Annotated in this window: 53 protein-coding genes (2 of these 53 only partly in view); 21 read left to right on the forward strand and 32 right to left on the reverse strand. The window is 55.9% G+C overall.

The window, feature by feature from the left end; genetic code table 11:
• Both BLV48_RS00620 and BLV48_RS00625 read right to left on the reverse strand, forming a co-directional pair.
• On the reverse strand, positions 1–435 hold the 5' portion of the coding sequence (locus BLV48_RS00620; protein ID WP_091821467.1) for an argininosuccinate synthase. Its footprint begins 792 nt before the window's first position; 435 of the gene's 1,227 nt are visible here — the first part of the coding sequence; it begins with the start codon at positions 433–435; its stop codon lies off the left edge, out of view.
• 112 nt (positions 436–547) lie between these two features.
• On the reverse strand, positions 548–1,405 hold the full coding sequence (locus BLV48_RS00625) for a flagellar protein MotY (protein ID WP_254774937.1): 858 nt from the start codon (positions 1,403–1,405) through the stop codon (positions 548–550).
• 165 nt (positions 1,406–1,570) lie between these two features.
• Here BLV48_RS00625 and rnt point away from each other — a divergent pair, with 165 nt between their 5' ends.
• Entirely contained in the window at positions 1,571–2,197 is a 627-nt protein-coding gene (gene rnt / locus BLV48_RS00630) for a ribonuclease T (RefSeq protein WP_217632932.1), read from the forward strand.
• Positions 2,194–4,530: a sulfatase-like hydrolase/transferase gene (locus tag BLV48_RS00635; protein ID WP_091821475.1), complete on the forward strand. Its 2,337-nt coding sequence runs from the start codon at positions 2,194–2,196 to the stop codon at positions 4,528–4,530. Before rnt ends, BLV48_RS00635 begins: the two co-directional genes overlap by 4 nt.
• Before the next feature lie 233 nt (positions 4,531–4,763).
• Here BLV48_RS00635 and grxD read toward each other — a convergent pair whose 3' ends face one another.
• On the reverse strand, positions 4,764–5,099 hold the full coding sequence (grxD, locus tag BLV48_RS00640; protein ID WP_091821479.1) for a Grx4 family monothiol glutaredoxin: 336 nt from the start codon (positions 5,097–5,099) through the stop codon (positions 4,764–4,766).
• 270 nt (positions 5,100–5,369) lie between these two features.
• Here grxD and BLV48_RS00645 point away from each other — a divergent pair, with 270 nt between their 5' ends.
• The 3 genes from BLV48_RS00645 (at position 5,370) to BLV48_RS00655 (ending at position 8,550) form a co-directional block, all read left to right on the forward strand.
• Complete coding sequence (locus tag BLV48_RS00645; protein ID WP_091821482.1) at positions 5,370–6,569, forward strand: aspartate aminotransferase family protein; 1,200 nt, start codon at positions 5,370–5,372, stop codon at positions 6,567–6,569.
• A gap of 63 nt (positions 6,570–6,632) precedes the next feature.
• Positions 6,633–7,544 (forward strand): ornithine carbamoyltransferase, encoded by a 912-nt coding sequence (gene argF, locus BLV48_RS00650; protein WP_091821486.1) that lies wholly within the window; start codon positions 6,633–6,635, stop codon positions 7,542–7,544.
• A 91-nt stretch (positions 7,545–7,635) separates the two neighbouring features.
• Positions 7,636–8,550 carry a LysR family transcriptional regulator gene (locus BLV48_RS00655; RefSeq protein ID WP_091821490.1) on the forward strand — a complete coding sequence of 305 codons (915 nt, stop codon included), beginning with the start codon at positions 7,636–7,638 and terminating at the stop codon, positions 8,548–8,550.
• Positions 8,551–8,552: 2 nt separating this feature from the next.
• Here the strand turns inward: BLV48_RS00655 and secD are convergent, their stop codons facing one another.
• The 4 genes from secD to BLV48_RS00675 form a co-directional block, all read right to left on the reverse strand.
• Positions 8,553–10,820, reverse strand: a complete 2,268-nt coding sequence (gene secD, locus BLV48_RS00660) for a protein translocase subunit SecD (protein ID WP_091821494.1) — start codon at positions 10,818–10,820, stop codon at positions 8,553–8,555.
• A 76-nt stretch (positions 10,821–10,896) separates the two neighbouring features.
• Entirely contained in the window at positions 10,897–11,277 is a 381-nt protein-coding gene (locus BLV48_RS00665; RefSeq protein ID WP_091821497.1) for a hypothetical protein, read from the reverse strand.
• A 99-nt stretch (positions 11,278–11,376) separates the two neighbouring features.
• Positions 11,377–12,048, reverse strand: coding sequence for an RES family NAD+ phosphorylase (locus BLV48_RS00670; RefSeq protein WP_091821500.1), 672 nt, complete (start codon positions 12,046–12,048; stop codon positions 11,377–11,379).
• A gap of 2 nt (positions 12,049–12,050) precedes the next feature.
• Positions 12,051–12,440 (reverse strand): MbcA/ParS/Xre antitoxin family protein, encoded by a 390-nt coding sequence (locus BLV48_RS00675; RefSeq protein ID WP_091821503.1) that lies wholly within the window; start codon positions 12,438–12,440, stop codon positions 12,051–12,053.
• A gap of 213 nt (positions 12,441–12,653) precedes the next feature.
• Between BLV48_RS00675 and BLV48_RS00680 the strand changes: the two genes are divergently transcribed.
• The 6 genes from BLV48_RS00680 to BLV48_RS00705 are packed head-to-tail and all read left to right on the forward strand — an operon-like array spanning position 12,654 to position 17,473.
• Positions 12,654–14,006, forward strand: coding sequence for a class II 3-deoxy-7-phosphoheptulonate synthase (locus tag BLV48_RS00680; protein ID WP_091821506.1), 1,353 nt, complete (start codon positions 12,654–12,656; stop codon positions 14,004–14,006).
• A gap of 2 nt (positions 14,007–14,008) precedes the next feature.
• The gene (locus BLV48_RS00685; protein WP_091821509.1) at positions 14,009–14,335 is read left to right on the forward strand and encodes a YqcC family protein; all 327 of its coding nucleotides are present in this window, start codon (positions 14,009–14,011) and stop codon (positions 14,333–14,335) included.
• Positions 14,336–14,363: 28 nt separating this feature from the next.
• A complete protein-coding gene (locus tag BLV48_RS00690) occupies positions 14,364–15,227 on the forward strand; it encodes a potassium channel family protein (protein ID WP_091821513.1) in 864 nt (287 codons plus the stop codon).
• A 3-nt stretch (positions 15,228–15,230) separates the two neighbouring features.
• A complete protein-coding gene (locus tag BLV48_RS19525) occupies positions 15,231–16,724 on the forward strand; it encodes a DUF1538 domain-containing protein (protein ID WP_091821516.1) in 1,494 nt (497 codons plus the stop codon).
• Entirely contained in the window at positions 16,721–17,074 is a 354-nt protein-coding gene (locus BLV48_RS00700; protein ID WP_091821519.1) for a transcriptional regulator, read from the forward strand. Before BLV48_RS19525 ends, BLV48_RS00700 begins: the two co-directional genes overlap by 4 nt.
• Before the next feature lie 12 nt (positions 17,075–17,086).
• A complete protein-coding gene (locus BLV48_RS00705; protein ID WP_091821521.1) occupies positions 17,087–17,473 on the forward strand; it encodes a CBS domain-containing protein in 387 nt (128 codons plus the stop codon).
• 33 nt (positions 17,474–17,506) lie between these two features.
• On the opposite strand, the gene BLV48_RS00710 is transcribed toward BLV48_RS00705, so the two are convergent.
• A complete protein-coding gene (locus BLV48_RS00710) occupies positions 17,507–19,069 on the reverse strand; it encodes a cation:proton antiporter family protein (RefSeq protein WP_091821524.1) in 1,563 nt (520 codons plus the stop codon).
• A gap of 76 nt (positions 19,070–19,145) precedes the next feature.
• Positions 19,146–20,849, reverse strand: coding sequence for a potassium/proton antiporter (locus tag BLV48_RS00715; RefSeq protein ID WP_091821527.1), 1,704 nt, complete (start codon positions 20,847–20,849; stop codon positions 19,146–19,148).
• Positions 20,850–21,028: 179 nt separating this feature from the next.
• Between BLV48_RS00715 and BLV48_RS00720 the strand changes: the two genes are divergently transcribed.
• The gene (locus BLV48_RS00720) at positions 21,029–22,102 is read left to right on the forward strand and encodes a DUF3549 family protein (RefSeq protein ID WP_091821530.1); all 1,074 of its coding nucleotides are present in this window, start codon (positions 21,029–21,031) and stop codon (positions 22,100–22,102) included.
• Between the two features lie 15 nt (positions 22,103–22,117).
• Here BLV48_RS00720 and BLV48_RS00725 read toward each other — a convergent pair whose 3' ends face one another.
• The 4 genes from BLV48_RS00725 to purU all read right to left on the reverse strand — a co-directional run bounded on the left by BLV48_RS00725 (position 22,118) and on the right by purU (position 25,089).
• A complete protein-coding gene (locus tag BLV48_RS00725) occupies positions 22,118–22,921 on the reverse strand; it encodes a replication protein P (RefSeq protein ID WP_254774938.1) in 804 nt (267 codons plus the stop codon).
• Entirely contained in the window at positions 22,839–23,708 is an 870-nt protein-coding gene (locus BLV48_RS00730; protein WP_091821536.1) for a DnaT-like ssDNA-binding domain-containing protein, read from the reverse strand. The genes BLV48_RS00725 and BLV48_RS00730 overlap by 83 nt, the downstream gene beginning before the upstream one ends.
• Before the next feature lie 22 nt (positions 23,709–23,730).
• On the reverse strand, positions 23,731–24,144 hold the full coding sequence (locus tag BLV48_RS00735; protein WP_091821539.1) for a CBS domain-containing protein: 414 nt from the start codon (positions 24,142–24,144) through the stop codon (positions 23,731–23,733).
• Positions 24,145–24,234: 90 nt separating this feature from the next.
• Positions 24,235–25,089, reverse strand: a complete 855-nt coding sequence (gene purU / locus BLV48_RS00740; protein WP_091821542.1) for a formyltetrahydrofolate deformylase — start codon at positions 25,087–25,089, stop codon at positions 24,235–24,237.
• Between the two features lie 172 nt (positions 25,090–25,261).
• On the opposite strand from purU, the gene BLV48_RS00745 reads away from it, so the two are divergent.
• The 6 genes from BLV48_RS00745 (at position 25,262) to BLV48_RS00770 (ending at position 30,553) form a co-directional block, all read left to right on the forward strand.
• Positions 25,262–26,800, forward strand: a complete 1,539-nt coding sequence (locus BLV48_RS00745) for a thymidine phosphorylase family protein (RefSeq protein ID WP_175527556.1) — start codon at positions 25,262–25,264, stop codon at positions 26,798–26,800.
• On the forward strand, positions 26,797–27,693 hold the full coding sequence (locus BLV48_RS00750; protein ID WP_091821548.1) for a ribose-phosphate pyrophosphokinase: 897 nt from the start codon (positions 26,797–26,799) through the stop codon (positions 27,691–27,693). Before BLV48_RS00745 ends, BLV48_RS00750 begins: the two co-directional genes overlap by 4 nt.
• Entirely contained in the window at positions 27,680–28,264 is a 585-nt protein-coding gene (locus BLV48_RS00755) for an alpha-ketoglutarate-dependent dioxygenase AlkB family protein (protein ID WP_091821551.1), read from the forward strand. Before BLV48_RS00750 ends, BLV48_RS00755 begins: the two co-directional genes overlap by 14 nt.
• A gap of 30 nt (positions 28,265–28,294) precedes the next feature.
• Positions 28,295–29,032, forward strand: coding sequence for an oxygen-insensitive NADPH nitroreductase (nfsA, locus tag BLV48_RS00760; protein WP_091821554.1), 738 nt, complete (start codon positions 28,295–28,297; stop codon positions 29,030–29,032).
• Between the two features lie 112 nt (positions 29,033–29,144).
• Entirely contained in the window at positions 29,145–29,468 is a 324-nt protein-coding gene (locus BLV48_RS00765) for a hypothetical protein (protein WP_091821557.1), read from the forward strand.
• 62 nt (positions 29,469–29,530) lie between these two features.
• On the forward strand, positions 29,531–30,553 hold the full coding sequence (locus BLV48_RS00770) for a CobW family GTP-binding protein (RefSeq protein ID WP_091821560.1): 1,023 nt from the start codon (positions 29,531–29,533) through the stop codon (positions 30,551–30,553).
• A 33-nt stretch (positions 30,554–30,586) separates the two neighbouring features.
• Here the strand turns inward: BLV48_RS00770 and BLV48_RS00775 are convergent, their stop codons facing one another.
• The 5 genes from BLV48_RS00775 to BLV48_RS00795 form a co-directional block, all read right to left on the reverse strand.
• Positions 30,587–31,939 carry a TRAP transporter large permease gene (locus BLV48_RS00775; RefSeq protein WP_091821564.1) on the reverse strand — a complete coding sequence of 451 codons (1,353 nt, stop codon included), beginning with the start codon at positions 31,937–31,939 and terminating at the stop codon, positions 30,587–30,589.
• Positions 31,929–32,570, reverse strand: coding sequence for a TRAP transporter small permease subunit (locus BLV48_RS00780; protein WP_091821567.1), 642 nt, complete (start codon positions 32,568–32,570; stop codon positions 31,929–31,931). Before BLV48_RS00780 ends, BLV48_RS00775 begins: the two co-directional genes overlap by 11 nt.
• Positions 32,545–33,585, reverse strand: coding sequence for a TRAP transporter substrate-binding protein (locus BLV48_RS00785; protein WP_091821571.1), 1,041 nt, complete (start codon positions 33,583–33,585; stop codon positions 32,545–32,547). Before BLV48_RS00785 ends, BLV48_RS00780 begins: the two co-directional genes overlap by 26 nt.
• A 180-nt stretch (positions 33,586–33,765) precedes the next feature.
• Positions 33,766–34,815 carry a TRAP transporter substrate-binding protein gene (locus tag BLV48_RS00790; protein ID WP_091821575.1) on the reverse strand — a complete coding sequence of 350 codons (1,050 nt, stop codon included), beginning with the start codon at positions 34,813–34,815 and terminating at the stop codon, positions 33,766–33,768.
• Between the two features lie 79 nt (positions 34,816–34,894).
• Positions 34,895–36,394 (reverse strand): CoA-acylating methylmalonate-semialdehyde dehydrogenase, encoded by a 1,500-nt coding sequence (locus BLV48_RS00795; RefSeq protein WP_091821579.1) that lies wholly within the window; start codon positions 36,392–36,394, stop codon positions 34,895–34,897.
• 146 nt (positions 36,395–36,540) lie between these two features.
• Here BLV48_RS00795 and BLV48_RS00800 point away from each other — a divergent pair, with 146 nt between their 5' ends.
• Positions 36,541–37,497 (forward strand): LysR family transcriptional regulator, encoded by a 957-nt coding sequence (locus tag BLV48_RS00800; RefSeq protein WP_091821582.1) that lies wholly within the window; start codon positions 36,541–36,543, stop codon positions 37,495–37,497.
• Between the two features lie 63 nt (positions 37,498–37,560).
• Here the strand turns inward: BLV48_RS00800 and BLV48_RS00805 are convergent, their stop codons facing one another.
• Positions 37,561–37,773 carry a cold-shock protein gene (locus BLV48_RS00805; protein WP_091821585.1) on the reverse strand — a complete coding sequence of 71 codons (213 nt, stop codon included), beginning with the start codon at positions 37,771–37,773 and terminating at the stop codon, positions 37,561–37,563.
• Between the two features lie 763 nt (positions 37,774–38,536).
• Between BLV48_RS00805 and BLV48_RS00810 the strand changes: the two genes are divergently transcribed.
• On the forward strand, positions 38,537–40,513 hold the full coding sequence (locus BLV48_RS00810; protein ID WP_091821588.1) for a methyl-accepting chemotaxis protein: 1,977 nt from the start codon (positions 38,537–38,539) through the stop codon (positions 40,511–40,513).
• 6 nt (positions 40,514–40,519) lie between these two features.
• On the opposite strand, the gene BLV48_RS00815 is transcribed toward BLV48_RS00810, so the two are convergent.
• The 11 genes from BLV48_RS00815 to BLV48_RS00865 form a co-directional block, all read right to left on the reverse strand.
• Positions 40,520–42,748 carry a YgiQ family radical SAM protein gene (locus BLV48_RS00815; RefSeq protein WP_091821591.1) on the reverse strand — a complete coding sequence of 743 codons (2,229 nt, stop codon included), beginning with the start codon at positions 42,746–42,748 and terminating at the stop codon, positions 40,520–40,522.
• A 92-nt stretch (positions 42,749–42,840) separates the two neighbouring features.
• Positions 42,841–43,935, reverse strand: a complete 1,095-nt coding sequence (locus tag BLV48_RS00820) for a DUF1513 domain-containing protein (RefSeq protein ID WP_091821596.1) — start codon at positions 43,933–43,935, stop codon at positions 42,841–42,843.
• Between the two features lie 2 nt (positions 43,936–43,937).
• Positions 43,938–44,933, reverse strand: coding sequence for an imelysin family protein (locus BLV48_RS00825; RefSeq protein ID WP_091821599.1), 996 nt, complete (start codon positions 44,931–44,933; stop codon positions 43,938–43,940).
• A complete protein-coding gene (locus BLV48_RS00830) occupies positions 44,933–46,339 on the reverse strand; it encodes a di-heme oxidoreductase family protein (protein ID WP_217632915.1) in 1,407 nt (468 codons plus the stop codon). Before BLV48_RS00830 ends, BLV48_RS00825 begins: the two co-directional genes overlap by 1 nt.
• A 95-nt stretch (positions 46,340–46,434) precedes the next feature.
• Positions 46,435–47,778: an imelysin family protein gene (locus BLV48_RS00835; protein WP_091821602.1), complete on the reverse strand. Its 1,344-nt coding sequence runs from the start codon at positions 47,776–47,778 to the stop codon at positions 46,435–46,437.
• Positions 47,779–47,970: 192 nt separating this feature from the next.
• Positions 47,971–49,293, reverse strand: coding sequence for a Na+/H+ antiporter NhaC family protein (locus tag BLV48_RS00840; RefSeq protein ID WP_091821605.1), 1,323 nt, complete (start codon positions 49,291–49,293; stop codon positions 47,971–47,973).
• Positions 49,294–49,482: 189 nt separating this feature from the next.
• The gene (gene mtgA, locus BLV48_RS00845) at positions 49,483–50,208 is read right to left on the reverse strand and encodes a monofunctional biosynthetic peptidoglycan transglycosylase (RefSeq protein ID WP_091821608.1); all 726 of its coding nucleotides are present in this window, start codon (positions 50,206–50,208) and stop codon (positions 49,483–49,485) included.
• A gap of 38 nt (positions 50,209–50,246) precedes the next feature.
• Entirely contained in the window at positions 50,247–50,864 is a 618-nt protein-coding gene (locus BLV48_RS00850; protein WP_091821612.1) for a flavodoxin domain-containing protein, read from the reverse strand.
• The gene (locus tag BLV48_RS00855) at positions 50,861–51,670 is read right to left on the reverse strand and encodes a DUF4198 domain-containing protein (protein ID WP_091821615.1); all 810 of its coding nucleotides are present in this window, start codon (positions 51,668–51,670) and stop codon (positions 50,861–50,863) included. The genes BLV48_RS00850 and BLV48_RS00855 overlap by 4 nt, the downstream gene beginning before the upstream one ends.
• A 61-nt stretch (positions 51,671–51,731) precedes the next feature.
• On the reverse strand, positions 51,732–52,250 hold the full coding sequence (locus tag BLV48_RS00860) for a DUF2271 domain-containing protein (protein WP_091821618.1): 519 nt from the start codon (positions 52,248–52,250) through the stop codon (positions 51,732–51,734).
• Between the two features lie 26 nt (positions 52,251–52,276).
• Positions 52,277–52,960 carry a PepSY-associated TM helix domain-containing protein gene (locus BLV48_RS00865; RefSeq protein ID WP_254774939.1) on the reverse strand — a complete coding sequence of 228 codons (684 nt, stop codon included), beginning with the start codon at positions 52,958–52,960 and terminating at the stop codon, positions 52,277–52,279.
• Between the two features lie 267 nt (positions 52,961–53,227).
• On the opposite strand from BLV48_RS00865, the gene BLV48_RS00870 reads away from it, so the two are divergent.
• Complete coding sequence (locus BLV48_RS00870) at positions 53,228–55,507, forward strand: TonB-dependent receptor domain-containing protein (RefSeq protein ID WP_091821621.1); 2,280 nt, start codon at positions 53,228–53,230, stop codon at positions 55,505–55,507.
• 58 nt (positions 55,508–55,565) lie between these two features.
• Here the strand turns inward: BLV48_RS00870 and BLV48_RS00875 are convergent, their stop codons facing one another.
• Complete coding sequence (locus tag BLV48_RS00875) at positions 55,566–56,945, reverse strand: sodium-dependent transporter (protein WP_091821624.1); 1,380 nt, start codon at positions 56,943–56,945, stop codon at positions 55,566–55,568.
• Positions 56,946–57,006: 61 nt separating this feature from the next.
• Positions 57,007–57,671, reverse strand: the 3' portion of a protein-coding gene (locus BLV48_RS00880; RefSeq protein WP_091821627.1) for a tetratricopeptide repeat protein. 553 nt of this gene lie beyond the right edge of the window; only the last 665 of its 1,218 coding nucleotides appear in the window; its start codon lies beyond the right edge, outside the window — the gene reads right to left on this strand; it ends in the stop codon at positions 57,007–57,009.

Below are 57,671 nucleotides of genomic sequence, written 5' to 3' on the forward strand. Positions count from 1 at the left end.
GGGAGCGATCACTTTCACGCCCGGCTTCAGCGCATATGCACCCAGCTCAAAACGCACCTGATCGTTACCCTTGCCTGTAGCGCCATGGGAGATCGCATCAGCACCGGTCTCATTGGCAATTTCAATCAACCGCTTGGCGATCAACGGACGCGCAATCGACGTACCGAGCAGGTATTCACCTTCGTAGATGGCATTGGCACGAAACATCGGGAATACGAAGTCACGCACAAACTCTTCACGCAGGTCTTCAATGTAGATCTCTTTCACGCCCAGCGCTTCGGCTTTTGCACGTGCAGGCTCTACCTCTTCACCCTGCCCCAGATCGGCAGTAAAGGTCACCACTTCGCAGTTATAGGTATCCTGCAACCAGCGCACGATGACGGAGGTATCAAGCCCACCCGAATACGCCAGTACGACCTTTTTTATATCGGACATGTTGCTGCTCCAGAAACTGAGTGTGCCGGTCACCACGACCGGCACACGGAAACAAATCACTCGGCACAAAGGCGAGTATCATACCAGAAAGCACAAAGGCGCTGAACAGCCTCTATTCGCGCTCAAGCCGGATCGCCACACGACGGTTCCGTGCCCGATTTTCTGCCGTATTGTTGGGCACGACCGGATAGCGTTCACCGTGATAGCGAGTGGTGATCATATCTTCCGACACTCCTTGACTGACCAGATAACGCGTCACCTCTTCGGCCCTGCGCTTGGACAGATCACGGTTCAACAGACGCCGACCGTAATTGTCTGAGTGGCCATCCACATACACTGAATGCACACTGTCATCGGTCTTGATATAAAGGGCAATCAAGTCGAGCCGCTCACGCGTTGCATCGGACAACTGCCAAGCAGCAGAAGGGAACAGCAACGCCGTACGTGCCACCTGACGATAATTTACCGGCAGCAACGTATCAAGACAGCCCAAATAATCATCATAGGCTGATTTGAAATTGGCTGCCGAAATACCAATCTGAACCGGCTCATCACTCTGATACCAGCGCTCGCTGGAAAAGGTTGGGGTCATGCCACGATGCAGCGCAACCAGCATCTGACTGGCCGCCTCACTGTCCAACTCAAGCACACCCGATTGCTGATCCACTTCAACTTCCGCGATGTTGAACGGCGCCTCCCCCGGCTGCCAGGGCGATGCCTGCGCCACCAGCATGGCAGACCCGCTTAGCTGAAAGGTTTGCGTGGGCTGCAGCCTGAAACGCAACGGTTCACCCGCCTCATGCTCGAACACGGCTCGGCCGAACGCAGGTACAGACTGGCTCAAGCGACAAAAAAAACGCGAAGTTTCCATTTCCCACACAGACTGATCGATTGATGCCCGAAACACAACGGCCTGCGCCCATCCCGGCAGCAACAGGAGCAATAGCAGGGCCATACTGGGATATTTCAATTCGGTCTCTCCCGACAATCAGGTCAGCATTCAAGTATCGGCACCAGCCGCAGGCACTTTAACTCTCATTTTGACGCCACTACCCAGACTGTTAGAATGCCTGCGGCCAATCACCTGCTGCAATAAGGACTTTCGTTGACTCAACGCAATTCAGCCCCTCATCCAATGGCAGATCGTTTTCGCGGTTTTCTGCCGGTCGTTATTGACGTCGAAACCGCCGGCTTCAACCCGCGTACCGATGCTCTGCTGGAAATCGCGGCCGTCACGCTTACGATGGATGAGAACGGCTACCTGATGATCGATCAGAGCTACGATGCGAACGTAGATCCATTTCCGGGTGCCAATCTGGAGCAGTCCGCTCTGGACTTTACCGGAATCGACCCTCACGACCCGGAGCGTAACGCCCTGCCTGAAGAGGAGGCACTTGAGCAAATTTTCAAGCCGATCCGAAAATCGATCAAGTCACACGGATGCAAGCGGGCCGTTCTTGTGGGCCACAATGCATCGTTCGACCACGGGTTTGTTACCAACGCAGCTGATCGAGCCGGTATCAAGCGCAACCCTTTTCACCCGTTTTCCACCTTCGATACCGTCTCGCTGGCAGGACTGGCCTACGGCCAGACCGTTTTGGCAAAGGCCTGCAACATGGCCGGCATCGACTTTGACGGCAAACAGGCGCACTCAGCGCTATATGACACCGTCAAGACCGCAGAGCTGTTCTGCGCCATTGTTAACACCTGGAAAGACATGGGCGGCTGGGACATGGTTCTAGCCACTAGAGGCTACCAATGACCCTCTTGTCCACTTTACTCTCTCTGACCGCAATAGCTTTAAGCTTCAAATCAATTCGCACCATCCCCATGCGAGTGATATTGGCATTACTGTGCTTTTTTCAACTTTTTTTACTTGGTTTCTATTTTGTTGCTGATCATTTAACCGGATCAGGAGTCAACGAATCGGTCCTTTATCACTTAAACACTGACATGGAAGGCGCCGGCCTTAAAGAATTCTCTTACCTAATAGCGCTCAGTACAGCATATCTCCTATCCATTTTATTAATGAGCACCCTTCTCTATCGGAAAAGCTATAATAAAAACCACATAAAGCCCATACGCTACTCAACCAGCATAGCAGTCTTCATTGCAGCTTTAGCCACAAATCCTACACTTTTGGACATTGGAAGAGCTTTTTACTCAAACCAGAGCGGCACACCCTCTGATTATATAGACATAAAGAAAGCTTCCTTACCCGAAAGCCCAAAGAATTTGGTTTTCATTTATTTAGAGTCCCTTGAGCGCACCTATTTTAATGAAAGAATTTTTCCGAACCTGCTTCCAGAACTGAGTGCCCTTGAACAGCAAGCCATAAGCTTCACAGATATACGACAGGCATACGGTACCGGCTGGACAATTGCAGGAATTACAGCTTCACAGTGCGGTGTACCTTTAATAACACCCGCAAATGGCAATGCAATGGGCAGTATGGATCAGTTTCTCCCAAGAGCAAATTGCCTGGGTGACTTACTATCCAAACATAATTATGAATTAAACTACCTTGGCGGTGCGCATCTAAATTTTGCTGGCAAAGGACGCTTTTATAAAACTCATAACTTTCAGCGTATTGAAGGATTACAGGAGTTACATCACACACTCAAAAACCCCTTATACACCTCATCCTGGGGGCTTTTCGATGACACACTTTACGATTTGGCATATCAACGCTTTGAGGAGTTAAGCACCAAAAACCAACCTTTTGGTTTATTTATGCTTACTCTTGATACACACCATCCATCAGGCCTCCAGTCAAGCACATGCAAGGAGGTACAGTATGCAGATGGAAAAAATCCGATGCTGAATGCCGTTCATTGCGCAGACCGCTTGGCTTCATCATTTATACGCCGACTACTTTCAAGCAAGGCAGCAGACAACACCATTATCGTTGTAGCATCCGATCATTTGGCAATGCAAAACACTGCTTCTGGACTCTTAAACCAATCCCCCCGTCGTAACTTGCTCATGATGTTTGCCCCAAACCACTCTGGTGATCAGATCAGTAAACCAGGATCTACGCTGGATACTGGACCAACAATTCTACAATTGCTTGGCAGTCCAATCCGGGTTCTGGGAATGGGGCGCTCATTACTGGATAAAAACACACCCACACTTACCGAAGCACACACATCTCTGGATGACACACTTACAAGCTACAGGAATTTTTTTAAATCCCTATGGTCATTTCCACAATTAGAAGCAGGCATTACTGTACAGCCAAACTCTCAAAAGCTTTTTTTGGGACAGCGGGTGCTTGATTTCCCGGCACTGATACTTCTCAACGCAGACCTGCATGTCAGAGAAGTCCGCTTCCCATCAATAGAAGACCCATCTTTGTCTTATCAGGTTTCCGACCTGGCACCGGAACAGCTTTTTATTTTGGTGGACCATTGCCCCGGGAAAAAAAGTATCAACCCCGCCCCCCCTTTGAGCGATACCTTATTTTGCATGTCCTATGGTGCACTTGGTGCAGACAAGCCCTTCAAACGCTTAGCACTCAGAGAGAAAATACATTTTTCCAAGTACCAATTGGAAGAAGAGCTATTGGCCTATAAGGTTCAGGGTGCCGGTAAACTGTACGCCGAGCAGCGGCAACAATTGTTGCTTCTTGATCGCTACGGAACAGCAGATGTCATCGATTATAAATCATCCATAAACTCATCTTTCACCCTGATTTCCTCCAGTTCGCCTTCCGGCAACTCACGCATAGAGACAGGCACAAGCGACATGGAACTCAGTAGAGGACTAACCTTGATCGGGCTTGGGAACGATCAAAGCGCCGTGGTACTTCAACACCAGGATACGTGTGAGCCTTACCGACACCAGGAACCACTCGTAGACTCATTCCAGAACATAATTAACCGCGAGTCGTTCCAAGTATTTGCAATTATCGCCCATGACAGCGCCTGGTGCAGAGACAAAGAAGACATGCGCCCTGCGTTGGAGTCAACCAACCTCGATGCATGGCGAACACTGGAGTTTCGCACGCCATATATTGCGATTATTGACAAGAATCAAACTCAACAAGAGTTCCTGGGAAGCCCAAATGAAAGCTTAGCCATCCGAATTAATTGACCATTGCTTCTTCGTTTAACACCGGGCTGAGAGACATCCAGGTTTCAAAATCGTGGAGCTGGAAGAAGACTCAAGGGACCAGCCCGTTCACACACTCACCGCAGCCATTTACTTTCCAGTTGATCTTCAACTGATCAACTGAACTGCCATCGATGGTTGAAGGACTGGCCCAACTCTCTCAATACAGCATCAGTCATGCTTCGATAATGCGTTGCTGTATACAACTACTTGCCTTAGGCCTCAGCCTCACCGGCATCCTTGGCCGCCGCCTGAATCATCTCTTTCAACTCGCCACTTTCAGCCATCTCGCAAATGATGTCACAACCCCCAACCAGCTCACCGTTGATCCACAACTGCGGAAATGTTGGCCAGTTGGCATACTTGGGCAGCTCGGCACGGATATCCTGATTTTCGAGGATATTAACGAAGGCAAAGCGCTCACCGCAGGACATGATGGCCTCAACCGCACGCGAAGAAAAACCACACTGCGGGAACCTCGGCGTACCTTTCATGTACAGCAGGATGGCATTGTTTTCGATCTGTTCTTTGATTGTGTCGACTACACTCATTTAGAAACACCTTTGGTTAACACTTGTCGGACTGTGCCGGTGAGCAACAGTCTACCATATAACCCACCAAATCACTCAACTTAGCCATCACAACCCGGCGGAAATCTGTTTACTGTTTATCGAGGAAAGACCATACTTTTTCAAGTCGTTGGAGACCATTTTGTTACCTTGTGGCAGCAGGATTAAATTGCCAAACGCGGTAGCTACTCATAGAATGGTCGTTTTTTCGGCAGCTCTGGCTGCCTTTTTGCGTTGTAGGGAGAGTCCCCCATGGCCACGCAGCCACTGATGAATGTATTCAACCGGCTCTCAGTTGCCTTCGATCACGGCGAGGGTGCCTGGCTTTACGATACTGACGGTAACAAGTACCTGGACGCCCTTTGTGGCATTGCAGTCACGGGGCTTGGCCACGCACATCCGGCCATCACCCGCGCGATCAGTGAACAGGCTGCAAAGCTGATTCACTGTTCCAATATTTATACCATTCCACAGCAGACTGAACTGGGCGCCAAGCTGACCCGTATCTCCGGTATGGAAAACGCGTTTTTTGCCAATTCAGGCGCTGAAGCCAACGAGGCCGCCATCAAGCTGGCTCGTCGTTACGGTCACAACCGCGGCATCGACAACCCGGCCATCATTGTAATGGATCAGTCCTTCCACGGACGTACGCTGGCCACTCTGAGCGCCACCGGCAACCGCGCCACCCAGCAAGGCTTTGAACCACTGGTAAGCGGTTTTGTACGTGTTCCCTACGATGATGTTGAGGCGGTGCGCCAGGTTGCCCGCAACAACCCCAACGTAGTGGCGGTGCTGGTTGAGCCCGTGCAGGGCGAAGGCGGCATTCACATTCCGGCACCTGACTACCTGAACCAGCTGCGCGACATATGTGATCAACACCAGTGGCTGCTGATGCTGGACGAAGTTCAAACCGGCAATGGTCGTACCGGAACCTATTTCTGCTTCCAGCAGAACGGCATCCTGCCCGATGTAGTGACCACTGCCAAGGGCCTGGGTAACGGCTTCCCGATCGGCGTTTGTCTGGCACAGGGCATCGCAGCCGATGTTCTAACGCCCGGTACGCACGGCACCACCTATGGTGGCAACCCGCTGGCCTGCGCTACCGGAATCGCCGTGGTCGATACCATTGAACAGGACAACCTCTGTGCCCGTGCTACTGAACTGGGTGAGCGCATTGCTAACGGCTTCCGTGCACAGCTTGGCCACAGCCAGTACGTAAAAGAGATACGCAACAAGGGCCTGATGATCGGCATCGAATTGACAGAGGCCGGTTCTGAATTGGTCGTACTGGCCAAGGTAAAAGGCATACTGCTGAATGTGACCGGTGGCGGCAAGGTCGTGCGCCTGCTGCCCCCTCTGATCATGAGTGACAGCGAAGCTGACCTTCTGGTCAGCACTGTATCGCAGCTGATCAAGGTATATACAGGTGAAGAGCGCGACAGCGCAGAATGAGCAAGACCCCCTTTAACTGACCTCAGGAGCCGGCGGCTTCGGCCGCCGACTGACAACTGACCTATGAGTACACGACATTTTCTGACCCTGCTCGACATGACGCCAGAAGAGCTGCAGCAGATCGTGCAGCGGGCCATCATCCTCAAGCAGATGCGCAATGCCGGTGAAACCTACGAGCCTTTGAAAAACAAGGTCATGGCGATGATCTTCGAGAAGGCATCCACCCGCACACGCGTTTCCTTCGAGGCCGGTATGGCCCAGTTCGGCGGTCACGCCATGTTTCTGTCACCCCGGGATACCCAACTGGGTCGTGGCGAGCCAGTGGAAGACAGCGCGCGCGTCATCTCCAGCATGGTCGATGTAGTGATGATACGCACGTTCAGCCACGAACTGGTTGAAACCTTCGCGCGTTATTCACGCGTCCCGGTTATCAACGCCCTGACGGACGAATACCACCCTTGCCAGCTGCTGGCCGACATGCAGACCTTCATCGAACAGCGCGGCTCCATCAAGGGAAAAACCGTAGCCTGGGTCGGCGATGGCAACAACATGTGCAACTCCTATATCAACGCAGCGCGCCAATTCGATTTCCACCTGAACATTGCCTGCCCGGAAGAGTTTGCCCCCAACGCGGATCTGGTCGCCCGCAACAGTGACCGGGTGAGCGTGTTTGAAAGCCCAGAGTTGGCTGTCAAAGGCGCTCACCTTGTCGTAACTGATGTTTGGGCATCCATGGGACAGGAAGCGGAGCAGCGTGAGCGTGTACGCGAGTTCCGTGGTTACCAGGTCAGCCCAGCGCTGATGGACCTGGCTTCACCTGACGCCCTGTTCATGCACTGCCTGCCCGCCCACCGCGGCGAAGAGGTCAGTGAAGACATGCTCGATGACCCGCGCTCAGTGGTGTTTGAAGAAGCCGAAAACCGCCTTCACGCCCAAAAGGCGCTGCTCGAGTTTCTGCTGGTCAACCACAAGTGATCCTCCGGCAGCCCGACAGGGCTGTCCTTACCTCGCCAGACTCCCACATTCGATACTATACTGGCTGTGATTCTGATTACGGGAACCGGGTATGATCGAGATACGTCATCTTAAAACACTGACCGCGCTGCGCGATGCCGGCAGTCTGGTCGAGGCTGCCGAACGGATACACCTGACCCAGTCTGCACTCTCTCATCAGATCAAGGACCTGGAGGAGCGTCTCAACTGCTCACTGTTTATCCGCAAGACCCGACCGATCTGCTTTACCAGCGCAGGCCAGCGCTTGCTGACACTGGCTGACGAGCTGCTGCCGATGGTTCGCAGCACTGAGCGTGACGTCATGCGCCTTGCTGGCGGTGAAACCGGACGCCTTAACATCTGTATAGAATGTCACAGCTGCTTTGACTGGCTGATGCCGACCATAGACTATTTCCGCCAACACTGGCCTGAGGTGGAGCTCGATCTGTCTACCGGTTTCAGTTTTCAACCATTGCCGGCACTTGCACGGGGTGATCTGGATCTGGTGATCACCTCCGATCCGGAAGAGCGCAGCGGGATTCACTATGTTCCCCTGTTCAGCTATGAGTCCGTACTCGTCATGGGCCGGCAGCACCGACTGGTAGCAAGACGCCACATACAACCTCAGGACCTGGCCCAGGAAACCCTGATCACCTACCCGGTTGAACAGGATCGACTCGATGTTTTCTCGCGCTTTCTCGACCCTGCGGATGTGGAGCCCGCCGAGATTCGTACCGCCGAGCTGACCGTGATGATCATGCAGTTGGTCGCCAGCGGCCGCGGCGTGGCTGCCCTGCCCAACTGGGCGGCGCATGAGTATCTGGAGCGGGAGTACATTGCTGCCCGCCCACTGGGCGAAAAGGGGCTTTGGTGCACGCTCTATGCCGCCATGCGGGAGGACCAGAAAGACGCCGACTTTATGGTCGACTTCCTGAGCACCGCCCGCGATGTCACTTTCCGCAACCTGAACGGCATCCGCTCGGCCTGAGCTTAAGGCATCTGCGCCAACTCCCGGCGGATTTCCTCTGTGGTCAGGCGCAGCTGTGCTTCGCCACGGCACGCACGACGCTGCGCCAGCCAATACAACAAGGGTGCAGCGATGAACACCGATGAACTGGTGCCTACCACCACCCCAAACAGCATCGGCTGTGCGAAGCTGGCCACGGCAGTGCCACCAGCCAACGCCATTGGCAACAACGCCAGCAATGTCGTAACGGATGTATACACCGTACGCGTCAGCGTGGCAGCAATGCTCTCATTGAGCAGCGTCAGCAACGGTTTGTCCGGTGTAGCACGCAGACTTTCACGCACACGGTCAAATACCACCACTTTGTCATTGACCGAATAGCCGATCAGCGCCAACAGAGCGGCCACCGCTGTCAGATTGAACTCTACCCCCGCCAATACGCAAAAGCCGATCGTTTTGGTCAGATCCAACGCAATGGTCAGGGTTGCCGCCAGCGCAAAGTGCGACTCAAACCGCCACCAAAGATAGGCCAGCACACCACTGCCTGCCAGCAATACGGCCAGGATGCTCAGATCACTGAAGTCACCACTGACTTTGGGCCCCACCAGTTCGGTTCTGGGGAAGCTGGCAGCCGGGCTCTGCTCCTGTATGGTCTGCTTTAGCTGTTCCATCTGCTCGGCCGTGATTGCCGGTTCTGCCGCTACCGGCAGGCGTACCAGATAGTGCCCATCCACTCCCATCTCCTGCAGACTGGCCTGCTGCGGCAATACCGATCGCAGCGATTCTGCCGCCAGCCCCGGTGCCGATACTTCAACCAGCGTGCCGCCAGTAAAGTCGATGCCATATTTCAAACCCGGCTGCAGGTACAGCGTAACCGCCGCCAATGACAGTACTGCCGAGGCGATCAGGCCCACTACACGCCCCTTCATCACATTAGGTACTCGGGCACTGAGTCGGTCCAGCCAGCCCGAGCCACCCCAGCGGATCGGTTGACGCTCACGACCCCGAATCTGCCACTCGGTCAGCAGCCGCGTCAGCGTAATGGCGGTAAACAGTGAAGTGACAAGGCCGATACCGATGGTGATGGCAAACCCCTTCACTGGCCCGCTGCCCATCAAAAACAGAAGGCTGACCGCAATCAGAGTGGTGAGATTGGAATCCAGAATAGTGGCATAGGCCCGGGCAAAACCTTCCTTAACAGCCATAGCTGCACTGCGCCCGCGCCGACTCTCCTCCCGGATGCGCTCGTTGATCAGAATATTGGCATCCACCGCCATCCCCAGTGTCAGGATGATTCCGGCAATGCCGGGCAGCGTCAGTGTCGCCCGAAACAGGCTGAGCACTCCCAGCATCAGCACCAGGTTAACGGCCAACCCCAGACAGGCGATAAGCCCCCGGCCACGATAGACCACCAGCATGAACGCCACCACCAGCACGAAGCCGATCAGGCCGGTTGTCAGGCCCATGTTGATGGCGTCACGCCCCAGATCAGGACCAACCGAGCGCTCTTCGACAACCTCAAGGGGCACCGGCAACGCCCCGGCTCTGAGCAGCAGCGCCAGTTTTCCGGCCTCCTGCGGGGTAAAGTCGCCGCTGATCTCGCCACTGCCACCAGCGATCACGCTGCGGATCACCGGTGCCGTCAGCACCCGACCATCCAGCACGATTGCCAGCGGGCGGCCGATGTTATCGGCGGTCATGCGGGCAAACTCACGCCCCCCATCGGTGTCGAGCGTAAAGTTGACCACGGCAGCACCGGTTTGCGGATTGAAGGCCAACTGAGCATCACGGATATGCTTGCCCTCCAACGCCACCGCCTTATCCAGTCGATAGTACTGATCACCCTCGACAGTCGGCAGTGTCATCTCCGCCACCGCTTCTCCACCCATCAGCACCCAGTGAAAGGTCATTTTGGCGGTCGTGCCCAGCAGTTCGCGCACCTCGCGCGGATCAGCTACTCCGGGCATCTGCACCAGAATGGCATCATCCCCCTGGCGCGCCACCAAGGGCTCCACCAGTCCGGTTTCGTTCAAGCGCCGACGCACCACCTCCAAACTCGCAGCCATCACATCCTGACGCAACTGCGCCTGATCGGGTACTTCGCTCAGATCGGCCTGTAACAGCAGATGTGAGCCGCCCTGCAGGTCAAGCCCCAATGACAGGGTGTTATCGGTGTACCACTGCGGCAGTGATTGGCTGGCACTGGGCGGCAGAATATTGGGTGCGGCGCTGAGCAGGCCACACAGAATCAGCAGACCACAGGCAAGGGTCCGCCAGGAGAATACTTTCATTATGATCCCCGGATCTCATCAACAACTGATCAAACAAACAGAACTGAACCGCCGTTAAGCGGCGAATACTGAGAGATCAGCGGACGGGTGGGGCACGCAGGGGAGGCAGACTGACCGCCGCCCAGGCTTTGGCGGCAGGCGATGATACTGGAGTCGGAATAATCTGACGGGCAACGAGCAGCAGTACCAGACCAGACAACAGCGCCAGCAGCCATTGCGGCTCATCACCGCTGTCTAACGGCGTCAGTGACTGTTGTTCGTCCGTCGCCAACAGGCTGCTCGGCTGAACCAACGCCACTCTGGCATCGGAGGTGCCCACGTAACCACTCTGCTTCACCCCAGCGTTGAGCATGCCGAACCCCAGCAGCAGGGCGGCCAGCAGCATCAACATGACAGACAGGCTGTAACGCTGATTCAAGGTGGGAAGAGGTGCGACAGCACCGGAGACGTGGGACAACCGGAATACTCCTGATTAGAAGTTCGAGTATGAACCTGACACTGTATCAACGTCAATCCACAGCGATCAGCTGCTCACAGCATTGCAGCAAATCGACCGTTACTTGACCAGGCTGACCGACAGAACCGATACAATTCGTTGCGCAGCACCGCTCCACACGTATCGATAGTGGCCTCCCTGTATAGGGATCGAGGTCGCCCTCGGAGTGAATAGCGCAGCACACTCCCCACCGGCACAGCGCACACTGGAATACAACAGTCCCTTGACTCCCGCCTTGCGCTGATCATGTGCAAACCGCTGAGCAGCCGAGTAATCCGTAGGATGGTGAAGTGCCACGTACTGATCACCGCGAATATCCAACAGCGGCAGCTGAATCATGCTGATGTATTCACGCATGGTGATTTCCGTATCGGGCTCTTGAGTCGCGGACAAAAAACGCTCACGGTGATACCGCGTTTCGGCGATTGCCACATCCAAGGAATTTCCGGCGTAGTAAACACCATCGCGCCCGTCGGTAAACCGACTGGCATATCCAACGTGAGTGAATGCCGCCATCACTGGGGTCGAACCGGAACCGGATATTCGTTCCGAAGCGGGCACTCGTCTCAGGTCCCCCACATCATCCATCAGGCGATCATTGGTGAGTCCCTCGATTTCGAAGATTATGTCCAAATCCTCGGGATCAGCAACGCTTTCGAACAGATTGATTGGCGGAAAGTGGCTGGGCACCAGTCGATGCGCTCGCTCCCATTCAGGCATCAGCTGCTGCATGGTCAGCCTCGCACTGCATCAAGGTAACGCCTGACATCAGCCAGATTGATCACCCTGCCCTTGAGCATCACGGAGATGGCCGACTCGCCATCAAACTCCCGGTTTGCCTTGCGTGGCCAGGCGTTGGCCTGCTCTTCGGTGGGAAACAATATGCGCAACGCCTTGTAGATGCCCAAAATATAGGAGATGCGCTCCAGTGTATCCCCGCTGATAGCTGGGCCTTCGCCTTTTTTCCACTTATAAAAAGTACTGCGTGGTGGACTTCCCAACAATACCTGCTGTTCCTGATTACCTAGCCCCCAACCTTCCGTAATACGAAAGAACGCCTTGAGTGCGACCTCGGATCTGCGTCGCTCATCCGTTTTCGCGGCATGTTCTGATTTGGCCAACACAATGAATACCTCAAGCCATTTGCATTAAGCTCAATATAGTCTACAGATATACAAATATCAATTTTAGTCCCTATAGGGACACTCAGACCCACTCATGCCCTTCTGAACAACTGACCGAAACGGGTTGCCTGGCAAGCACTTGCCAAGATGCGCCGTGCCTGCATTGTGGTAAGATCGAAGTTCTTGTTTAATCGATTTTCAGTGAGAGAGTAAATGGAACCCTGGACACCCGAAAGCTGGCGCAGCAAACCGATCAAGCAGCACCCGACCTACCCTGATCAAGCAGCCCTGTATCAGGTCGAGCGCACGCTGAGCGAATATCCGCCGCTGGTGTTTGCCGGGGAGATCCGCTCTCTGACTCAGGACCTGGCTCAGGTGGCCGAAGGCAAGGCGTTCCTGCTGCAAGGCGGGGACTGTGCCGAAAGCTTTACCGAATTCAACGCCAACAAAATTCGCGATACCTTCAAGGTGCTGCTGCAGATGTCGGTCGTCATGACCTTTGCCGGCAGTTGCCCGGTGATCAAGATCGGTCGCATGGCCGGTCAGTTTGCCAAGCCTCGCTCGGCCGATACCGAAACCATCAACGGTATTGAACTGCCCAGCTATCGTGGCGATATCATCAACGGCATCGAATTCACCGCCGAAGCCCGTACTCCCGATCCGCAGCGCCTGCTGTCCGCCTACCACCAGTCGGCGGCCACACTGAACCTGCTGCGGGCATTCGCAACCGGTGGTTTTGCCGACCTGCACCGGGTGCATCAGTGGACGCAGGGCTTCGTGCAGCAAAGCCCACAGAGTGAGAAATTTCAACATCTGGCCGACCAGATCGACCAGACCATGGCATTCATCGAAGCCTGCGGCATCAGCTCGGCCAATACCCCGCAGCTGAAGGAAACCAGCCTGTACACCTCGCATGAGGCGCTGCTGCTGGGCTACGAAGAAGCCCTGACACGTCAGGACAGCCTGACCGGCGACTGGTATGACTGCTCTGCACATATGCTTTGGATCGGTGACCGTACCCGTCAGCCGGATCATGCTCATGTGGAGTTCCTGCGAGGCGTGCGCAACCCGGTCGGCATCAAGGTCGGACCGAGCACGCAGCCGGACGACCTGCTGCATCTGCTTGATATTCTTAACCCAAGCCAGATTCCGGGCCGCATCACCCTGATTGCGCGCATGGGCGCCGACAAGATCACTGAGCTTTTGCCACCGCTTGTGCGCGCAGTAAAGGCCAGTGGTCACCACGTGGTGTGGAGCTCCGACCCAATGCACGGCAATACCATCAAGGCCTCCAGTGGCTACAAGACCCGTAGCGTAAATTCGATTCTGACCGAGATGAAGGGCTTCTTCGAAGTGCACAATGCCGAAGGCACCCATGCCGGCGGCGTTCACTTCGAGATGACCGGCAACGATGTTACCGAATGCATCGGCGGCGCTTATCAGATCACCGAAGAGGGACTGGCCGATCGCTATCATACCCAGTGTGATCCGCGCCTCAATGCCGATCAGTCACTGGAACTGGCATTCCTGATCGCCGATACACTCAAGGCCGCACGCAAGGAGTAAACATGCAACGTACTGAACAGGTATCCGTCCTGTTGCTCAAGATCAGAACCGAGATGGAGGAACTGGAACTCTGGCAGTCCAGTCCTCCCAGTGCGCAGGCGCTGGCCAGTACCCAGCCTTTCTGTGTTGACACCCTGCACTTCACCGAGTGGCTGCAGTGGCTGCTGATACCCCGGCTGCAGGAGATGATCCGCCAGGAGGTTTCGCTGCCTCACAGCAGTCAAATCCATCCCATGGCGGAAGAGGTGTTCAAGCAGGTACAGGCAGACACAGACCAACTGCTCGAGCTGATCGAGCAGTTGGACAAGACCCTCTGCACGCTGCACTGAGCCGACACCCAAACATGGACCGCAATTCATGGCTTACGAGAAACATGACAACTTTCTGTTCCGCATCGGCTTTGGTGGTGTAGACCCCTCCGAAAGCCCCAGGGCCAAACGCTGGGGCAAACGGCTTGAATGGCCCATGCTGTTTCTTGCTCTCTGGATCATGGTAGATTGGTACATGCGCTCCCAGAACCTGGGCAATGAGCGTTCAAACCTGTTTACAGACTGGCTGATTTGGCTCGGATTTGTGGCCGAGCTTACAATCATGTTACTGGTCGTACAGGACCGAGGACGATATCTGCGCCAGAACTGGATGACTGTGGTTATCATTGTCGGCGGCCTGCCTGCCATATGGGGCGCCCACTCTTTCTATGCCGGTGCCATCCGCATGCTGCGTCTGATGGTTGTAGTTGGCATTCTGTTCAAGGTGTCACGCGATCTGCGCTCCATTCTGGCACGTCACAATCTCGGCACGACACTGCTGATCTGTTTCATATTTCTGATCATTTCAGGCCTGGTGATATCCACTCTTGATCCTGCATTCGATACCCCCTGGGATGGTATCTGGTGGGCCTGGGTCACAATCACCACCGTAGGCTATGGTGATATCGTACCCGCCACAAACGAGGGCAGACTGTTTGGCGCGATACTGATTCTGATCGGGATTTGCATGTTTTCACTGCTGACGGCCAGTTTTTCAGTATTTTTCATCGAAAAGGATGAGGGCGAGATCGCCATCAAGGAACAGCAGAATCTGGAACGCATCCACCACCTGGAAAACAGATTGGAACGCATTGAAGCAAAGCTTGAGCGCGCCCTGATTCTACTTGAGTCGGCACAAAACCGACCCGTTGATGTCACATCAGAACAAGGAAAAACAACTCGAGGAGACTAGCCTGTGAATTACCTGAGTGAACTTGGTCACAGCTTTCTCCACGCGTTAAAGAACCTGCTGCCCATCGTTGCAGTTGTACTGCTGTTTCAGCTGGTTATTCTACAGCAAGTCCCAGAAAACAGCCTCGCCATGGCTGGGGGCTTGCTGATTGTTGCCGTTGGGGTGGCGCTCTTTCTACAGGGACTGGAACTGGGTATTTTTCCGGTCGGCAAAAGCCTTTCCAACCAGTTTGCCCGTCAGGGGTCTTTACCGATACTGCTGGGATTCGGCTTCTGTCTGGGCTTTTCCGCTGTGGTCGCGGAACCTGCACTGATTGCAGTTGCCGATCAGGCACAGCAGATCAGCAATGGACGCATTGATGCTCTTACGTTGCGATTACTGGTTGCCGCCTCAGTGGGCGCCGTTATCGCCTTAGGGGTGTTCCGAATCATTTTCGGCCACCCCATCCACCACTACATGATCGTTGGCTACATTGTAGTGGTCGTTGTCACCTTCTTCGCACCGGAAGAAATTGTTGGCCTTGCCTACGATTCCGGCGGTGTAACAACCAATGTAGTCACTGTCCCTCTGATTGCCGCTCTTGGCATTGGCCTCGCATCCTCGATTCGTGGTCGCAGCCCGCTCAAGGATGGCTTTGGGCTGGTAGCCATGGCTGTAATGGTTCCGATGATCAGCGTACAGCTTTACGGGGCGTGGGTATACTCACAGCCTGCCCCCAATACCGAACTGCTAACGTCATCAAGCGAGGGGAACGGCAACAGCATACATCCAGTACTAAAAGGCCTGCTGGATCTCGCCACGATGGTGCGCGATGTGCTGCCAATCATTATCACCATCCTCTTTTTCCAGTACCTGATTCTCCGCCGTCCACTGGCAAACCCTCGTCAGGTCATCTTCGGCTTTATACTGGTTATCGTCGGCCTGTACGCTTTTGTTATCGGCCTGAAACTGGGACTGTTCCCGATCGGCACCAGCATGGCAGAACAGCTGATAGCCCGTGAGGGTTATCTGTTGATCTACCTCTTTGCCTTCATGATCGGCTTTGCCACCACCATGGCGGAACCAGCACTGCTGGCTGTGGGCAAGCAGGCCGAAGAAGCGGCAGTTGGCCAAATCAACGCTGCCACCATTCGCCTGCTGGTGGCATTGGGTGTCGCTGTGGGCATCACGTTGGGTGTGTGGCGACTGGTCCATGGAGACCCTCTGCACTATTACATTATTGGCAGTTACATTCTGGTGATTGGCCTTACACTTATCGCTCCGCGCTACATCGTAGCACTGGCCTACGACTTGGGTGGAGTTACAACGTCAGAAGTGACCGTCCCACTGGTAACCGCACTGGGAATCGGTCTTGCCAGTCAGATTGATGGTCGTAACGTATTGATTGATGGTTTTGGCCTGATCGCCTTTGCCTCAATCTTTCCGATTGTAACCGTCATGCTTTATGCCATCTGGGCTGATTGGGCCAACCGTAGAGTCAAACAGGAGTCCGTATGAAATTCACAGCCGTAGTCGGTATTGTGCCTGAAGATATGGAGCAACAGTGTGTCGACAGGGCCCGAGAGCTGGGCGCTGGAGGGATTACCATTATTCAGGGACGCGGTATAAGCAACGAAACTCGCAAGACCTTTTTCGGCTTTGCCTACGACGGCAATCAGTCCGTGTTGCTTATGGTGCTTGAACGTCAACTCTCCCTGGAAATACTGAAGGCGTTTGATGCCATCCTTCATGCCGATGACGCCTGTAACTCAAAGGGACTGGTATTCAGCCTCCCGCTTGAGCACTTGCGCGGAATGGATATGGCACAAATCCAGAAGTTTGAACAACATCTAAAAGATTCACTCTGACAGGAGATTACCATGCTGGTACAAGATGTAATGGTCCGCGATGTCGTGATGATTTCGCCCTTCGCAACACTGCGCGAAGCCCTCAGCATGATGAAACGCCGGGATCTGAAGTCTCTGGTTGTGGACAAGAACCATGACTACGACGCGTATGGTCTGATCACCTATACCAATATTGTGAAAACCGTGATCGCGGAAAGCGGCGATATTGATTTGCTCAACGTCTATGATGTGTGCGTGAAACCTGCCTTGAGCGTTGGCAAGAGTCTGGCTGTTCGACATGTGGCCGAGTTGATGTCGCAGCACAGAATCAAGCGTATTCTGGTCGTCGAAGACAACGATCTTATCGGACTGGTGACCATGGATGACATGGTAGAAACCCTGTTGCAGGAAATTGATTGAGCCCGGCTGAAAATACCCGGGCTCAATCTTTCGTTATATCACTTCCTGCTGCTTGCGTTTACCCACACTGAAAATATGTTCGGCCAGACCTACACCGGTTTCAGCCATGGTCTGGTAGGTGTGGTCAGCGCCTGCGCGCGTGATTGCATCAGCGTGGTCAGCAAACATGCTGTGCGCCACAATCACGCCTTCGAAGCCGGACTGTCGCAACTGACGTGCCGCTATGACCTTGGCTTCCACATCATTGGCTGCCAATATCACATACTCCAGCTCAGGCGCTTCAAGGTTCTTCCAGAGTTGAATATCCTCGGCATCAGCGAACACCACATGACGGCCTCTATGCTGGTGCTCAGCCACTTTGGCCGGGTCTGAGTCCAGTCCTACCATGTCAATATTGCGTTTTTTAAGGTGATCATAGGCTGCCGTGCCTGTACGTCCCATACCAATCACCAGTATGCGCGCATCACCCAGCGACAGCGGCTGCTCGTCTGGATGAAAGCCCTTGCGCTCGAAACGCGACAGCCAGTCACCGAAACGATCGTACAAGGGGTGCGCCATACGGTACAGCGGTGCGGATATCAGGAATGACACCGACACCGCAATTGCCAGCGGAATCAGCCACTGCGGCAGCACAATACTGGCCACAATAAGGCCGAACTCACTGTAATTGGTCAGGCTCAGGCCCGACAGGAAGGCACTGCGTGCCCGCAGTTTGAACATCAGCAGCAGGAAGAAGAACAGAATCCCTTTCAGCGGCAGCAGCACACCCATTACCACCGCGAACACAATCGCATCCATATCCGGCAGACCACCCATACCGATTTGCAGGAAGAAGCCCACCAGAAATACTTCCTTGATGCTCCAAAGCGACTGAGACAGCTCTCCTGCTCGCTTGTGATTGGCCAGTAGAGCACCGAACGCCAGTGCACCCAGCTCAGAGCTGAGGCCAATACTTTCAAAGCCATGCCCACCTATCACCAGCGCCAGCAACAGCCCCAGCAACACAAGCAGTTCGTCATGCCCGCTGACATCAAGCACCTTGTACAGTATTGGTCGCAGAAGCGGTATGCCAAACACTACCAGTGCCCACATGGAAGGCGTTTTGCCGCTGGCCAGCGCCAGCACCAGCAGTGCCAGAAGGTCCTGCACAATCAGAATTCCGATCGCGACCCTGCCGTGAAAGGCACGCAGTTCCCGCTTGGACTCCAGCACCTTGGCGGCCAGTACCGTGCTGGAAAAGGAGAGAGCAATACCCAGCATCAGAGAGGTGTACCAGTCCAGCTCCATAAAGAAATGTATACCGGGCATGAAAAGCAAGATAGAGATGACAAAGTGGAGCACGCCTCCGCCAATCACCTCAGGGCGCACCAGATTGCGTACCTTGAGCTTCAACCCCACCGTGAACAGAAGCAGCAGAACACCCAGATGAGCCAGATGTGCGAGTACATCGGTGCCTTCAACAGGAATACCTGCAATATCACCTGCGGCCACGATGGCAAAGCCCGCCGCCAGATAACCGATCAGCGGCGGCAACCCCACCAGCTTGACCGCCATTCCCAACGAAAAGGCAAAGATAATCCAGACAGCTTCGATCACGCGGTACTCTCCTTATGTGACTCTGTGCGCGGGATGGCATTAAACCATGTCAGGTCAAAGGTGTCAGCGATCAGGATCAGAACTTCAGGCCAACCCGCGTAACCTGACCCGCCTCAACCGCCTTGACCACCAGCTCAATGGCCCCCAGGGGCACCCGGTCGCCCACTACCGGAGCCGTATGCAGGCGTTCACGAATATATTCAGACAGTTGTTGCTCCGCCTGATCCGGGGGCACAGCCACACCGAAGTTCTGTGCCAGTGCCGCCAGTTCGATGTTGGCGTTGAGCTCAAAGGCGCCGAAGAAAGTGCGCTCCTTCAACGCAGGGATTGATTCGACAGAGCTGAACAAACGCGCCAGTGGTTTTTCCGCTTCATCATTACCAATCACCGCCAGCCGGTCCCCAGACTGCAGTTTGAGTTCAGACGTCCAGGGCAGAAGCTCCCTGCCGCGCAGCACTGCACTGATCACAATATTGCCCGGCAGCTTAACCCCTTGCAGGGTTCTGGCCGGAGTCCAGTGTTCACCATCAAGTTCAAATACCCAAACTCGATGATTCTGTTCCATGGACCATTCAAGACTCAGGCGGCGCATCGCTTCAGGCTCGGCTGGCAGTTCAAGTTTCAACCAGCGTGCTACCCGTGCCAGCGTTGTCCCCTGCAGCAGCAGCGACATGATCACCACAATAAAGGCGATGGTGGGGAACAACGCTGCATTATCCAGACCCGCCATTAACGGAAACAGCGCCAGTACAATTGGCACGGCCCCGCGCAGACCCACCCAGGCGATGAACAGCTGCTCACGCCAGCGAAAGCCGAACGGCCAGAGCGTCAGTGCGATCGATAGAGGCCTGGCCAGCAGGATCAGCACGGCACCCAACGCAATGCCTTCCGGCACAAAGGCAAGCTTGTCATGAGGGGACAACAGCAGTCCCAGCATCAAAAACAGGCTCAGCTGGGCCAGCCACGCCAGACCATCATGCACCTGCAGGATATCATCCAGTTTACGCAGCCCACGGTTGCCGATCAGAATCCCCATAAGGTAAATGGCAAGAAAACCACTGCCATCGAGCAGATAAACCACGGAGAAAACGGTCAGACCCGCAGCTGTTACCAGCAACGGATAAAAGGCCGGCTGCAGATCCAGCCGCGGCAGCAGCCGCGCCATGGCCCAACCGCCGGCCAGGCCACCCAGCGCCCCCAGCGCCAGCTGTTTGCCCAGTAATAGCGCCGCTTCAGCCACCCCGGGAGGTGTATCTCGCGTAATCAGTTCCAGCAGGATGATTGTCAGGAAGATCGCCATCGGATCGTTGCTGCCCGACTCAATCTCAAGGGTTGCACTGACACGCTGGTTCAGACGCAGGCCGTGATTCTGCAGCAACGCAAATACAGCGGCAGCATCGGTTGAAGAGATGATGGTGCCGATCAGCAACGCATGCAGCAGTGGCAACTCGAGAATCCACCAGGCTGCCAGACCGGTCACGGCGGCCGTGATAACAACTCCGAAGGTCGCCAGCGCCAAAGCAGGCCGTAGCCCGACCCGGAACGTCTCGATACGGGTACGCATGCCACCATCCAGCAAAATGATCGCCAGCGCCAGGTGGCCGACAAAAAACGTGCTTTCCACATCCGCCGACAGGTTTTGCCCCATCTGAGTCTGACCGGCCAGCAGCCCAACACCCAAAAACAGTAACAGCACCGGCATGCCGATACGGTTGGAAAGCGGACTCAGGAGGATGCTGATCAGCAGCATCGCGCTGGCAAACAGAAGCGTGAGGATCATCGTACGGAATAGCCTTTATCCATATTAAGTCGGAATTTTATCACAAGCGTGACTTAACAAACGCTGGCTGGTGCAACATGCTTTGTTTCCACATACAGGACAGGCCCTTGGCTGATCTGCATTTGTGCGCCTCAGCTGATAAAATGGCTGCCCGACCAACAGCAAGCCGTGTGAACACTATGCCTGCCAATACTGAAACTGCTCTGCCCGACTCAATCACCGAACTACTGCGTACCAGCGGTGCTGCCCTTCGGGTATTTGATATGGGGCGGCGAATCAGCAAATTAAGTCAGGACCAGTTTCGCCGTATTGAAGACTCTCAACTGGCCTACCCGACACCTTTCCAGCATCTTGCCTGGCTGGCGCTGCTGATCTGGAATCCGAAACGCAAACAGGAAAATGCGGTTTGGTTTTTGCGTTTGCCCCTGGACGAACAGGGGTTGATCGCGCCAGCAGCACGGGATGACCTGCTCAACCGCCTGATCCAGAATGTGATCAATAGCAAAAACGGCCAGCTGGATGAGGACGCGCTGAAGGACAACCCCTACTCCTTTACTCCCGAGCAGAGCCGCATGGCTGCTTTCCACGCTCTGGCTGCCCGCGAAATGCAGTCACCGGCGTCACCCCATTACGAACGTACCCAAGCCTGGTTCAGCGCCCAGCTGCCGCTTGATGCGTGGCAGACACTTGCCTATCAGGGGCTGGCCGATTTCATCATGCGGCTGGATCAGGATGGCAACGCCCAGGCCCTCAGGCATCGCCTGCCCGAAATGCCGGCGGCCGTTCTGGAAACGCTTTGTCCACTGCTGGAACATGTTAAACCCGGCCCGGCCCTTCAGGCTGAACTGGAACAGCAGCTGCAGCAATCCCTGACAGGCACTGACAGTAACCGCGTTGCCGCTCTGTGCCGGGCATTGTCCAACATTACGGACGAAGCGGCCAAGCAGCACCTGGTGCTGGATGTGCTGGCCACTCCACATGCTCTGGAGCCTGAGGTAGTGACCGTGATCGCGACCCGGTGTGACAGTGCACTGATGGCACCAAAAGTTCTGCAGGTATTTCTGGAGCGGCTGGCAGAAGGCAAGGCAGGTCAAATCGGATTCAGCCGCATTCTGGCGGAACTGATGTTCATGCCGGTACACCGGGCCCTGATTTTACAAGCGTTTCGTAACCCGGAACGCAGTGAGTGCTTGAGTCAGGCGATCGGGGAGATGTTCGGTCAGAGTTTTGCCACGCCCACCGATACACATTGAACAGAGGCGATTGAGTCAGTGCGCCTCATCCGGCAAGGTGATCCCGGCCGAACGCTGGTCCAGTTTCTGTTGTGACTGTTGCTGCATCCGCTGACGAATTTTGCTGCCGCGAGGCAGGGTCAGGTAATACAGCAGTGTAGCGCCCTCTTCCGGCTCCAGATCATGCTGGGCCGTAAAACGCTGAATAAAGTCGGCAACGGTATTGGCCTGCTTGTTTTCAATCGCCTGGGGTACCGGTTGCTCCAGCGATTCGCCCTCGCGCACACGCCGGCACATGACCTCGTACTGGTAGCTGAAAGCCGGCAGCACCTGCCGCTCCTCTTCGCTGCGCAGCCTGAACCAGCCGGTCTCGCGGCCGGCATGATACACCGCCGGGTGGTTCCATTGATGTTCAAGTGGATGTTCGGCGTGCATGCAGGCTTCTATATAGGCATCGCGCATGCCCGGAAGGCCATGATCACCGCTGATCTCTCGCAACAGGGCAAGGAACTCCGAGATGGTCGGCATCCAGGCGAGGGTTTCCTTGCAGCGATTGACGGCAGCAACCAGCTCCGACTCGCCATAGCCGCGCAAACTGAGTGCCCACTCGCGCTTGGCGATACGCAGCTCATCTTCAGTTTCAAAACAGCTTTTGAATTTGTGCCCATAGATCGCCATGAAACGGGCGAAAATCATGTTCACCAGCGTTTTGGTCTCGGAACTGATCGGCTGGACCTGAGCCTGCTCGCGTGCGTCGCTACCAGTCGGTGTCCTTGATGTCCATGATGGCTGCGGTAATCCGTTTGCGCTTTTCCCGAGAATCCCGGCGGGTGTTTTCATCACTGCCCCCTGTTACGACTGACTGGCGTTCCTGTTCATAGCGCTGCTCCCGTGCATCCCGCGTCTGCTTCTTGACCCACTCGCGTTTCACCCAGGCCAGAAACTTCTGATCCCAGTTGCTTTCCTTGCGATCCTTGTCGAGCCAATACAAAACGAACTCGTCCAGGCAACCGCTTGCGAATTCCGCAGGAATCGAGTGACGCGGCAGCATGGCGTGAAACATGTCAGAAGGCTCCCAGCCCAGAAACATCGACTGCAGCTGCTGGTTGCGTTCTTCCGCCTGTTCAAAGATCGCCTGCAGCTCATCTTTGTGACGGCGCCAGCCTATGCTGCCACCAAAGGTGGGAGCAGGCCCCTTGCGCTGCATCATGGTCTCGCGCCGCGCAGGTCTTGGCGGCGGAGCGTCATATACCGGCAACTGCTGTACGGCGGGCTGAGAGGGCGGGCGACTGTCTGCATGAGCCTCGGGCGCAGGTTCACTTACCTGCTGCGGCAGTGGCAGCAACCGCAGCCGGACACTGCCTCCCTGACTAAGATTAGCCTGCAAACATCCTTGCCGCTCCAGGCTTTCAGTGGCTGTGCGCAGCCGCTCTTCGCTCCAGAAACCGGCGAGCTGCAGCCAGCGGCTGTGAGGCAGTATGCACTCCACACAGCCATCATCCGCTTTCATGCCCGCCAGGCGACTATAGTCGGTATAAATATAAAGCAGCAATGCCTCATCACTGCCCAGGCGATGCGCCAAAGAGGGATAAAACAGCAGTGGCGCTTCCGGCAGCCAATCACTCATGGTTGATGTCTCTTGATTTCACTCAACCGTCCTTGGCAAATTCTTCCACGGCACGCAGTACATCACGACGGCTGATCTGGCCAACCAGCTTGCCGGCCTTAACCACCGGCAGACGCCGCCGCCCGTGCGTAATAAACTGATGCGCTACAGCGGTCAGGTCGGCATCATGGGAGACCGTATCAACGTTGCGGGTCATGTAGTCTGCCACATGGCCACCACTGCCCATCTCTTCCTCATGGTAGGTTTGGCTCAGAATTGCCTTGAGGCAATCCAGCTCTGACAGCATGCCGACCAGACAACCATCCACATCCACTACGGGTGCACCAGAGATACCATATTCCTGCATCGCACGGATAGCATCGAACAGATGAGTCTCCGGCCCGAATGAGATCAGGCGAGTGGCCATGTAATCCTGTGCTTTAACTGATCTGAGCATGTGAAGCTCCTTTTGTAGACTTACCAGGTAGCGCGCGGCAGCCTGCCCTTGCGTTAATACTAGTTCAGACCCCGACCAGCCACCATGGGTTCAGGAAAACACAACCGTCTTGTTACCATGGACCAGCACCCGATCTTCCAGGTGCCATCGCAGCCCCCGTGCCAGTACCGTCTTTTCGACATCACGTCCCAGCCGAACCATATCTTCAGGCAGGTCTCGATGGCTGATTCGGGTCACGTCCTGATCAATGATCGGACCCGCATCCAGATCCTCGGTCACATAATGACAGGTGGCACCTATCAGCTTCACCCCCCGGTCATGGGCCTGATGATAGGGCTTGGCACCGGCAAATGAAGGCAGGAAGCTGTGGTGGATATTGATAATACGGTGTGGGTAACGGTCGCACAGGTCCGGCGGCAGGATCTGCATGTAGCGCGCCAGCACCACGACATCGGCTTCGTAGTCATTGATCAAGCGGTTTACTTCGGCGAAGTGTGGAGACTTGTCAGCCGGGTCGACCGGTACATGGTGGTAAGGAATACCGTGCCACTCCACCATACTGCGCAGGTCGTCGTGGTTGGAGATCACGCAGGGAATATCGCAGAACAGCTCCTTGCTGTGAAAGCGATACAGCAGATCAGCCAGACAGTGAGACTCGCGGCTGGCCATCAGTACAACACGCTTGGGGCGAGAAGAGTCGTTGATCTCCCAGTCCATCTGAAAAGAAGCAGCAATCGGTGCGAATGCCTCCTGCAGCTGCGCAAGCGTGAACGGCAATGTGGCCGCACTGATCTCAACCCGCATGAAAAAGCGACCAGTCACCGGGTCGGAATGCTGGTTGGCGTCTGCAATGGAGCCACCATGGCTGGAGATGAAGTTACTGACCATCGCAACAATACCCACCCGATCCGGGCAGGAAAGAACCAAACGGTAACGGCGTTCCATAGATGTGCTCTAATCCTGATAGATCCAAAGTCGAATCGAACATTCTAACAGCAGCGCCCTTCTCTCGACAGCACCTCGACCCGATGCGAGATGGAAAGCTGAATATCCGCAATTGCCGCTGTTGGGTTACACTGAGCCAAAGGCTGTAACCGATCGGAGATCCGCAATAATGATGATGCTGACCCCTGAGCGCATGGCGCCTCTCAAGGCCCGCCGGCTCGGAATAGATACACACCACGAGCCCACCCTTTACCTGCCGGCCCAGAGTCATGTCTGCCGTTCTGAAGGGTTTGAAAGCCTGTCACGCGTGCTGGTAACGACCCATCAGAACCAGCACCTGATTGCCTCACTCAATATCATCACCAGCGATCTGCTCAGTGAAGAGGAGGTCGGCTTCTCAGAGTCAGCCTGGCTGCGTCTGAGACTGGAGCATAACGATCCCATCTGGCTGTCACACCCCAAGCCGGTGCAGTCGCTATCCTATGTCCGTGCCAAAGTATATGGTCATGAGCTGACCGATCTGCAGTTCCAGAGCATTATCAATGATATTGTGGATGGCCGTTATGCCGATGTGCACCTGGCGGCCTTTATTACCGCCTGTGGTGATGACAGCCTTAATGACAATGAGATCACTTCCCTGACTCAGGCAATGGTCAAGTCAGGCAGCACTGTAGACTGGAAGCTCCCCATGGTGGTCGACAAGCATTGTGTGGGCGGTCTGCCCGGCAATCGTACCACCCCGATCGTGGTATCCATTTTGACCGCTTGCGGCCTGACAGTACCCAAAACCTCATCCCGTGCCATCACCTCTCCGGCCGGTACTGCCGACACCATGGAAACACTGACCGAAGTGAGCCTGACACTGGAGCAGATGCGTCAGGTAGTCGGGGCTGAAGGTGGCTGTCTGGCATGGGGCGGCTCCATGCGACTGAGCCCGGCCGATGATATGCTGATTCAGGTCGAGCGAGCACTGGATATCGATAGCGAGGGGCAGCTGATTGCGTCTGTACTGTCGAAAAAGATTGCAGCTGGTGCTACTCATGTACTGATCGACATTCCGGTTGGCCCTACCGCCAAGGTGCGCAGCCAGGAAGCCGGCGAACGGCTGGCAGAAAGCTTTCAGGCCGTTGCCGAGAATCTGGGCCTGACACTCAAAATCCTCTTTACCGATGGCTCCCAACCGGTGGGCAGAGGCATTGGCCCGGCCCTTGAAGCACATGACCTGCTGGCAGTGATGCAAAATCATGCCGACGCCCCGCTGGATTTACGTGAACGAGCCATCAGCGTCGCCGGTGCCATGCTGGCAATGGTCAAGGGCATCAGCGTTGAAGAGGGCGTTGTCCTGGCCGAAGAAACCCTCGATAACGGCAGCGCATGGGACAAGTTTCGCGCCATCTGTCTCGCCCAGGGTGGACTCAAGGTACCACCTGTGGCGCCCTACCGCTATGCAATGGTGGCTGACCGTGACGGCATCGTGGACCGGATCGACAACCGGATTCTAGCCAAGATTGCCAAGCTCGCGGGGGCTCCGGCTGATCCGGCGGCGGGGGTTGAGATCTGTGCCAAACTCGGCGACCGGGTTGCCTGTCAGGATGTATTGATGATGATTCACGCCGAGAATGCCGGCGAACTCAACTATGCGGTAGAGTATCTGAATGATCATCTGGAGGTGATCGAACTGACCGATTCAAGCGAGGAAGCCTGCGCATGAGTATTCTGCTGTTCAATCCTGATTCCGACCCGGCACTGGCATCACAACTGGCTCGACTGCTGGATGCGCAGGCGGGGGTACTGGAACAACGCCGCTTCCCCGACGGCGAAAGCTATCTGCGGGTACACACCGAATGCAAGGGACGCCGATGTGTCATCCTCTGCAACCTGTTTCACCCTGACGAGCGGCTGCTGCGACTGCTGTTCCTGGCGGACACTCTGCGCGAGATGGGGGCGTCCGAGGTAGGTCTGGTCACCCCCTATCTGGCCTATATGCGACAGGACAAGCGCTTCAAACCGGGCGAGTGTGTCAGCTCCCGCCCCTTTGCCCGATTGTTGTCAGAGGCCTTCGATTATCTGGTGACCGTGGATCCGCACCTGCACCGCTATCACTCATTGGACGAGATCTATACCATCCCGTCCCGCGTGGTTCAGGCCGCCCCATTGATTGCACACTGGATCGGTCAGCATATCCGCGACCCTTTGCTTATCGGTCCCGACAGTGAAAGCGAACAATGGGTATCCCATGTAGCCGGTCTTGCCGGAGTACCGTTCCAGATTCTGCAGAAGGAACGCCGTGGTGACTATGATGTCAGCATCTCGCTGCCGGATCTTGAACAGGGGCAGCAATGCACTCCGGTACTGGTGGATGACATCATATCCAGCGGTCGTACCATGCTGGAAACCCTGAGCCACCTGCAGTCTGCCGGCCTGCCCAGAGCGACCATCATCGGCGTACACGGCATCTTTGCCGGCGACGCCTATACACGCCTGACTCAGATTGCCGATGTGGTCACGACCGCCTGCATCCCGCACCTGAGCAACCAGATCGATATCGCCCCCCCCATCGCCGAGGCGGTGCGCGAGCTGATGCAACAACGTGACACTGACTGAACTGTCACTGCCGGACGCCGAGTTGCACTACCTCCCGAGCTTCCTTGAGCGCAAGGAAGCTGATTGTCTGCTGCAACTGCTGCAGCAGCGGGTGAACTGGCGCCAGGATAGGATCCGGCTGTTTGGCCGCGAACATCTGATTCCGCGCCTGCAGGCATTTCAGTCCGACCCCGGGATTCATTACACCTATTCGGGGCTGCGTCTGGCCGGCAGCGATTGGTTACCCACTCTGCGGCCACTGAAGCAGCGGCTGGAATCACTGTGCAGCCAGCCGTTCAACGCCCTGCTGCTGAACCTCTACCGCGATGGTCAGGATGCCATGGGCTGGCATGCAGACAACGAGCCCGAACTGGGCCCCAACCCGCTGATCGCATCCATCAGCCTGGGTGCCGAACGCCGCTTCAGACTGCGCCACAATACCCATCGCGAGACTCACACTCTAATACTGGAACACGGTTCGCTGCTGCTGATGGCCGGCCCTACCCAGCACCACTGGCAGCATTGCCTGCCACGCAGCCGGCGTTGCCGCGAACCGCGCATCAACCTGACCTTTCGCCTGATCCATGTATAATCCTGCCACGCATCTTTTGGGAGAAACGCCATGAACCCGACGATTGAACTACTCAATGCTCACCGCTCCATCCGCAAATTCACTTCGGAGCCTGTCGATCAGGCCACGGTGGAAACATTGATCAAGGCCGGACAGGCGGCTGCCACGTCCAGCTTCATTCAGGCCTGCACCGTTATTCAAGTTTCTCAGGGGGAGAAGCGCAACGCACTGGCCGAGATGGCCGGGAATCAGGCCTATGTAGCCGAAGCGCCTCTGTTTCTGGTGTTCTGTGCTGACATGAAGCGGCACCAATTGGCCTGCTCAATGCACGAAGCCGAGATGCAGTCCGGTTATACCGAGCAATTCCTGACCGCTTCACTGGACTGTGCCCTGTTTGCACAAAATATCACCGTTGCAGCCGAGTCACTTGGGCTTGGCAGTGTTTATATTGGCGGCCTGCGCAACAGGATTGCAGATGTGGCCGAATTGCTGGAGTTGCCTGAACTGGTCTATCCGGTATTTGGTCTGTGCCTGGGCAAACCCGATCAGAACCCGGAAGTCAAACCACGCCTTCCCCTGTCAGTGGTGCTTAAACAGGACCGCTACGATGACAGTCAGGACGAGGCTGTCATCCGTGACTATGACGAGACGGTACGCGAGTACTATCGCACCCGTACCGGCGGCAACAAGGAGATGAGTTGGAGTGAGCAGATTTCCGGCATGCTGGTAAAGGAAGCACGACCACACATGTTGCCCTTCCTGCAATCCCGGGGGTTTATCAAGCGCTGATTTTTTGCCTGCTGCCCGTGCAGGCTGATTCTGGCTCGTCTATGCTGAACGCAGGTGCCCGCCGCAACCGAAACGGCGGGCTCTGTCGAGTTTCAGCCTGAGGAGCGTCACCATGCCCGGCAACCATATCGACACACTGCTGCAGCAGCTTGAACATGAATCCCATCGCCGTTCCCGTTTGCAGACCATCACCTTGCCGATCGAACAGGAAGATCTGGTTCGTCTGCAGGCACTGGCGGAAGTGTACGGCATGGATATTACTGAGCTGACACCTGTCCTTCTGCACACGATTCTGACCGACATCGAAGCCCATATGCCGTACAAACCCGGCAAAAAGGTGATTCGGGTGGAGGATGACGAGCCCATTTATGAAGATGTGGGCCCAACCCCCCGTTACCTTGCCGCCAAACGCAAACACGAGAAAGTGTGCGCCTGAGCTTGTCAGGACCGAGTGGCTGGCAGACAATTGTTATCCTGTAACACTGACAGGACTCTCTTGTGCCCGCACAGCCACTTCGCTCCGTTCCAACCAACATCATCACCGGGTTTCTCGGCAGCGGCAAAACCACTGCCATCAACCACCTGCTGAGCCTCAAGCCCCCCTCCGAACGCTGGGCCGTTTTGATCAACGAATTTGGCCAGATCGGTGTCGACGCCAGTTTGGTGACCCACTCCGATGGCGTTGAGCTGCGTGAACTGGCGGGCGGTTGCCTCTGCTGCGCACTGGGTCCAAGCCTGCCGATCACCCTGGCAACACTTCTGCGCAAGGCAAGGCCGGACCGGCTACTGATCGAGCCCACGGGACTTGGTCACCCTGCCCGTATCGTCGATACTTTGCAGAGCGCACAGTTTGCAGACGTACTCGATCTGCGCAGCATCATTTGCATGCTTGACCCAGCTGTTCTGACACAGCCCGAGGTAATGCAGCAGCCGGGGTTTCTGGATCAACTCAACCTGTCCGATGTCATTGTCCTGAACCGCATCGATCTGGCGGAATCCAACCTGACGCGGGAAGCACTGGAACTGTCTCAACACATGTTCCCACCCAAGCAGGGAGTCTTCAGGGTTGATAGAGGACAGCTGGACCTCGCCTGGCTCGATCTGGTTCACGATGGTCAGCTCAGCGCACAGTTTCCCGAGGCGCATGCCGAGTCCGCGAAAGCCAGTCCACTAATGGCACCGGTAATATCACGGCCGGAACAGTCACCACAGCCACGGCAGCCATTATTCAAGCAAGGACAGGCCGAGGGCTATTTCAGTTATGGCTGGGTTTTTACGGCAGCTGACCGCTTCGATTACAGAGCCATCCAAACGTTTCTCGATAGTGTGAGCGAGGCCATCCGAATCAAGGCTGCACTGGGGATCGGTCATACATGGGTGGGGTACAACCGCAATCGCGGGGATAAAGCAGCAGAAGTCAGTGAGCTGGCCTGGCGCCGAGACTCACGTATCGAAATACTCGCCGACCGTCAGATCGACAGTGCCGAGCTGGAAAAACACCTGTTGGCTTGTCTGCAATAGACAGCAGGGCGGGACCAGCCCGCCCTGTCAGTTTCAACTCAGTCCCGGTAACCAGAGCACGATCGACGGGAACATAATGCACAGTGCCAGACCGGCCAGCTGCAGCAGTACAAACGGGATGATTGAACGGTAGATGGTACCGATACTCACATCCCCCCGCGTGATGCCCTTGAGATAGAACAGCGCGTAGCCAAAGGGCGGCGTCAAAAAGCTGGTCTGCAAATTAATCGCCACCAGGATCGCAAACCATACCATCAGCGCACTACCGTTAAGCCCCTCAAATTCGAGCCCGGCGACCACCGGCAGCAGCAACGGCAGAATCACGAAACTGATCTCGATCCATTCCAGGAAAAAACCCAGCAGGAAGATCAGTCCCATCAACAGTAACAGCAAACCGTACGGCCCAAGCCCTGTCCCGGTGATCAGCTCCTCAATCATGTCTGCACCGCCGAGGCGCTTGAACACCACACTAAAACAGGTGGCACCAATCACCACGAACAGGATCATAGCCGAGGTTTTTGAGGTAGAACGACATACGTGGCGCAGCGTATTCATGTTCAGCTGTCGCAGAAAGAGAGCGAGCAGCATGGAGCCGGCCGCCCCAATGGCAGCGGCTTCCGTCGGTGTCGCAATGCCCGCCATAATCGAACCCAGTACCGCCACGATCAGCACAACGGGACCCAACAAGTCACGCAAAAGTGCCAACCCAAGCGGGGACTGATCTTCTGACAAGTGCGCTTCGCCTCCCTCACGGGCCAACGGAGCCCAATCCGGGCGAAAGTACGCAGCCGACAGCAGGTAAAGCGTATAGAGTCCGCCCAGCATCAGCCCGGGAACCAGAGCGGCCTTGAACAGGTCGCCAACTGAAATGTTCATGATGGAACCCATCAGCACCAGCATGATCGATGGCGGGATCAGAATACCCAGGGTACCGGACGCCGCCACCACACCGTATGCCATTTCAGGTTTGTAGCCCTGCTTCAGCATCACCGGTAGCGCCAGCAGCCCCAGCATCACAACCGAGGCTCCGATAATGCCGGTGCTCGCGGCCATCACAACCCCGAGCAGTGCCACCGATACAGCGAGACCGCCACGCACGTTACCGAACAGCCGCTGCAGCGTCAGCAGGAGGTTTTTGGCCACCCCGGAACGCTCCAGCATCAGTCCCATAAAGACGAACAGCGGAATGGCAATCAATAGCCAGTTCTCAATCACGCCACCAAAAATGCGGGAAGCAACCGTTCCCAGAAACGGCAACGGAATATCGCCAATGAAGGCGAACAGAATACCCAGCCCCCCCAGCAGAAACGCAACAGGGTAGCCACTGAAAATCCCCACCAGCAGCGCCACAATCATGGCGATGGCCAGGCCATATTCATCCAGCATCAGAGCTCTCCTCTACATCACGTGCCGGGTCCATGATCCGTGCCAAACGGTCAAATATCTGCCCCAGCGCACCCAGCGCGAGCAACATGAGACCGGCCGGCAAGGCACCTTTGATCAGGTAACGATCCGTAAGCCCCCCATAGTTGGATTGCTCACCGGAGATAAACGACATCTGCACCATGTGCCGTGACAGCCAAGCGACCAGAATGCAGAACGGCAACAGCATCAGGGTATGCCCCGCAATTTCCACCCAGTGTTGCGTGGTACGGGACATGGAATGGTGCAGCATATCCACACGAACGTGCGTATCCGCATGCATGGCATAGCTGGCCCCGATCAGCGTTAACAAGCCGAACAGGTGCCACTGCATCTCGGTGACCGTGTTGATTGTCACGGCTTCCCCCAGCAGAAACACCTTACCATCCCAACGCATCAATTCATTGATGCCCATGGCGTTCATCACCACGGTAGTAAGCACAGCCACCATTACAGCCAGCACCAGCCAACTGCTGATCCGGCCGAGCCACCGCCCCACCCCGATCAGGGGGCAGGCGACGATTGAACACCAGCGGGCGCCCTGCAGGCGCCAGCCGGGTATAGGAGTATCAGTTTGATATCTGCTGGAGTTCATACCATTCATCTACCAGAGCAGAGTGCTGCATGAGCGACTCGTAGGCTTGTTTGAATTCCGGGTTGCTGCGCATCTCTTCTTCCCGCACCTCATCCCAGCCTCTGCGAAGTTCCGTCAGGACAGGCTCGGGGAAGCGTTTTACGTTGACCCCTTTATCTCTAAGTTCCTGAAGTGCCTTGATCTGTGCCGGCAATACCTCATCAAATTCCTTCTGGATATTAGCCTTACACGCTGTTTCTATTCTTGCCTGTTGTGTCTCGGAGTAGCTGTCCCATACCCCCTGATTGATCAAGAGGGCGAGCCAGCCAGCCCCCTGCTGCCAACCCGGGAAGTAGTAGTTGCTGGCGATCTCATGCAGCCCCATTGACTGGTCAACGGCCGGGATTGAAAACTCCGCTGCGTCCACACGACCACGCTCAAGCGCCAGATAGACTTCCCCGCCCGGGATCAGCTGGGTTGTGGCGCCATACTTGTTAAGCACCTTGGCTCCCAAACCTGAAATCCGCATTGAGAGCCCCTTGAAGTCCTCGATACTATTGATTTCCTTATTGAACCAGCCGCCAGGCTCCTGAGGCAAAAAGGAACAGGGCACAACCTTGACACCATATTTGTCCATTGAGTTCTGCAGCAGCTCACGTCCTTCACCTGCTGCAGTCCATGAGAACACGGCTTCCGCAGATGGACTGAAAGGCAATGCGCCATACAGATTGGCTATCGGCAAGGTGCCGGCAAAATAGGCAATGCTGCTCCAGCCTGCCGGAATAGCTCCGGAGGAGACTGAGTTCAGAATTTCGAAGGGCGGCACCAGCTCACCCGGCTCATGGACTTTCAGCTTCAGCTCACCGCCACTGAGCAACTCAATCTGCTCGGCAACATTTTGTGCACTGGCACCAAACATGTTCCGAATTGAATAACCGCTGGCCACATCAAGCCTGGACGGGCCTTCCGCCACCACCGACATGCTGACAGCCAAAACAGAAACGCCTAACGCAAAGGATTTAGTTTTATTATTCATGGTGTTAAGTCCTATCATTGGGTGTCAGACCAAACTATGACACTCATCAATAAGACGATATCCCTTATCTGCAACAACTGTCCCTCTACTGCACGCCGGCAGAGGCTGACGTGCAGAGTTCGAAGGCTGTGAGTTACTGACACGGGGCCGCCACCAAGGCGAACCCGTGTCGATAGACGATCAGCGAGGTATGGCCTGCAGCTCGTACCACTCATCAACCAGCTTGGTATGCTCCATCAACGATTCATAGGCTTTCTTGAACAACGGATTGTTTTTCATCTCTTCTTCGCGGACTTCATCCCATCCCTTGCGCAGTTCGGCCAGCACGGGTTCCGGGAAACGTTTTACTTCTATTCCCTTCTCTTCAAGCTTGCGAATGGTACGAATCTGCTCAGCCGGAGCTTCAGCCATGGCCCACTGCAGTGTTGCACGGCAGGCGGTTTCAAACTGGGCCTTGGTGTTTTCGTCGTACTGGTTCCAGACATCCTTGTTGATAATGAAAGAGAACCAGCTGGCTGACTGGTGCCAGCCCGGGAAGTAGTAGTATTTGGTAATCTCTTCAAAACCCATCAACTGATCAACCTGGGGTACCGAGAACTCGGAGGCATCGATACGGCCACGCTCAAGGGCGAGGTAGATTTCACCGCCCGGAATCAGCTGCGTGGATGCACCGTATTTGTTCAACACCTTGGCACCCAGCCCGGAAATACGGATACGCAGACCATCGAAATCCTTGATATCGTTGATTTCCTTGTTGTACCAACCACCGGTTTCCTGCGGTGAAATAAAGCAGGGCAACACTTTCACGTTGTACTGGTCATAGGCACTTTGCAGAATTTCGGTGCCCTCGCCGGCCCACATCCATGACATAAAGGCTTCAGGGCTTGGGCCAAATGGCAACGCGCCGTAGAGGTTGGTTACCGGTACCGTACCGGCCCAATAGCCTATCCAATCCCAGCCGGCCGGTATGGCGCCTGAAGATACGGAATTGAAAACTTCAAAGGCCGGCACCAGATCACCGGGGTTGTGCACCTTCAGCTTAACCTTGCCTTCAGTCACCGTTTCCAGCTCCTTGGCAAAACGAACGGCACCCTCCCCAATGAAAATATTGGTGTTGAAGGTGTTCGCCACGTCCAGTTTGGCAGGGCCTGCCGCCTGCAGAGTGGTGGAAAGCGCAAGTGCTGCCACACCTGCGCCGATGGCGGTTGTCATGCGAGAGTACTGACTCATGATTTCACTTCCTGTTGTTGTTATTACGTGGGTTGAAACCTGAATGTATCGCTCCGGTGAAAAATCGGAGCGACTACAGTTACTTCATGGAAATTGTTGTATTGACCCCAAGCGATTCGCTGTCAGGTTCAAACCAGCGAGAGGTTACTGTTTTGGTTTGGGTCCAGAATTGAATCGCTTGCTTGCCGTTGGGGCCAAGATCCCCCAGCTTGGATGCTCTTGAGCCGGTAAAACTGAAGAAGGCCACTGGAACCGGAATCGGCACATTGATGCCCACCTGGCCGACGTCGATATCGTTCTCGTAGCGACGCGCCGCCCAGCCGGAACTGGTGAAGATGGAGGTGCCGTTGCCGTTGGGGTTGGCATTGATGAACTCAATGGCATCATCCAGAGTGTCAACGCATACAACACACATCACCGGCCCGAAGATCTCTTCGCTGTAGATGCGCATTTCGGGCTTCACATCGGTGAAAATGGTCGGCCCAACAAAGTTGCCTTCAGGATAACCGTCCACACTGATGTTACGACCATCCAGTGCCAGAGTTGCACCTTCAGCCACTCCCGCGTCGATGAGGCTAACCACGCGATCCCGTGCCTGTGGCGATACCAATGGCCCCAGGTCAGCATCACGCTGGGTGCCCGGCCCCACTTTCATCTCTTTGGAGCGCTCGATCATCTCGGGCAGCCACTCCTTCGCTTCCCCGACCAGCACTACAACCGAGTTGGCCATGCAGCGTTGCCCTGCTGCACCGAAACAGGAACCGATCACGTTGTTGATCGCCTGGCTGCGGTTGGCATCCGGCATGATCACACAATGGTTCTTGGCCCCCATCATGGACTGCACACGCTTACCGGCCGCACCGGCGCGGTTGTAGATATGAGTACCCACATGAGTGGAGCCGATAAACGACAGCGCCTTGATATCAGGATGGTCACAGATCTGGTTGGCAACATCGGCACCACCGTGCACCACATTCAATACGCCAGCCGGTATGCCAGCCTCATGCGCCAGCTCAACCAGGCGCATGGTCGAGGTCGGGTCCTGTTCGGACGGTTTGAGAATGAAGGTATTGCCGGTGGCGATGGCCAGCGGGAACATGAAGCAAGGCAACATCACAGGGAAGTTAAACGCCGTAATGCCAGCTCCCACACCGATCGGTTGCTGCAGCGAATAGACATTCACGCCTCCGGCGGCATTCTCGGCGATCTCCCCCAACTGCAGTGAGGTGATGGAACAGGCATGCTCTATAACTTCAAGACCACGCCCCACTTCACCTTCGGCGTCAGGCAACGTCTTGCCATGCTCTTCGGTAATCAAGGCAGCCAGCTCTGAAGTATGTTCACGCACCAGTGCCTGAAATTTCAGCATGATGCGCATGCGCTGAGCCAGCGACACCTTGCGCCAGCTTTTGAACGCCTCCTTGGCTGAAGCTACCGCACGATTAACTTCATCCACCGTGGCAAAAGGAACTCGGGCGACCACCTCCTGCGTGGCCGGGTTGATGACATCGCGCCACTCTGGGCTCTGTGAACGGACCGGTTGACCATCAATGAAAAGCGGAATTTCTCGAACCGACATCTACCTGATCTCCTTATATTTTTTGTGTACTCAGGCAAAACAGAACAGTGTCTGCAGCTGCTTTCGAGTCTAGCGGCGCATCCAGTTGACAGACAACGGCCATCCAAGCACATTGGTTGTGCAAAAATGCACAAGGAAGATTCCATATGCTCAATTGGCAGGACATCCAGATCTTTCTAGAAGTGGCCCGTGCCGATCGGCTGACCGATGCAGCCCGCCGATTAACCATAGACCATTCCACGGTATCACGTCGTATCCGTCGCTTTGAAACCGAGCTCAATACGCAGCTTTTTGAGCGCAGCACCCACGGCTACAGGTTAACCGCTGCCGGTGAGCAACTGCTGCTGTTTGCAGAAGAGATGGCTCGCCAGGTCACAGGGGCAAGCGAGAGTATCAGTGACCAGAACCTTCAGGTCAGCGGCCAGATCCGCCTCGGTGTGACCGAAGGCTTTGGCACCTACGTTATCACGCCGCTTTTGAGTGCATTCCAGCGCCGCTATCCGGAGTTGACGGTTGAGCTGCTTGCCCTTCCCCGTGCGGTCAACCTGGGGCGGCATGAAGCGGATCTGGCCATTACAATCGACCGTCCACGAAATGCCGAAATGGTGGTTTCGCGGCTGTGTCACTACAGGCTGCAGCTTTATGGTGAGCAGGGGTATCTGGATCGAAGGGGGCGCCCGGCCGGAGTTGATGCGCTGTCAGACTTTGATCTGATCGGCTATGTGGACGATCTGATCTTCAGTGATCAACTGTGCTATCTCGATCCTCTGCTGCAGGGATTACCGACATTGCCCCGCTTTGCACAACGCAGCACCAGCATTGTCACCCAGCTGCATGCCGTGTTGGCCGGCAGTGGACTGGCTGTGCTGCCTTGCTTCATGGCGGAGCAGGACCCTCGACTGGAGCCCTTACTGAGGTCTGAGATCGACATTTGCCGTGAGTTCTGGATAGCCGCCCGTGCGGAACAGCGCCAGCTGTTGCGGGTACGCTTGTTGTGGCAATTTTTAAAGGATGCGATTGAGCTCAATCAGCCTTGGCTGATGGGAGAAAGCGACACAGGTCTGCAGCTGCCGCTTTCAGTACCTTTGGTGCAGCAAACGTAAATCGCGGGGTATAAACAGAACAGCGGGCATGACGCCCGCTGTTGGAATCCGGACTGTCGATGCTCAGGCAACAACAGTGACGTTTTCAGCCTGCGGGCCTTTCTGGCCCTGAGTAACTTCGAAAGTTACAGTCTGGTTTTCCTGCAGAGAACGACGACCAGTACCGTTGATGGCACGGAAGTGAACGAATACGTCCGGGCCGTTTTCCTGCTGGATAAAGCCGAAGCCTTTTTCATCGTTGAACCACTTGACGGTACCAGTTACGAGCTGTGACATTTTTTGCCTCTTTCTTTTACATGTACACCAGCCATTGGCCGGCTTTTCTTATGGTTGGATGCACTAAAGGTGCGATCCAGTCGCTAAAGGTTCGACACACCGTTCGAACCCCTTGATACCGGAACCTGCTGGTATCCGGCCTCTTTCAGCCTTCGGGTATCATGCCCGAATGCAGAAATCTTCCCTGGTATTGGCACACTCAGGTAACACTGAGACAGCCTCGCTGTCCGTCATCAACCAGTCTGATGTGCAGTCTTTGCAATTCCATGACGCACTTATCCTCGCTACAGTCTGTAGCAAGGTGAGTACAACACAACATGAAAAAACAGAGGCAAAAGGACTGACAACAGAAGGTACGTTCTTCACACTGGCCGAGAAGCGGCTGAAGAGAGGACGGTAGACACCAAAACCGGGAAAGAGGGTTATGGCGTCTGTTTTGCGGGCGGCAATCATGCCGCTGTGTGGCTGTCGTATCAAGTAACTCAAACTCCGGGCCGATGTCATATCGGCTGTCCGGCTGCCCGCAGGCGGCTATTTCACTAGCACCGGATTTAAACGCTTTCCAGCATAATACCCAAGTTCAGAGCAAATACAATGCCGCTTCTGCGAATTTTTTCAGCCTGTCAATCACCCTATTCAAGTCACTGCTGACAGGGCATTCTGCACCAATTTGGCGCTGGCAAATCCACCCACAACGCTCTAACCTTCAACAAACAGCTATTTGTCGTCGCGCCGTCTCGACAGTCGCAAGGGATCTCAACCCATGAAAATTCGCTTTATCCACAAAATACTGCTGCTGTTACTGCTTCCCGTACTTGGCATCACCCTGCTGCTGGGCGATACACTGATTGATCGTTATCACGACGCCGCTGCGCTGAACAAGCTGGAGCTCGAGGTTGAACTCACTACCTATAACAGCGCACTTGTGCATGAATTGCAGAAAGAACGAGGCGCCACCAGCGGTTGGCTCGGGGCAGGTACCGAGGCGTTCGCCAATACTCTGCGCCAGCAGAGGCAACAAACCGATCAGGTAATGTCCCGCTGGCAAAACTACCTTGAAGGGCAGACATTTTCCGATGCCGATATCACCTCAACCCTGGTCCAAATCCAGCGAGAGCTGGGGCAATTACGCACTATTCGCCAAAGTGCAGACAACCGTGATATTGAACTCTCCCGCGCCCTGGGCTATTTCACGGATCTGATAGCCGAGCTGCTGAGCGTATCCGCCACAGCCTCACGTATCAGCGATGATGCAGCCATTTCACGTGCGTCCGCAGCCTTCTATGCGTACCTGCAGGCCAAGGAGCGCGCCGGAATCGAACGTGCAGTCCTCAGTAACGTTTTCGGCCGCGACAGCTTCGCCCCCGGTCTTTATGAACGCTTTCTGAACCTTGTGTCACAGCAGGAAACCTACTTGGCCCAATTCAAGGTACTGGCCACTGAAGAACAGGTAACCCGTTTTTCTCAGCTGGACAGCTCTGCGGAATTTTCTGCCGTAGAGCGTTTGCGCAAGGTGGCAATGGACAAGGCAACGAGCGGCAATTTCGGTGTGCCCGGCACGGAGTGGTTTGATCGCGCGACCGATCGCATCAATGTTATGAAGAGCTTCGAAGACCAGATTGCCGGCGAGCTGCTCAATACGGCTGCCAACCAGCACCAGCAGGCCCAGTTCCAGACCTGGCTCGCGGGTTCCGCCCTGGCCGGAATTCTGGCTTTGGTTGCGCTGATCTCATCCTGGATCATCCGGGGCCTGCACCGTCAGGTCGATGCCCTCGCCAATACCATGGACCGGGTGCGCAACGAGCATGATCTCACCGCTCGCGCCGATGTCCTGTCCGGTGACGAGCTGGGTACGGTGGCACAGTACCTCAACCACACCCTGGACAACTTCTCCAGCGCGATCAGAGAGGTCGCCACCGCCAGTAACCAATTGAATCAGGAAGCGCTCAGCACCAGCAGTATTGTGCAGCAGGCAGAACAGAGCCTACAGTCACAGAGCAATGAAACCATGCAGGTGGCGGCAGCGGTTGAAGAAGTTTCGACGGCAGTACAGGATGTAGCCAACAGTACGGTCAGTGCATCTGATGCCGCACATCAGGCCAATCAGCTGGCAATGGACGGTCATGCCAAGGTACAGGCGGCGGTCGAGGCTGTTGCCAGTCTTGCCTCCGACAGCCAGCGGTTGGCTGAAATGACAGCACGCCTCAATGAAAGCAGCCAACGCATCTCCGATGTCACCAATGTGATCAACAACGTTTCCGAACAGACCAACCTGTTGGCACTCAATGCCGCCATCGAAGCCGCCAGGGCCGGCGAGCATGGGCGAGGTTTTGCAGTTGTCGCTGATGAGGTACGTACACTCGCACAACGTACGCAACAGTCCACCTCGGAAATTGACGAGATAATCCATCGTTTGCAGCACGAAACACAACAGGCCAATACGCTGGTTGAAAGCAATCAGAAGGATATGGAGGTTGCAACCAGCCGCGCCAGAGAGGTCGAGCAGGCGCTGGATCAGATTGTCATGGCCATTGGCGATATTACCAACATGTCGACCCAGATCGCAGCGGCGGCCGAGGAGGAGTCCACCGCCATCAGCGATATCGGCCGCAACATTACCGGCATCGACAATAGCGCCGAAACCATCAGTGAAAGCGCCCGCGTCCTGTCCGAACATGCCGAACAGCAGCTGCAGCTGGCACAGAATCTCAGCCAGCTGATCAAGCGCTTCAAAACCTGACGGCGCCTACCCCTGCCGCCTGCGCCCCGCGGGAGGTTTCTTGCGACCGCTCCTGTTGGGGGTATTGCCTGCACGCGGCGGCAAACCGGCATGCTGAGTCAGCAGCTTGCCCTTGCCGGCACGGTTTGATGCAGGCGAGTTCTTGCGCCTTGGGCTGACATGGCGGGCATCTTCGGGCTGCTCGGCCGGGATCAGTTGCTTCTCGCCATCACCAATCAGGTCGGCACGACCCATCGCCGTCAGCGCCTCACGCAGCAGCGGCCAGTTGTCCGGGTCGTGCCAGCGCAGAAACGCCTTGTGCAGGCGGCGCTGGCGCTCCCCTTTCACCGTTTCGACCTTTTCGCCGCTCTTCTTGTAGGTCAGTTTGCGTAGCGGGTTACGACCGGTGTGATACATCGCCGTGGCGGTGGCCATCGGTGAAGGATAGAACGCCTGTACCTGATCCGCCTTGAAGCCACTGCGCTTGAGCCAAAGCGCCAGATTCATCATGTCCTCATCAGTGGTGCCCGGATGCGCCGCGATGAAGTACGGAATCAGATATTGATCCTTTCCTGCCTCTTTCGAGAATTTCTCGAACATTCGTTTGAACGCATCATAGGTGCCAATGCCCGGCTTCATCATTTTATCGAGCACGCCGCGCTCGGTGTGTTCTGGCGCGATTTTCAGGTAGCCCCCCACATGATGGGTGACCAGTTCTCGCACGTACTCGGGATCTTCTACCGCCAGATCGTAGCGCAGGCCGGAGGCGATCAGGATCTTGTTTACCCCCTTGACGTCACGCGCCTTGCGGTACAGCTGCGTCAGTGAGCTGTGGTCGGTATTCAGGTTCTGGCAGATACCGGGGAACACGCAGGAAGGCTTGCGGCAGGCGGCCTCGATCTCGGGGCTTTTGCAGGCCAGTCGATACATGTTGGCCGTGGGGCCGCCCAGGTCGGAGATCACACCGGTAAAACCCGGCACCTTGTCACGAATCTCTTCGATCTCCTGCAAGATCGACTCATGGGAGCGGTTCTGAATGATGCGTCCCTCATGCTCGGTGATCGAGCAGAAGGTGCAGCCACCAAAGCAGCCGCGCATGATGTTGACCGAAAAGCGGATCATCTTGTAGGCCGGGATCTCCGCCTTGCCATAGACCGGGTGCGGCACGCGCTGATACGGCAGGCCGAATACATGATCCATCTCCGCAGTGGTCAGCGGGATCGGCGGTGGGTTGAGCCACACCTCTTGATCACCATGCAGCTGCACCAACGCACGGGCGTTACCGGGGTTGGTTTCCAGGTGCAGTACCCGGTTGGCGTGTGCGTAGAGTACCGGGTCGTTGCGCACCTTTTCAAACGACGGAATTCGGATTACGGTCTGACTGCGGTCCAACTTCACCCGCGGCTCGATATGCAGGATCTGTACTTCGTCCTCGCCGTCCATCTCGGCAGTCTCGCCCCCCTCTCGGCCATTCTCCAGCTGGCAGGCCTCAAGGTCCCGGGTATTCACATAGGGATTGATGATTTTGTCGATCTTGCCGGGGCGGTCGATGCGGGTGGAGTCGATCTCCATCCAGCCCTCGGGCGTATCCTTGCGCACAAAGGCGGTGCCGCGCACATCGGTGATCTCGCTCACCGGCTCACCCCGGGCGATGCGGTGGGCAACCTCCACCACAGCGCGTTCGGCATTGCCGTACAGCAGCAGATCGGCACGGGCATCAAGCAGGATGGAGCGTCGTACCTTGTCCTGCCAGTAGTCGTAATGAGCGATACGGCGCAGCGAACCTTCAATGCCACCAAGAATGATCGGCACCTCCTTGTACGCCTCGCGGCAGCGCTGACTGTAAACAAGACTGGCGCGATCCGGCCGCTTGCCCGCCTTGCCGCCCGGCGTATAGGCGTCATCGGAGCGAATCTTGCGATCAGCAGTATAGCGGTTGATCATCGAGTCCATGTTGCCGGCGGCGACACCGAAGAACAGGTTAGGCTTGCCCAGTGCCTTGAATGCATCGGCAGAGTGCCAGTCGGGCTGGGCAATGATCCCCACCCGAAATCCCTGAGCCTCCAGCAGACGACCGATGATCGCCATGCCAAACGACGGGTGATCCACATAGGCATCACCGGTGACGATGATGATGTCGCAGCTGTCCCAGCCAAGCTGATCCATCTCTTCACGGGACATGGGCAGAAACGGCGCCGGACCAAAGCACTCGGCCCAGTATTTGGAATATTCGTAGATCGGGGTGACAGCGGACATGGACGACTCTGCGCTAAGGATGAATCAGGGGGCGCGAGTATAGCGCACTTTTTGATCAGTGCCGATCTCCGCCCCCCGTCAAATCGACAGATTCACACCTGTGTCAGATGATTGTCCCAACGGATGCTGTCAGCGCTGACCTGCTTCAACTGCAGGCTGCCGGGTGCCAACCGATAGACCCCTCCCATTCCCGACGTACAGATGAAACCGCCTTCGGGAAGGGGTAACACGCCCGATACATCCTGCAGCTTAATACTGTGCAGATAACGGCGCTGGCGATAGTCCAACAGCACCATACGGTTTCCGCGCGGGGCCGTGACCGCTGCCACCCCGGTCACCGTATCCATCACCACACTGGCGATGTAATTGCGCAGCACCTGTTGATCGGTATCCGGCAAACGGATCTCTTCAAATCGCTGCTTCTCGACATCGAGCCAGGCAATCAGGTTAGGCCGCTCCCACTCGGGGCCCTCAAACTGGTAGCCTGCCACCACAATCCCCTCGGGGCTGATATCCAGATGATGCATGCTGAGCTGGTGGTGAGACGGTTGATGCCGTTGAGTCACCTTGCCCGTGAGACGATCCACGACCAGCAAGGCCGGCTGCATCCGATCAAGATTGAGCTTAATCCGGCCGTAGTCGGGATGGGTCTGAATACCACCCGCGGCAACCACCAGATCACGCCCATTGGGATGCAACCGCACCTCGTGCGGGTCCATTACGCCAAGCTGGATCTGACCTATCAGGCGGTAAGACTGGTCAGCCGCGTATACGTTGAGTACCCCTTCGCTTTCCTCATAGCGGTGCGCCGTTGCATAGAGCAGGTCACCTTCGGGCGAAAATGCCCCGTGACCATAGAAGTGCTCACCTGGTTCAGAGGTTACTACCTGAACCAGCCGGCCCTGCTTCGCATCGATAATATTGAGCTGCCGGCCAGGTCTGCGCGAGAAAAAGGCCACCTCATCAGACGCCGGTCGCAGACAGCCCGCATGGCAACGCTCGGCCACCTCGAGGCTGTGCACCACCTTCCCCTGTTCATCTGCAATCAGCACACGATGATCACCCGTCGCCGTATTGGCTGCACTGATGAAGCACCCCTCGCGGGTTTGCGCCAGCAACCCGGGGGACAGGGATGCCAAGGCAGCTGCTGAAGCCATACCCAGCATAAAGTCACGACGCTTGAGCATGATCAGTCACCGTCACTGGAGTTAAAACCCTTCACAATGCCCAGCTCTACCGCAACGCGATCATTGAGATGGATCACCAATGCATCGATGCTGATGAACAGCGACTGCAACTGTGCATAGCTCTCATCATTATTCAGCAGCGCTTTCATGCCAGGTGGCAACGCACGGGCTTTTTCCAGTGCCGTGGTCAACCGTTCACGGGTTTCCTGCAGCAATTCTGGTGCCGAGCCTTTCAAGACCTGTTCAAGCCCGGGCATGAAGTAGTCGTCCAGCCCTTCCAGTGAGGCCTGAACAGTCGCCAGTGACTGCTCACTGCGCCAGGCATCGGCCAAAAAGTGCAACCGCCGATTGCTGCCATGAAGTCCCATGGGCTCTCCAAGGCGCTTGTCACGAATAATTTCGGTGGCGTGGATCGCCGATTTCACCATATCAGCGGTGTACGTGTCACGGGACTCAAAGTGAGGCTGAAACTGCTGCCAGTTTTGCGCCAGTGTTTCAGCATTGGCTTCAAGCTGATTACCAATAACAGACGATAAAGGACAGGCACTGCCCGGGCCGCTTTTGGCTTCATGCTCAAACAACAGATATTCCAGCGCCGGGAATCCTTTTACGGCCACCCCTTCGTTCGCCAGCATCTCGGCCGTGACCGGTGTTTCGCTGCGCAGCAGCATCTGACTCTTACGGGCAATCAGATTTTTCTTGTCCGGCCAGAACTGCATCTGCCAGCCCATACTGTCCTGCTCGATCGGTCCAAACTCGACAAAACGAACGGCCTGCCAGGCCATGAATGCCTTTATCCACTGCTCTCGAACAGCCGACTGTCCCGCTGCATCAGGCATCGCACAATACTGATTCAGTGCTTCGGAGAGCTGACCTGATGTAGCGGCCAACCGGGCATATCCCTGTGACAGGTCTGCGTGCCAGCTCTGCAGAGGCGTTTGCGCATGCGCGGCAAGCGGTAATACTGCGGCAACAACCATACATGCCAGTTTTTTCATTACAGAGACTCCAGAAACCTGATCAGTGTCGCGCGCTGTTGCGCGTCCAGTGCCCGATATACCTCTTTTGCCGCTTGCGCCTCACCTCCGTGCCACAAGATGGCTTCCTCCAGAGTCCGAGCACGACTGTCGTGCAGGAAACCGGCTCGCGGGTTGATCAACTGTGCAAGCCCTACACCCCAAAGCGGTGCAGTGCGCCACTCCTGACCATTGGCTATAAACTCGGGACGATTGTCAGCCAGCCCCGGTCCCATATCGTGCAGCAGAAGGTCGGTGTAGGGCCATATTTCCTGCCCACTCAGATCCGGTCGACCATTGACCTGACCCGTTACATACCGCGGTGTATGACAGGCTGCACAGCCCGCTTCATTAAACAACTTTGCTCCCTTCTGCACATCCATGTCATCCATGTCACGACGCTCCGGTACTGCCAGACTGGAGGCGTAGAAACCGACAAAGTTGGCGATCTTGTCGCTGACTTCGATATCGCCACCATTCGGAAAACGCTCACAGCCCTGCTCAGGCGTACAATCAGTATGAGGTGCCAGTGTCGATGTCAGCCCCATATCGCCGGCAAACGCACCCATGCTTTGCTGCATCACATTGGGCTCGGCCGCCTTCAGACCAAAACGCCCCAAGACGCCGCTGGTCTTGGTCGCCTTGTCCCAGACACGGTTGGCACGACCGGAAATACCGTTTCCATCCCGATCATCCGGATCCTCTGCCGCCAGGATATCTTCTTCAGGAATAGCCTCAAGCAACCCCAGACCAATCATGGGAGGAGCAACACGGGGTGAAGTCAACAAGCCTTCCGGCAGTGGGCCGTAGCGGGGGTTCTCAATGGTAAAAACGGGCTCACGCAGTTTCACAACCGTACCGTCAGCCAGTTTTTCTTCTCGCTCTTTCCATTCCAGCAACAGATCGGCTTCGGGCTCCATACCCGGAATGGCGGCAGTTTGCAGCTGAGTACCGTATACCGGCGCGGGAATGAAGCCGTGTTGGCGGATGGCTTCGGCATTCTCATCCGGGTCGCCCAGAACCGCCAGGCGCAGGAATATGGAAACGGGCGGCTCACCAGGCTCATGCGGGTGGCCACGGCCATCCTTGATATGACAGCCCTGGCAGGAGTTGGTGTTGAACAGAGGACCAAGGCCATCACGGGCATCCGTGCTGGCCGGCGCGATCACCCAGGGGTTGCGAAAAAAACTGTTACCAACGCTGAAATTCAGCCTTTCGCTCATGGCCAGGTTGGCCTGTGGCAATGAATAGGCATTGTGGTCAGATTGGGCCACACTGCCCTCGCCACCACTTTTCGGATTGGTTTGAATCGGATAGTCCGTCTGAGCCAGGCTGGACGAGGCCAGCGGCAGCATCAGGGCCAACAGTCCGCTGCGTAACATGTTCATTGTTGTCTTCTCACGGTGGTCAGCCGAGCATCCTTGCCCGGTCAAACGAAGGTTATTGCATTTGAAAGCCATGGCAGATGCCATGGCCTGAGTCCTCAGAAGTTGTGACCGGCGGTATCAGGCTCCAGCGAGGTGATCCCCAGTTTTCCAGCTACCTGCTCAATGCTACCGGTCTGTTTAACCAGCGCCATGATCGCCGCATTGATAATCTCAGCACCCTTTTCATTGCCAGGGGCAATCATCATGTCAAACGGCATCGGCGCTTCACTGCTCTCGGCCGCGGCGACCATGACTTCAAGCGCCTGCATACTGGAAGCCAGGTCAGACTTCACACGCACATCCAGCTCAGTGTCCTGGATCGCAACCAGATCAGACAGGGACGGGCCTTTCAGCTCTTCACCACTGGTACTGACATAGCGCCCCAGGTAGACGTTCTGGATACCTTTGGCGTTGTAGTAATGAGAGTTATGCGTGTTGTCACTGAAGCAATCGTGCTCATCTTCATAGGAATTGGCTTCCAGAGCCACTTTCATGCGCTCACCAGCCAGCTCACCCAGCGACAGAGATCCCATGCCGAACAGCATGCGCCGTACAACTTCTGATGTATCAGCGGCCAGCAATTCGGCACGATAGTTATCCTGCGCACCCGGTGCCCACTGTGCAACCATCCACTCCAAGTCCTGAACCAACAGCTCGGATGCAGCCGTCAAGTACTGGCCGCGGCGGTCACAATTGCCATTGGTGCAATTTTCGCCCTGCGCGAAGTCACTGACGGAACGCTCACCGGCACCTACGGCAAAGCCGTTCAGGTCCTGCCCCCAGAGCAGAAACTCGATGGCGTGATAGCCACTGGCCACATTCGCTTCGGAGCCGCCGATTTCGTTCAGATCTGCCAGCAGCTGCGGGGTGATTTCACTGACATCGATGGTTTCACCGCCGACCTGAAGGCTTTCACTGGCAATGATGTTGGCCAGAGCGCCTTCATTGCCCAGTTCATACTGGTAGTCAGCCTCTTTGACGTAATCGATCATGCCCTCATCCAGCGGCCAGGCGTTGAGCTGGCCTTCCCAGTCATCGACAACGGCATTGCCGAAGCGAAATACCTCAGACTGCTGATAGGCCACTCGTGCTTTCAACCATGCTTCACGAGCTGACTGCAGATTGGCTTCGGTCGGTGATGCCAACAGTTCTGCAATTGCCTGTTTCAGCGCCTGTGCCGTGACCAATGAATCTTTATAAGTGGCATGAGCCAGATCCGCATAATGCACTGCCACCTGTCGTGGCGTGACTGCTTGTTGGCTCGCAACAGACTGCTCAACCGTCTGTGCGGGTTGGGTATTCACTGATACCTGCTCAGCTTCCGATTGGTTACAGGCCGTCAACACAACAGATGCGGATATGACCAGCGCAAGGGGTTTCCAGGTAAAGCGCGATGACATAAGACAAGCTCCCTCTGATCAATATTGATAATGAGATAGATTACTATTAACCATTGTCTGATTTATTGATCCTGAGCACAAGAGGTTGCAGTAAGACCACAAAGCGCTTCATGAAAATTTCATAGAGAATAGAGCCAGCGCCTTCTCATCAGGAGCGAAAGCGCCGCGCTTCAGCTGCGAGAGCGAATCCACTCAGTGCCGAGAGGCAGGGACACCTGGCTTGCCAAGCATAATCGATACCAGTCCAGCGCCTGCCAACACCCAACAGTAATGAATGTTGCCCGCAAGCAAGAGCGGCGACAGTCCAGCTATCGATCCAGCCAGCAGCACCTGAGCACCATATGGCAGCATGCCCTGAACGACACAGGAGAAAATATCCATCAAACTGGCACTGCGACGCGGGTCAACACCGTAGCGCTCGGCAATGTCCCTGGCCAGGCCACCAGAGATGATAATCGAGACCGTATTATTGGCAGTACAGATGTTAGTCAGCGCCACGGCGGCACTGATGCTGACCTCACCTGAGCGGCGATGTTTTTTGGGATCGCTGCTCTGACGCGACAGCCTGTCAATCATGCTGGAGAGCCAGATCAGTCCTCCCTGAGACTTCATCAGAGCCCCCAAACCACCAATCAAGAGCGACAGGATCAGAATTTCCTGCATGCCGGTATAGCCCGCATAGATATCCTTGGACCACTGTGCGATTGAGTAGCCATCCGTCGCAAACAGCCCTACACCTCCCGCCAGCAGAATGCCCACAAAGAGTACAACCATGACATTCAACCCTGACAGCGCCAGCACCAGTACGGCCAGATAGGGCAACACGCGCAGCAGCTCATACTCACCCGGGGCCTCCACCCGGGCACTGCTGCCCTGAATATAGAGCCAGACCAGTGTCAGCAATGCTGCCGGCAAGGCAATCTTGAAGTTGAGTCGAAACTTGTCCTTCATTTCACAGCCCTGGGTACGGGTCGCAGCAATGGTGGTATCGGAGATGATCGACAGGTTATCACCGAACATGGCGCCACCCACCACTGTACCGATTGCCAGCAACAGGGACAGGTCGGTCGCTTCCGCAACGCCGACTGCAATGGGAGCGACTGCGGCAATCGTGCCCATGGACGTTCCCATGGACGTGGCGATAAAGGCCGTAATCACGAACAGGCCCGGCAACACGAACTGGGGCGGGATGATACTCAGGCCAAAATTAACGGTGGCATCCACACCCCCCACGGCCTTGGCCACACTGGCAAAGGCACCCGCGAGCAGAAAGATCAGTGCCATCGTAATGATCGTATGCTCGCCCACACCGCTGATAAACGTCTCGATACGCTCATTCAGCCTTCCCTTTTGCAGGATCAGCGCCAGGACAATGGCAGGCAGAATCGCTACGGGAGCCGAGATCTGGTAGAAGGCGAAATCAACACCGGCAGACTGGTAGTAGAGACCACTGCCAATAAACAGCGCAAGGAAAAGGCCCAGCGGCAACAGAGCCAAAGGCGATTGTCGAATCATCGGTCATCATCCGTTTTGGGTTACGGCGATCAGCCGCAACGTTCTTCCGTTCAGTCTGGTACACCGACACGAAAGCGGAAAGAGGAAGTACACGGGATCACTGCCGACGGTTCATGGAGCCTGCAGTTGCGTGCGTGGAAACGCGCAATTTTGTCACAATAAGCATAAAAACTGAACAGCTTATAACCATCACTCGATATTGGCGATCCAGTCTGGCCCCAGTTGCTGCATCTGACGCAATACCCAGTCAGTACGCTGGCGCACATGACGCGAAGGCGGCTGAGCCGAATAGACCCAGGGGTTGGGCAGTATCGCCGCCAGCCGTGCAGCCTCATTCCGGCTCAGCCGCTGTACCGGCTTGTCAAACCAGTACTCGCTTGCCGCACCAACACCATACACACCGGGGCCGAACTCGACGATATTAAGATAAACCTCCAGCGTTCGCTGCTTGCCCCAAACCTGTTCCAGCAACAGCGCCAACGGCAATTCAAGTCCCTTGCGGGTCCAGTCACGTCCTGGCCAGAGGAACAGGTTTTTGGCAGTCTGTTGGGTCAGGGTGCTGGCTCCGCGCAGAGACTTCCCGGCTATCGCATCGCGTATTGCCTGCTCCAGCTCCTTGAAATCCACCCCCCCATGCAGGGGAAAACGCTGATCCTCGGCCGCAACCACCGCCAGCTGCATGTAAAGAGGAATGGCATCCAAATCCACCCATTGGTGGCGATAGCGCTCGGGATAGCCTTCGGGCGTTGTAATGCCGCGCCAGATCATCCAGGACCAGAACGGCGGGTCCACATAACGCAGCGCCACTGTCACAACCGCGGTTACAATCAACCATACCAGCAGGGCACGCCAAAGCACTCGCCACAGGGGACGAAGCAGATAACGGGATAAAAATGAAGGGTTGGAAGCGGCCACATGAAGTCCTGTCTGATAATGCGTCTATTGCAGCAAAATCAGACCGGAATGTCAGCCGCCTTCTGCAAACACTGATACCAGTAGTTGACCATGGCCGGGTCAGCCTGACTGACCTGCACCGGCGCGAATAGCGGTTTGGCACCCGCCTGCTGCAGTTGACCGGCAACCGACAGACCGAAGGCACAGAACTGTGGATAACTGCGATCCCCCAGCGCCAGCACGGCAAAGGGCAGGTCCACATAGCGCTTGAGGTCATCGTTGGTTGGCCAGCGATCCCCTGTGCGCGGGGCATCACCCTGGCCAGTGGTACTGGCGACCAGCAGCAGCGCCTTGGCGGGCAGCGACTGATCCGCCAACCGGTTCAGCTCGGTCAGGGCTGCAGTGCAGCCCTGTTTGCCCAGTCGCTTGCGCATCTGCTGTGCCAGCTGGCGGGCGGTGCCGGTTTCAGTGGCATAGGCGATCAGGTAGTCCGCTTCACCACTGACAGCCGGTTGCTGCCGCTGCCTGCGCACCTTTGCCCGCCACAACAGCAGGGCGTAGGCCAACAGCACCAGCGTTGCCAGCCACTGCCGGCCCGAGCCAAGGTCCTCCATCTGCCAGACCAGCGCCGTGGTCAGCGCCAGCAGTGCAAGAATCAGTTTGCCTGCATGCCTCAAAGCGGCAGCACCTCCAGAGTAGCGCTGTAGCTCAGACGACGCTTGGCGCCTTCAAGCAGCTTGCTGTCCCGCTCTGCCTCAACTTCCAGCCAGTACATGCCCGGCTCGCTGAATTCCAGATTGACCTGACCCTTGGCATCGGATTTCACGATGATCTCTTCAACCTGATCACGATAACGGATGCCGTGACGGATCAGGGTGACTTCGAGATCAGCCGCCGGCTCACCATCGAGCAAAAAGCGAAACTCCACTGGTTCGCCAGTAAACAGATCATTCGGATGGGTTACCGGCACCAACTCGATGCCCTGACCGCTGGTTTTGAAGTTGGCATCGGTCGGGGCGCCCTTGGTGACAAACACCTGCATGCGACTATCGATTTCACTCAGGCGCAGATCTTCCGCTTCAGCCGGAATCTGGCTGATTTCGTCTACACTGCCACGCCAGCGTTTCATCTCACCTTCCAGTTTGTAACGACCAAACACTCCCTGGTTGCGGTTTTGCAGAGTGTAAGTACCCTCTTCTGCCAACTCCACATCAAATACCGAACGGTATTTCCCAGTAGCCTGATTCTGCGCTTCAACCAATTTACCACTCGGCGACAGAATCTCCAGATTGTTCAGCTGCAGTGGGTGGTGTTCAAAATAGAACAGATTGTTGGAGATGGCGCCGTCTACGGTGACCCAGGCGTTTTCGCCAGACAGGACGGTCGCGGAGGGCAGCATCCAGGCACGATGCGCCTGAGCTTCGATGGAAGCACCCATGCCCAGGGCCAGCAGTGAACAGGCAGCCAGTTGTTTCAGATTCATTGTATTCTCCTTGTTTGAATGGGGACGGTTACACGAGCGCAATCACTCAAAACCGCTGCTATCAGGGCTTGAGTGAGAGGGTTACACGACCCAACTCATGTTCGCCGTTCTGAGTCTGCTCGCTGGCGGCCGCAACCGGCCAGGTGAACGGGAGCTTGAGCAGCTCACGGCCACCCACTTCACGGGCCGCTTCCACCACCAGCTGATAGTCACCAGGCTTCATGGCCACCAGCCCTGCATGCTCATCACCAAAGGTCAGCGAGTGGGTGCCCACCGGGCGGGTTGCGCCCGAAAGGCCATCCACCGGAAACTCCAGCTGACGTCCGCTGCGACGCCACCACTGGCGCAAGTCCTTGAGCCATTTGGTGCCTTCGTTGTCTTTCAGCTCCAGGTCGTACCAGACCGCCAAATCGGTCTGATGCCGCCCCTTGTCGGTTTCGATCCAGATCGCTACATAGGGCCGGTGGTATTCCGCCACCTGCAGCGCCGGTATCTCCACATCCAGTTTCAATTCAGCGGCCATGGCGGTTGAACTGCCCACAGCCAGCAGCGCAGCCGCTGCCGTTGTTTTCCATTGCATAAACGCTCCTCGATCAAGATGCACAGTCAATGCACCAGCAATATGGCAAGCAGCAGCGGCACCATGACACCCAGCCCCGTAATCGGCCAGACACTGATCCGCTCCCGCGCATGTAAATAGAGAACCCCAAGCCCCGTCAGGCAGAACACGATGCACAGTACGGCGAAGAGATCGATGAACCAGCTCCAGGCGGTGCCGGTATTACGCCCCTTGTGCAGGTCATTCAGATAGGAGATCCAGCCACGATCGGTGGATTCATACAGCAGCTCGCCGGATTCGAAATCCACACTAAGCCATGCATCACCGCCGGGACGCGGCAGCGATACGTAAAGTTCATAGTCGGACCATTCAGGCTGGGCGTTACCCAAACCTATGCCCTCCTTCCCCAGCCAGCGACGCAGGTCACCGGGCAGATCTGCCGGAGAAGCGTCAGTCCGCGATGACAGCGACTCAATCAGTTCGGGCGGGAGCCGGGCCTCAACGGTCTCAACCACCGGCGTCGCCGGAATCTGCCCGGCATGATTGAGGGTGATACCAGTGAACGCAAACAGCAGCATGCCAAAAAGCGCCAGCGCCGAGCTGATCCAGTGCCAAGTCATCAAACGGCGCAGCCAGCGGCTGCGAGCTTGAGCATTCCCTTGCGTACCTTCAGAGACACGCTCCATTTCAGTTTGATCAACACTCATCACGCTTTGTGTTGCCCCATTCATTACCACGACCCCATCACCGGCAGAGCGCAAAAGACTATAACAATTCTCAATCACCATCAACGAATGATAATGATTATCAGTGTAAAGTTTTGTATCCTGCCACTGCGTTATTGGGGAAACCGCGGGAACAAAACAAATTTAATCTAAATGATAATGATTCTTTTTATTGACGTTTTTATTTTTGGTTGCTAGATTCCCTCCCACTTGAACACCCGTATCAGGTTCGCTGTACATAAAACCAATTAGAAATGAGAAAAGGATAGAGACGTGAGGAAGTCACATTACCGCACTGCTGCAATCGCCTTGAGTGCCGCCATCTCTGCATCCATCCATGCGGAAGAAGCCGTCAAGCTGGATACCATGGTGATCAGTGCCGCTGGTATCGAGCAGAAACTCACAGATGCGCCTGCATCCATCACCGTAATCACCCGTGAAGAGCTGGACAAAAAACCCTATATCACTCTGCTGGATGCAGTGCGTGAAGTAGAGGGTATCGATGTGGGTGAAACTACTGACAAAACCGGCCAGGGTGGCATCAGTATCCGTGGCATGGGGGCTGATTACACTCTGATCCTGATCGACGGCAAGCGTCAGAACAACGTGGGTGACATCTATCCGAACAACTTTGGCGGCAACCAGTTCAACCACATCCCGCCCAAGGAGATGATCGAGCGCATCGAAATCATCCGTGGCCCGGCCTCAACTTTGTATGGAGCCGACGCACTGGGTGGCGTCATCAACATCATCACCAAACGCAACAGTACCGAGTGGCACGGTTCGATTTCACACAGCCGTACCCATCAGACCAACGACGACTTCGGCAATGACACCACAACCGATTTCGCCGTCAGTGGCCCATTGATTCAGGACACTCTCAATATCGGCATTCGCGGTAGCCTGTATGAGCGTGATGCTTCAGAACCCGAGTTTGTCGAGATTGTTGACCCGAACGGCAACCCGGTACCGCGTGAGCTGGGCTATGGCGCTGGCGGCAAGACCACCGAGAATGAAAATCATAACCTTGGTATCCGGTTGGATTTCAGGCCGGCGGATAATCAGAATCTGAGCTTTGATTACGAGACATCCGAGCAAACCTACGACAACAAACCATCCGATGGTGCAAACCCTCTTGGCACCACTGACAGCGTTAACCGTTTGCCGCGTGCAGGTTACGCCCTGGAGCAGCAGTTCAGCCGTGATCAGTTTTCCGTACGCCATGAGGGTGACTGGGCCTTTGGCCACTCAGATATCACCTTGCACCATGTTGCCACCAGCAATGATGGTCGCACTCTGCCACTGACAGCAACAGAAAGACTGCAATATGACCAGATGGTGGCTGACGGTGCGACGGATGCCGAGATAGAAGCGGCATTGCTGCCTCGCCCCAAACGAGCACTGGAAACCCGCCAGACCACTCTGGATGTCAAACTGGACTCACAAATCGGTGATCACTGGCTGGTATATGGCGGTCAGTACATTGATGCCGAAATGGAAGATGGCACGTTTGGCATGAATGGCAGCGGTTTTGCCGATGGCAGCGTACAGGAACACAAGCAGTGGTCGCTTTTTGCCGAAGACAACTGGGGGATGACTGATGCCTTCACTCTGACCGGCGGTGTCCGTTATGACCACCACAATATTTTTGGTGGTCATATCAGCCCTCGCGTCTATGCCAACTGGAATCTGACACCCGAGTGGACTCTGAAAGGCGGCGTCAGCACAGGCTATAAAGCCCCCAAGGCAAGCGATCTGTATAACGGCATCACCGGTTTTGGTGGTCAGGGTACACGCCCCTTCCATGGTACGCCGGACCTGCAGCCTGAAACGAGCGTCAACAGCGAGTTGGCGATCTACTACTCACATCCGGAAGGCCACAACTTTAACGCCACCATATTCTCGAACAAGTTCAAGGACAAGATCGAGAGTGGTGATGGTATCTACCACTGCGATGACCCAGCCGCAGACGGTGGCAACTGCGCCAACCTGGCACCGGAATGGAATCAGGTTCTGGGCGATGGTTACACCTTCAGTCAGCTGATCAACATCGACAGTGCCAAAATTGACGGCATTGAGTTGGCGGGTAAATATCAGCTGACACCCACACTATACCTGCGCGCCAACTATACCTACACCGATGCGCGCATCACCAGCGGTGCCAACGAAGGTCAGCCTCTGAGTGGCACAGCCAAACACATGGCCAACGCAACACTGAACTGGCAGGCAACACCGCAATTCAGCACCTACCTCACCGCTGAAATGCGCTCAGAGCGCTTCACCAGTACGCCACGCGGCTGGTCATCTGACGTGGATTACCCGGAATTCTATAAGGACTACACCATCTTCCACTTGGGTGCGAGCTACAACGTGACGAAAAACTTCACGGTCAACGCACGCATCAATAACCTGCTGGATGAAGATTTCACCAGCTACCAGACCATTTTCACAACAGAAGATGGCGGTGCAACCTGGGATCCCAACTACATCGACGACTACAACGTGAAAGCGAAATCACGTAACTTTTGGCTCTCCGCCAACTACCGCTTCTGACCAGAAGCAACCCTCATTCATTTGGCGCTCCTTGTGGGCGCCTTTTTTATGCACCGAACTACAATGCAATGACGCCCACTGCCTGCAGAAAGATCACCAGGATAATCACCGGTACCAGATAGCGCATGAGCCGCAACCAGATACGCAACACCCCTTTGCGTGCACCCAACTCTTCAGCCGTATGTTCCGGCTTCATAACCCAGGCTGTGAACAACGCCATGCACAAAGCTCCCAGTGGCAGCATCCAGCCAGAGGTAAGATAATCCAGCGCCTCAAAAAATGTCTTTCCGGCCAGGGTCCAGTCGGCACCGATATTGAAGGAAAATACTGTACCCAGGCTCAACAACCAGATGCCCCCGCCACCGAGCAGGCAGGCTTTAAGCCGCGACATGCCACGCTTTTCTGTCAGCCAGGCAATGGCCGGCTCAATCAAGGAGAATGCTGAGGTAAGTGCCGCTACCGACAGCATGACGAAGAACAAGGTACCAAACAGCGTGCCAAACGGCATCTGACCAAAAGCGATTGGCAGGGTTACGAAAATCAGCCCAGGACCACCTGCCGGTTCGAGACCATGCGCGAATACAATCGGAAAAATCGCCATGCCCGCCAGCAGCGCAGCCGCTGTATCCAGTATGGCAATCAGGATGGAGGTGCGCACAATCGACACCGACTTGGGCAGGTAGGAGCCGTACACCATCATCGCACCACCACCGATGCTCAGGGTAAAAAAGGCATGCCCCAGCGCCAGTAAAATGCCGGAAGCGCTGAGCTTGCTGAAATCGGGGCTGAACATGAAGGCGGCCGCTTGTGCAAAGTGACCACTGCTGGCGGCAAAGCCCACCAGGATAACCAGAAACAGGAACAGCAGCGGCATCAACAGATTAGCAGCCTTTTCCAGACCACTGCGCACACCCCGTCCGACAATTCCCAGCGTCAACACCAATACCAGCGTACCCCAGCCAATCAATACCCACGGGTTGTGCAGATGCGCATCAAATTGCTGCCCGATTTCAGCTGGCTGCAGCTGGGCAAATACACCACTGGCGGTCAAAGGGATATAGGCCAGGGCCCAGCCAGCTACCACCACATAGAAGCTGAGCAACAGAAAACCGGTCAACACGCCCAACCGGCCGACGTTTTTCCACAGTGGGCTGGCACCCGCCTCCTGTGCCAGAGCCGCCATGGAGTTGACCGGATTCTGCTGACCGCGCCGACCGATCAGTACTTCGGCCATCAGCAGTGGCAGCCCCAGTACAGCGATACATGCCAGATAAACCAGCACAAAGGCACCGCCGCCATTTTCACCAGCGATATAGGGGAATTTCCAGATATTTCCCAGCCCGACCGCTGCACCGGCAGCGACCAGCACGAAGGCAAGACGGGTGGACCATTGCTGTGCGGGCATTCGCCCGGCAGAGGGGTTCGATATGTTGTTCATGACAGGATTCCGCTTGGATCAGCGGGATATCCTGCCATAAAAGCAATGCGTTTTCTGCCGCTTAACTACGGCTCTGTACCTGCTCCAGATAATTCAGCCAGCTCTTCGCCTGATCACGGGTACCATTGTACGCACTGGCACGTTCAAAGCTGGAACGCGCCTGTTCATATTCGGCGCGGTTGATATCGGCAATGCCGCGCAGCAAAAGCAGCTCAGCCGCATCCGGCTTAAGCGCAACGGCCTTATCAATGCTGCGCTTCATGTCACTCCAGCGCTTGAGCTGCAGCTCCAGGTAGGCCAGCTGACGCCAGGTGTCATAATCCGGCTTGCGCTCGGCGATGCGCTGCAGGGTCTTGCGCCCCTGCTCATAGAGCTTAGCATCCAGCTGTGCCTGAGCCAGCAGGCGCTGGTGCTTGAGGGTATCACGCACAGTGCCCGCCCGCAGGGACTGCTGCAACACTTCGGCGGCGCGTTGAGGGACACCCTGCTGCATCATCAACTGCACCAGCCAGATATACTGTCGTTCTTTCTGCAGATGGCCACCAATCCAGGCGGCACGCAGCGTTGCCAGCGCATCAGCGTGACGCTCACGAATCTGATATACACTGGCCAGCTGCTCCCAGTACTGAGACTTCTGTGGATAACGTTCAGTCAGCAGTTCCAATACAGCTGTCGCGCCTTGCCACTGCTTAAGCTGGAAGTGTGCCGCCAGCTGCAGACGATACC

Origin of the sequence: Marinobacterium iners DSM 11526 (genome assembly GCF_900107855.1) — a bacterium.
GTDB lineage: Bacteria > Pseudomonadota > Gammaproteobacteria > Pseudomonadales > Balneatricaceae > Marinobacterium > Marinobacterium iners.

What these genes read in the sequence shown, in the direction of transcription:
- rnt (WP_217632932.1), top strand. Translation starts at nt 1,571, where the DNA reads ATGGCAGATCGTTTTCGCGGTTTTCTGCCGGTCGTTATTGACGTCGAA.
- BLV48_RS00635 (WP_091821475.1), top strand. Translation starts at nt 2,194, where the DNA reads ATGACCCTCTTGTCCACTTTACTCTCTCTGACCGCAATAGCTTTAAGC.
- grxD (WP_091821479.1), bottom strand. Translation starts at nt 5,099, where the DNA reads ATGAGTGTAGTCGACACAATCAAAGAACAGATCGAAAACAATGCCATC.
- BLV48_RS00645 (WP_091821482.1), top strand. Translation starts at nt 5,370, where the DNA reads ATGGCCACGCAGCCACTGATGAATGTATTCAACCGGCTCTCAGTTGCC.
- argF (WP_091821486.1), top strand. Translation starts at nt 6,633, where the DNA reads ATGAGTACACGACATTTTCTGACCCTGCTCGACATGACGCCAGAAGAG.
- BLV48_RS00655 (WP_091821490.1), top strand. Translation starts at nt 7,636, where the DNA reads ATGATCGAGATACGTCATCTTAAAACACTGACCGCGCTGCGCGATGCC.
- secD (WP_091821494.1), bottom strand. Translation starts at nt 10,820, where the DNA reads ATGAAAGTATTCTCCTGGCGGACCCTTGCCTGTGGTCTGCTGATTCTG.
- BLV48_RS00670 (WP_091821500.1), bottom strand. Translation starts at nt 12,048, where the DNA reads ATGCAGCAGCTGATGCCTGAATGGGAGCGAGCGCATCGACTGGTGCCC.
- BLV48_RS00680 (WP_091821506.1), top strand. Translation starts at nt 12,654, where the DNA reads ATGGAACCCTGGACACCCGAAAGCTGGCGCAGCAAACCGATCAAGCAG.
- BLV48_RS00685 (WP_091821509.1), top strand. Translation starts at nt 14,009, where the DNA reads ATGCAACGTACTGAACAGGTATCCGTCCTGTTGCTCAAGATCAGAACC.
- BLV48_RS00690 (WP_091821513.1), top strand. Translation starts at nt 14,364, where the DNA reads ATGGCTTACGAGAAACATGACAACTTTCTGTTCCGCATCGGCTTTGGT.
- BLV48_RS00700 (WP_091821519.1), top strand. Translation starts at nt 16,721, where the DNA reads ATGAAATTCACAGCCGTAGTCGGTATTGTGCCTGAAGATATGGAGCAA.
- BLV48_RS00705 (WP_091821521.1), top strand. Translation starts at nt 17,087, where the DNA reads ATGCTGGTACAAGATGTAATGGTCCGCGATGTCGTGATGATTTCGCCC.
- BLV48_RS00715 (WP_091821527.1), bottom strand. Translation starts at nt 20,849, where the DNA reads ATGATCCTCACGCTTCTGTTTGCCAGCGCGATGCTGCTGATCAGCATC.
- BLV48_RS00720 (WP_091821530.1), top strand. Translation starts at nt 21,029, where the DNA reads ATGCCTGCCAATACTGAAACTGCTCTGCCCGACTCAATCACCGAACTA.
- BLV48_RS00725 (WP_254774938.1), bottom strand. Translation starts at nt 22,921, where the DNA reads ATGAAAACACCCGCCGGGATTCTCGGGAAAAGCGCAAACGGATTACCG.
- BLV48_RS00730 (WP_091821536.1), bottom strand. Translation starts at nt 23,708, where the DNA reads ATGAGTGATTGGCTGCCGGAAGCGCCACTGCTGTTTTATCCCTCTTTG.
- BLV48_RS00735 (WP_091821539.1), bottom strand. Translation starts at nt 24,144, where the DNA reads ATGCTCAGATCAGTTAAAGCACAGGATTACATGGCCACTCGCCTGATC.
- purU (WP_091821542.1), bottom strand. Translation starts at nt 25,089, where the DNA reads ATGGAACGCCGTTACCGTTTGGTTCTTTCCTGCCCGGATCGGGTGGGT.
- BLV48_RS00745 (WP_175527556.1), top strand. Translation starts at nt 25,262, where the DNA reads ATGATGCTGACCCCTGAGCGCATGGCGCCTCTCAAGGCCCGCCGGCTC.
- BLV48_RS00750 (WP_091821548.1), top strand. Translation starts at nt 26,797, where the DNA reads ATGAGTATTCTGCTGTTCAATCCTGATTCCGACCCGGCACTGGCATCA.
- nfsA (WP_091821554.1), top strand. Translation starts at nt 28,295, where the DNA reads ATGAACCCGACGATTGAACTACTCAATGCTCACCGCTCCATCCGCAAA.
- BLV48_RS00765 (WP_091821557.1), top strand. Translation starts at nt 29,145, where the DNA reads ATGCCCGGCAACCATATCGACACACTGCTGCAGCAGCTTGAACATGAA.
- BLV48_RS00775 (WP_091821564.1), bottom strand. Translation starts at nt 31,939, where the DNA reads ATGCTGGATGAATATGGCCTGGCCATCGCCATGATTGTGGCGCTGCTG.
- BLV48_RS00780 (WP_091821567.1), bottom strand. Translation starts at nt 32,570, where the DNA reads ATGAACTCCAGCAGATATCAAACTGATACTCCTATACCCGGCTGGCGC.
- BLV48_RS00785 (WP_091821571.1), bottom strand. Translation starts at nt 33,585, where the DNA reads ATGAATAATAAAACTAAATCCTTTGCGTTAGGCGTTTCTGTTTTGGCT.
- BLV48_RS00790 (WP_091821575.1), bottom strand. Translation starts at nt 34,815, where the DNA reads ATGAGTCAGTACTCTCGCATGACAACCGCCATCGGCGCAGGTGTGGCA.
- BLV48_RS00795 (WP_091821579.1), bottom strand. Translation starts at nt 36,394, where the DNA reads ATGTCGGTTCGAGAAATTCCGCTTTTCATTGATGGTCAACCGGTCCGT.
- BLV48_RS00800 (WP_091821582.1), top strand. Translation starts at nt 36,541, where the DNA reads ATGCTCAATTGGCAGGACATCCAGATCTTTCTAGAAGTGGCCCGTGCC.
- BLV48_RS00805 (WP_091821585.1), bottom strand. Translation starts at nt 37,773, where the DNA reads ATGTCACAGCTCGTAACTGGTACCGTCAAGTGGTTCAACGATGAAAAA.
- BLV48_RS00810 (WP_091821588.1), top strand. Translation starts at nt 38,537, where the DNA reads ATGAAAATTCGCTTTATCCACAAAATACTGCTGCTGTTACTGCTTCCC.
- BLV48_RS00815 (WP_091821591.1), bottom strand. Translation starts at nt 42,748, where the DNA reads ATGTCCGCTGTCACCCCGATCTACGAATATTCCAAATACTGGGCCGAG.
- BLV48_RS00820 (WP_091821596.1), bottom strand. Translation starts at nt 43,935, where the DNA reads ATGCTCAAGCGTCGTGACTTTATGCTGGGTATGGCTTCAGCAGCTGCC.
- BLV48_RS00825 (WP_091821599.1), bottom strand. Translation starts at nt 44,933, where the DNA reads ATGAAAAAACTGGCATGTATGGTTGTTGCCGCAGTATTACCGCTTGCC.
- BLV48_RS00830 (WP_217632915.1), bottom strand. Translation starts at nt 46,339, where the DNA reads ATGAACATGTTACGCAGCGGACTGTTGGCCCTGATGCTGCCGCTGGCC.
- BLV48_RS00835 (WP_091821602.1), bottom strand. Translation starts at nt 47,778, where the DNA reads ATGTCATCGCGCTTTACCTGGAAACCCCTTGCGCTGGTCATATCCGCA.
- BLV48_RS00840 (WP_091821605.1), bottom strand. Translation starts at nt 49,293, where the DNA reads ATGATTCGACAATCGCCTTTGGCTCTGTTGCCGCTGGGCCTTTTCCTT.
- BLV48_RS00855 (WP_091821615.1), bottom strand. Translation starts at nt 51,670, where the DNA reads ATGAATCTGAAACAACTGGCTGCCTGTTCACTGCTGGCCCTGGGCATG.
- BLV48_RS00860 (WP_091821618.1), bottom strand. Translation starts at nt 52,250, where the DNA reads ATGCAATGGAAAACAACGGCAGCGGCTGCGCTGCTGGCTGTGGGCAGT.
- BLV48_RS00865 (WP_254774939.1), bottom strand. Translation starts at nt 52,960, where the DNA reads ATGAATGGGGCAACACAAAGCGTGATGAGTGTTGATCAAACTGAAATG.
- BLV48_RS00875 (WP_091821624.1), bottom strand. Translation starts at nt 56,945, where the DNA reads ATGAACAACATATCGAACCCCTCTGCCGGGCGAATGCCCGCACAGCAA.